Raw genomic sequence first — 57,671 nt, 5'->3', positions numbered from 1 at the left:
CGACTTTATCATGAAGCCTTCCGGTTCCGTCAGCGAAGACATCCACCTGGTCGAAAAGCAGGTTGTGGAAACGGTGTATGCTTACGGCCTCCAGTACCGCCGGTCTCTGTCGGTTGCCGAAAGGAAAAAACGGGATCAGGAGCGGCCGATTCCTTCTCCTGCCGAACGGCCCATTCGAAAAGTAGAGCGTACTATCGTTCCTGAGATCCTGCGTTCCGAACTTGTTCCCGGTGCCGGAAAACTTGAACCGAGAGAAGTGGCCTCTCCAGTTGCCAGACAGGATGCCGGGCCTTTGGAAATTTGTGCCATCGGTATCTCTACCGGTGGCCCGAATGCCTTGCGTAACGTTTTCTCCGAGCTTCCTGCCGATTTCCCCCTTCCCATTTTGGTCGTCCAGCACATGCCTGCCGGTTTCACTCTGGAATTTGCCAGGAGTCTCGATCGAATCTGCGCTTTGGAGGTCAAAGAGGCCGAGGAAGGTGATTTGGTGAAACGGGGTAGGGTGCTTATTGCCCCTGGTAATTTTCATATCCAGGTGCACAGGCGGCGCCTTGCGGCGGTCGTTTCGCTTTCAAGCGCCGATCCCGTAAACGGCCATCGGCCTTCTGCCGATGTACTTTTTGAGTCGGTGGCTGAAGAGTTCGGGGGGAGGGCTCTTGCCGTCATCATGACCGGAATGGGACGTGACGGGGCTCGGAAGATTGGCGAAATCCACCGCAAAGGTGGAATTACCATTGCTCAGGACGCTGCTTCCAGTATCGTATACGGTATGCCAAAGGTTGCGGCGGAGCTAGGGCATATACAGCATATTGTCCCGCTTAGTGAGATGGCTTCGGTCCTTTCGACAAAGGCGAAAGAATTTTCCGCCTCTATTCCGTGACTTTTCCTACAACGATGGGTAGGTTTTTGGTTCCCGTCAGTTTGTTGTAAGCAAAGGCAAGCAAAAAGCCCAGTCCCAGCCCGATAATTCCCATAATAGCCTGAGTCCCCTCGCCCGAGTCCGGAATCAGAATTGATGCGAGCAGAAATCCGGCAATAAAAAGCAGTAGCGGCACTATCAATACCATGAATCCTGCAAAAATGGTCTTTCCGGGAGGAATCAAAACCTCTGCTTTGTCTCCCGGAATAAGGCTTTGGGCCAGTTCTCTGGGAACTTTCGCTTCGAAGCTGCGTCCTTTCACGTTACAAAATGAATTACCGGCACAGCCTTTGCAACTGTCGCTTTCCAAACAAGTGACGTTTGCAAGTCGTCCCGAAATTGAAACTATCGTTACTGTTTCCGTCATGAATCATCCTCCATACGGTTTTCGGTGGAAACCGGAAACCTGACGGTGTAAATCTCGTTTGCCGTTCCCTTTTCGTTTATTTCGACAACGGCACCCTGTAACTCCAGCTCTTCCCAATACTCTTTCGATCGTTCCGGGATTTGGGTAAGGAATTTGCCAATTTCTGTTTGAGGTTCGAGTCCTCCGATACCAAAAAGGCTTCCTGTTCGGCCCGTATCGCTGATAACGGCTGTTCCCCCTTGTAAAACTCGTTCATCTGCCGACAAAGTTTTTGTGTGGCTACCCAAGATTGCCGCTACCTCTCCGTCCATTCGATAGAAGAGGTTTGCCTTCTCTGCCGTCGTGCAGGCATGAAAATCGACGATGATCGCGTCATGCTCTTCTCTCAGCTTGGAGGCCAGCTGAGGGAGCATGAGATGAGGATTTGCCGGATGAACTCGTTGAAACCCCGACTGACCGAGAAGGACTACTACGGCAAGTTTCATCCCCCCTGCGGTATAGGTCCTCCATCCCCGTCCCGGGTTGCCGTAGGGAAAATTGGCCGCCCGAATGAGGTAGGGAGACTTCGGAATATGGGTGACCATATCCTTTTTATAGTAGACCTTTTCACCGGCCGTAATGACATTGACTCCCAATTTGTGGATCTGGATTGAATGATTTTTTCCAATACCAAAACCACCTGTGGCTCCCTCACCATTGGCAATTACAAAGTCGATACGATGTTGTTCTTTCAAGAGGGGGAGGGCCTTTTTTATGCAATGGATGCCGGGTTTCCCGACGATTTCGCCTATGTAAAGGACTCGTACTGGCATAGATGAAAAGCCTACCAGAATTGACAGCTTTGGCCAAGCATATGGCTCACGCTCTCTCAACTTGCATATTTTCTTTCCTTCTTTGTGTGGATTTCGTATATTAAAGATGAACGATAGCCGCCGTTTGGGACTATTTTGTTCTGGTCGCCTCGTATGAGGGACCGATATCACGCTCAATGAGAGGTGACGTATGAAAGAGAATTTCGTCATTGATCTCGGACAGATACTCGATGAGGTCTTTGAAGCCACTCGTAACTTTGGCGAGTCGTTTCAGGAGGAGATGAAACGCGGTTGGAATGAGAAGGTCGATTTTTACCCTTCTTACTCATATCCTCCCGTTAACGTCTACATTACAGCCGATAAAAGCATGGTTCTTGAATTCGCACTTGCGGGATTTCGGGAAGAAGATCTGGATCTTCGTTTTCAAGGCGATTATATGATCTTCTCGGCAGAGAGCCCGAACCTTGAGCCTGAAGGGGAAGTGCATTATTTCAAACGACGCTTGAAACTCAAAGCGATTGAGGCACAGCGCTATTTTGTTCCCGAAGATAAGTACGATCGGGAAAAAGTAAAGGCAACCTTCATAAACGGCGTCCTTAGGGTCGTCATCCCGCCGAACGAGATCATCGAAACAAAAGATGGAATCAAGATCGAAATTGTCAGGGAGGATGCATAATGATTTTCTGGATTCTTGTCGGAGTTGTTTTGGGATATTTTTTCAAACCTCAGCTTGATAGAGTGGTCGGCCGGATCGTAAGATCGCTTCGTGATAATCACAGAGACGACCGGGGACGATGGGAATAGATAGTGAGTGTATGTCGGGAGGCCGGATCCTCCCGACGCCTTGACATCTCGTGATGAAATTTGTACTATCTGTCCACAATATGCCCGGATGGTGAAATTGGTAGACACGCCAGGTTCAGGGTCTGGTGCTCAATGGAGCATGGAGGTTCGAGTCCTCTTCCGGGCAGAAGCCGCTCAACAGAGCGGCTTTTTTTGGTAGAAAAAGAAGCCTTGACGTATGCCCCGGGGCATGCTATACAGTAAGTAACTTCTTTTCTTCGGTTGCAATTGTTTCTGGACCTTTTCGGTAGCCTGTCGTTTTCATGCTTCACCTGAACATCCTGCCAATTGACTAATCGCGAAACAGAGGAAATCAGTACTGTGCTTCTCTATAGTGTAGAGACACAAAGGAGCTTTTATGGCTAAAAAAATCTATGTTGGGAACCTGAATTATTCGACTCGAGAGGAGAGTCTTCAGGATCTTTTCGGTCAGTATGGTCAGGTTAACAGCGTGAACATTATTACCGATCGGTACACGGGTCAGAGCAAGGGATTCGGATTCGTTGAGATGGAAGAGATGGATGCAGCCGAAGCAGCGATTTCTGCTCTCGACGGAACTTCTCTTGACGGTAGAGAACTGCGTGTAAACGAAGCCAAGGAACGGGAAAGAAGACCCCGCTTCTAAGCGATTTTTATGGCGATGAAAGGCGGGCTTTGCCCGCCTTTATGTTTTTTCTGGCTTCTCTTTGTTTATCTCTTCTTCATTTGTTTCTTCTTCAGTCTTGAAACGGCCGACACTATTTCCTACCAGTTCTATTCCCTCTTTGTTGGACCGGGTGAGTTCCCGTACTTCTTCTATGGCATGGTTGATTTCCACCGCACTATTGTTAATCTCGGATAGGCTCGATTGCATCTCCTGACTGAGTCGTGAAACCGAACCGATATTTTTAAGGATGGCCGTACCGCCTTCCTTCATCTCTTCGCTTCCCTGCCGTACCTGTTCGGTAATGTTGTTGATTTCCGTCAGCGCTTCGAGGACCTGCCTCCCCCCGGATGCCTGTTCCTGCATGGCTGCTCTGTCTTCTTCTATAAGGTTTCTGACTGTTTCCACGGCTTCCAGTACCGATTCGAAAGCGGAGCCTGTTTCAGTGCTGGATTCCACGATGCGATCGATGAAGGTTTTGATCTCCCCAAGGCTCGATTTGATTCCCTTTGACTGTCCTGAAGATTGTTCGGCAAGTCTTCGAATTTCTTCGGCAACCACGGCAAATCCTCTTCCTGCATTTCCTGCATGAGCTGCTTCGATGGCTGCATTCATGGCAAGGAGGTTTGTTTGGGCGGCCACCTTTGCAATAACCACGTTGGTTTCCTGTAGCTTTTTCGATCGTTCCGCCACCTGGGCTATCAACTCGTCGGTTTCCCGCTGCTTTTCTTTGCCGTTACGGGAGGCGTCGACGAGAGATTCCATATGCATTCCAATTTGTTCGGTATGCTCGGCAAGGCTTCTGATGTTTGCAATCATCTCTTCAATGGCGGAAGAGGACTCTGTTACGCTTGTAGCCTGCCGCTCGATAAGCTCTCCAAGATTATTAATGGCGCCGGTTATCTGATCTACGGAAGATGATGCTTTTCCGACACTTTCGCTCTGGCTCTCCGAGAGTTCGGAGATGCTTTCGATCGTTGCAGTGATTTCGTTTATCGATGCCGTACTTTGCTCTGTATTAGCGGAAAGCTCTTCTCCGACAGCAAGAAGTTTTCTTGTCTCGAATTTGATGCTGCCGATCATCTCTCTCATTGTTTCAGCAAATTGGTTGAATGCCTCGGCAAGGTCGGCCAGTTCGTCGTCGGAAGAAACGTGCACTCTTCTGGTCAGATCACCCTCTCCCTTGCTGATTTCCTCGAGACGCCCTCCGACTCGTTTAATCCTTCGCGTTATCGGTCTGATCAGCAGGAAGATCAACAAAATCGTACCTCCGCCTGCAATCAAAAACTGGCCGAGAGCGAAAAGGATAGCCTGATTTCTTTTATCGATAATGATCTGCTTATCAAATGCAACGGCAATCTTCCAATCTGACGGGGTTATAGTCTTATAGTGGGCAATGACGCTGGTACCGTTGAAGCTGTATTCGATGTTTCCTGAATCTTGTACGAAAAGTGTTTCCTGAAAGCGTTTGAGAAGGGAAGGATGGATGATGTCTTGTACCTTTTTCCCGACGAAATCATGATTTGTGTGGGCGATGACGGTTCCCTGCGGATCAAAAAGGTAAAAGTAGCTGGCTCCTGCAAGATCCATATCGCTAAATTTCTGTTGGAGTTCGGTGAGATTGAGAGCTTCTGCCAAGACTCCCTGAAACTGCCCACCTGAACCGATGATGGGAGCGGAAAAGCCGGTAATGAGCGATTTCCCATCTTCTCTGCTGATGAGAACGTTACCTATGGCGGGTTTTCCGCTTTCCTTTGCCTTTGTGAAATAGTCACGGTCGGAGACATCGAGTCTGAGATCTCCCTGCCGCAGTATTCCCTCCTCATTTACATAGAAGAAATTATCTGTCGTAACATCGGGAACAAAACGGTGGATAAGACTGGCCTCGGTCCGGAGGGCTTCGGCGTTGACGTGCTCTTTGCCGGAGAATGCGGCCGCTACTTTCGTCAGCCGTTCGACATGCTCATTGATAAACTCTTCGAGAATAAGCTTATATTGGCGGGTCTGGGCATCGATGAGTTGATTGGTCAGTTCCAGCTGATTTCCGGTAATCCGTTTCGTGTCGAGAATTCCAATTACCAGTACAACGATTGAGACAAGGGGGACTATGACCATCATTAACCTATATCCTATGCCTCTTTTCTGTTTCTGTTGCGCTTTCATGCTATCTAGTATCGATAGTGGAATTCCCGGAGTCAAGACCGAGCAATAGCTGCCGAAAATAGATACAACAGGAGGATTGCCAATGCAGCGCTATCGAATAAAGGGAACGGGAAATAAGAAGACCTTTGTGGAAGTTCTCCACCAAAGTTCCGAAGGGTATCGGATACGGATGATCCGTGAAGATGAGTGGGGGAGCTCGGAAACCACCGATATGCTTAGTAGAGAGTTGTTTGAAACCTGTATTCGAACCGGTTATTTTCTATCTGATGCCGGAGAAGAAGAAAAAGCGGCTAGCGGAATAGCTTGATTTAATATTTACCTGTTGGTTTTCTAACATGATGGTAGTATTTTTACTCCATGGAGCGGAGACTTGTTCGAACCTTTGAGCAATTCGGTTCTTTTTGCCTTTTTGCTTTAGATTCTTTTCGCTGGACATTTCGACGTCCATGGAGGCCTGGGCTTGTTCTTGAGCAGGCAGAGCACATTGGTGTCGATTCGGTTCTGATTATCGCTCTTTCCAGTCTTTCCATTGGAATGATTTTTTCATTGCAGGTTACCGATCTTATGGCCATGTTTCGCGCGGAGACCATGGTCGGATCGGCCGTCGCTATGACTATGGGCAGAGAGCTTGCCCCTGTTTTTACCAGTCTGATGCTTGTGGCGAAAAACGGTTCTGCAATGGCTGCCGAGATAGGTACCATGCGGGTAAGCGAGCAAATCGATGCCATGGAAACGATGTCGGTCAACCCTATTCAATATCTTGTGGTTCCAAGGATCATAGGATCGATCATTGTATTTCCTATTCTTACGGCTCTATCGAACGTGGTCGGTGTGCTGGGCAGTTATGTTGTTTCGATCCACATGAAGGGGGTGGACCCCGCCGGTTATCTTGATCAACTATATCGCTTTGTCGATCCCGTCGATATTTGGTCCGGTTTTATAAAAGCAGCGATAATGGGTGCCCTCGTGAGTCTAATCTGTTGTTTTTTCGGTTTTACGACCAGCGGAGGTTCCAAGGAGGTAGGGACAGCTTCGACAAAGGCTGTTGTTACCGCTTCCGTCGCGGTGCTCGTTTCCGACTATATTATGTCCGATATCATGCTTAAAATACTTTATTGACGGCGAATTTATGGCTAAAATTATTCATATTTCTGGCCTGAAAAAACGATTCGGAGCTAATGTCGTCCTTGACGGTATTGATCTTGATTTTGAAGCAAAGAAAGTAACCGCCATTATAGGCCAGAGCGGGACCGGCAAAAGCGTTCTCTTGAAAACGGTCAACGGAATTCTTCAAGCTGATGAAGGTTCCATTGCACTTGACGGAAAACCTATGGAATCGATGGAAGAAAAAGAGCTCTTAGAGGCCCGGCGGCGATTCGGTTATCTTTTTCAGAATGCTGCGCTTTTTGATTCCATGACCGTGGAACAGAATATAGCTTTTCCCTTGCGGGAGATGCTGGGAATAAAAGACCGAAAAAAAATCCGGGAGCGGGTACGGGAGATGCTTTCCTGGGTAGATCTTGAAGGGATTGAAAAAAAGTTTCCTGCCGAACTCTCCGGTGGTATGCGAAAACGCGTGGGTTTCGCCCGCACCTTGGCGCCCGAACCCGATATTCTTCTTTTTGACGAACCCACTACGGGGCTTGATCCGGTTTTGTCCGAAAGCATTAATGAGTTAATAAGCAGAGTTAACCGGGAGTTGGGGATGACCTGTATCGTTATCAGTCATGATATTGCCGGCATGTTTGCCTATGCCGATACCATTGCGTTCCTTGCCGATGGAAAGATTGCGGCTAAAGGAAAACCGGGAGAACTTGCACGATCGAATCACCCTGTTTTGCGTAAATTTCTCGAGTATTCCTTTACCAACTTTGACGCTTATGAGGACAACCAATGTCGAGACTCCTGAAAATAGGGCTCTTTGTTGCTATCACCGGTACTGTTTCTATTGTCTACATCATGCAGACCGTGGAAGCGATTGATGCGGATGAGACAAAGTTGATTCATGCCTATATGGATGATGCCAGCGGCCTCTTGCCCGAGAGCCTCGTCCGCCTTTCCGGGGTAAACATCGGAAAGGTTACGAAGATCGTACTTGAAGACGGAAAAGCAAAGGTCACCATGGAGGTGAATGCCGAGGTTCCCATCTATCAGGATGCCCGGGTAGTGAAAAAGATGGACTCGATTCTCGGAAACTCGATCGTTTCCATTGTGCCTGGAAATATGAATACGGGAATAATTCCTCCCAATGGGGTCGTCCGGTATGTCGAAAGCTCCACGGTGATGAATAAGGCCTTTGAATCAACCCAGAAGGTGGCGGAGGAACTGGAGCAGCTCCTTGCGGAGTTTCGAACATTCATGAACAATTCAGGCTATTCGGAAATGAACGACATCCTTGTTTCTGCAAAGAGCACCGTGGCGGTCACGGGAGATCTTGTGCAGCAAAACCTTCTCATCCTTCGTTCGGCAATGACCGATATAGCTGCCGTTGCCGAACGAATAAATTCCCAGAGCGAGGCGGAAAGCGACGATATTTCCGCTATCCTCGATCATACCGCTCGTCTTACCGAGCGGCTGGATACGATGTTGGCCGAAAATGATAGGAATCTGGAGCGGGCCGTTGCAGAGATGAGAAAAAGTGCGGAAACCCTTACTGCAGTTTTGGAATCGACACGATCAATTGCCAGAAAGATCGACGACGGTGAGGGAAATCTCGGAAAATTGGTAAATGATGAAGAGCTCTATCATCGAATAGTCGGTATCACCGAGAATGTTGAAGGCTTTGTCGACTCAACGGTGGGGATGAATGTTGAGCTTGGCTTGCAGGGTGACTATATGGTGCAGGCCTCGGGAATGGAAACCCGTGCCGAACTCCGCCTTATCCCCGGAGAAAAGCCTAAAGAATATTGGGTCGGGGTTACCGTTCCACCGGGTAGCGATGATTATTCCGATGCCGACGTAAACATATCAGCGGAACTTGTTCGCCGGTATGGTCCATTAGCCATTCGGGGGGGGATTATCGAAAGCAGCGGTGGAATCGGTTTTGATCTGCGGCCGCTTCGCCAGGTGGAACTGTCTACCCAGATGTACCGTTTGGGCAGGGATGCTGGTCCGGTAATGGACGCTTCGGGAACCTTCTACCCCTTCTTCGACCCCACAAGTGAAAATCCCCTTCGGTGGCTGTATATGACTGCAGGGGTGAGGGATTTTGTGATTCAGGATGACTTTGATTACCACTTCGGCGTAGGACTTCGCTTCTTTGATAATGATCTTAAAGGGATCATTCAGTACGTTCCTTCGCCCTAAAAAGAGATCCGTTGCCGGAAATCCATCACCGCGTTTTAACAGGCAATGCCGCGATAGTTCATTCTGTCTTCACGGTCGATAGCATAATTTTCACAAAAATCCCTTGCTGCCGTTTTTATTTTCTCATCGTTGGCCTCGGCAAGGACGGAAGATGCAAGGGCTTCACCGCAGGCGTCAAAGACTATGACGCGGATCCCTGCTGCATCACGGAATATCTGAAAGGTGTAGGCCTCTCCATTTTCCTTAACTCGTTCGTTGTAGATCGGAGCTCCCATTTGCAAGCCTCCCATTCGCAATAAGTATATGCAAGTATACGTTTCTTCTTGAGGCAGGGCAAGTGTTTTTGGTTCCTGTTGGCTTCTGTTGGTTGACAGAGGACCGATTTGTTGTTCAGATAATGAAACTGAATGGTAAGTTTTTGGACAACAGGAGGTTCTATGGATTTTACGCGCGAAAAAAAAATAAAAACGGCGGTCCTTGGGGCTACAGGCGCTGTGGGCCAGGTCTTTATGTGGATGCTTCAGGACCACCCTTGGTTTGAGACCTGCCACATCACAGCCTCCTCTTCCAGAAAGGGCAATCTATATGGGGATGAGGTGCATTGGGTTGTCCCTCAGGAAATTCCTCATTCGATGATGAATCTCGAACTCAACGAGTTGGATATCGACCTCATGAAAAAAGAAGGTATTGAGATCGTTTTTTCCGCAATGCCCGCTGATCTCGCCTCCGAATGGGAGCCCAAGTTACGGGACGCCGGCTTTTTTGTCTTTTCTAATGCCAGCGCAATGCGTTACCAAGAGGATGTACCCATTCTTATCCCTGAGGCCAATCTATCGCAGCTTTCATGGATTGAACGACAGGGGTATCCTTCTAACGGCTTCGTCGTTACCAATGCCAATTGCAGTACCACGGGACTTGCCGTTGCCCTTGCTCCTCTCCGCAAATTTGGTATCAAAGAGGTTACCGTAAGTACCTATCAGTCGGTAAGCGGTGCCGGATATCCGGGACTTTCCGCCTTTGATATTACCGATAACGTTATTCCCTTTATCGGTGGGGAAGAAGAGAAGATGGTGAAGGAGCTTAAGAAAATTCTTGAGATTGATCCCCGAATTTTTCCCTTTTGCGTTAGAGTCCCCGTGATGTTCGGGCATATAGAGTCCGTATGGGTGGAATTCGAGACGAATCCGAGCCCTAAGGATGTTTTACATACCTGGGAAGATTTTATCCTGGTGGATCCTGCGTTACCATCCTCTCCGAAGCATCCCGTTACCTATCTTCCCCAAGAGAACTTCCCCCAGTCAAAGCATGCCTTTTACGGCAATCCCAAGGGGATGGTTGTGTATACCGGACGAATTAAAGAGGAAAGGAACCGTATCGGTTTTATGTTGATGGTCAACAATGTGGTTAAAGGGGCTGCCGGCGGATCAATTCAGAATGCCGAAGCCTTTGTCAGGCGCTATTACGATGCATAAAGCCCCTGTCCTGTGACAAAATCGGACAGGGGCCAACGTTGTGTTACATCTTGCCTTCTTGTCTGAGTAGTTTGATTCCGAGAGTAATCATTCCGAGGGCAATTGCCCTGGTGATCGGCCCGGGGAATGACGCCCCCTTCCCTTGTCGGGAAGCGGGCCTGGAACTTCTGGCCGAGGCCAGGAGTTCCTGCTGTCTGATTTTCGCAAGATGATCCATAAGCCCGTCGTTAAACATGGTGTACCTCCTTGTACATCGATAACGGAGCAAAAAAAAACCGCGGTCCGTAACAGACCGCGGTAAACCGTGCTTATGAAGTTCTCTTTACTGGATTTGCAGACACGGATATGGCGATATGTTTACGAACAAAACAGTCGGACCGGTGAGAATGTGCCGGCACATAACAAACATCTTATCCATATCCGTCTCCTTCCTAAGATTTCTTCTTAGTATGTAAAAAGATACTTAATCTATTACATGAATCCCGTAACTTGTCAAGAAATCATTTCCCCATTACAACTATATAAAGAGGATAAACGAAAAAAGGGGAATAGGATGGGACTCATTGCATTGGTGAACTCCGACAGGACGGTGCTGGGAAAGGTTCGAGGGGCCTTCCGTCGAGGTGGAAAAAATCTCGGATACTCGGTTCGTGTGATTGCTGCCGAGCATAGGGTGCAGGAGTCTTTGAATTATGACTTACCGGAGCTTGTGATGATAAATTGCGGGGATCCGGTTATTCGTTTATCCGCCATTGCGGATCAGGTCAGGAGAGATTCCTGGCTCCACAGCTTCGGTATTATCGGGCTTTACGATTCCTCGAAGCAGGACGAAAAGGCCCTTGCCGAAGAACTTCGGGACCTCAATCTTTTAGTGATGCTTGATTACAGCAGGATCAGGAGCCATCTCTTAAAATGTGTCTCCATTATCATTGAGAACTGGCAACTTATTTTCCAGAAAGAGGTATCCAATCGCCTCGTTGAGAATATGAGCGGTTCTTTCCTTATTGAGAACGATACCCTGGCGGTCCCTATCTATGCGAGCATTCCCGTTACCAACCTGGTTCAGATGGGCTTTTTACATTCCGAGGATAAGATGGGATTACAGCTTGCCCTTTCCGAACTGATTGTCAACGCCATTGAGCATGGCAACTGCGGCATTACCTATGAAGAGAAAAGCGCGGGAATGGCGCATGGCCTGAGCGTGGTCGACCTGGTAATGGAAAAATGTACTGATCCGGAGATCAACAAAAAGCGGGTACGCTTTACCTGGGAAAGCGACAAGAAAAAGACGAAGTTTGTAATCCGGGATGAGGGGCTGGGCTTCGATGTTTCTTCGATGCGCCAAAAGACTGCATCTCAGGACCCCTATGCTTTTCACGGCCGTGGAATAAAGATGGCGGAGTTATTTTGCAGCGAACTTTCCTATAATGACAAAGGAAATGAGGTGAGCTTTACGGTCTACCATTCTGAGGGGGACGGCCGTCAGACCCCGGAAGGGTTCTCGGGAGAAGAGGTCATATGTCCCAGTAAGGGTGATCAAATATTCAGCGAGGGAGAGCAGGGGGATTTCCTTTATTACATCTCCAGCGGCCATTTTTCCGTTTATCACAAGGGACATCAGGTAGGAATCCTGACTCCAGCGGATATATTCATGGGAGAAATGAGCTTTTTGCTGAATAATCGGCGGAGTGCAACCGTCATTGCCGATGAGGATGCCAAGCTGGTAAAGATCAGCCGAAAGTCTTTTGTTGAGGTAATGAAGCACTATCCCTATTACGGCATTTTCCTTTCAAAACTACTTGCCAGGAAGCTTGCCCGTTCGAACGAAGAACGCACGGCCCTTGCCTGAAATCAATACACAAGGGCAAGACATCTCGCCGCCAGCTCGTCGATAAATAGATCCAGATATTCGGGCGCTGCGGCCGAGAGGTGGGGCATGAGATAGGCATTGTTGCAGGCCCTTAGCGGAGATGCTGCAGGCAGTGGTTCCCGTTCAAATACATCGAGGAAGGCCTCTGCTGCTGGGTGCTTTGCTAAATGGTCTATCAATGCCGATTCTTCTATGGCGTTTCCCCTTCCGATATTATAGATTCCGGCGTTATCAGGCAGAAGGGAAAGTTCTTTCTTGCCGATGATCGCATCGGTCTTCCTATCTCCCGGCAAAACGATGAGCAGGTGGTCGGTCCTGGGGAGAATTCGCAGAAAAAGCGATGCCAAAGGTTCCTTTTCTGTTGCAAAAAGCCGATCCTCCGGACCGAACCATACAGGCAGATGCGATATCGGTCTTTGTTTGATACCGGTGACCTTACAGCCGAGTAGTGAGGCCCTGCGGCCTGCTTCGCTGCCAATGGCCCCAAAGCCGAGAATTGTCAGTCTGCTCCCTTTCAAGGTCCGCATCTGTCCGGCAAGCTCCCAGCGGGGCCAGCTTTTTTCCTGTGCGGACTCCTTGCTCATGCTCCGTTCGGCTCTGCAAATTCCTCTGGCATGAGCCAGGAGGTAGCCTATTGCCGTTTCCGCCATCAGAAGGCCGTGGAATCTGCTTCCTTCGAAGATTATATGTCCAGGTGGGGAGATCTCAAAATAATCGAGCCCGGCGGCCGGAGTTTTCAACAGTTGAAGCGACGAAGCAAGGGCAAACCACTCCTGACGAAAAAGCCATGAAGCTATTGCATCGGCCCTTGGCAATGCGGAAACGAAGGCGTCTGCATCACGAACAACTATGATCTTCCATTGGGGTAACGCTTTCTTCAGCCGTATTTCCTGATTGTACGAAAGGTTCCAGCATTCCGTTTCCTTACTTGTAAGCCATACCAATAACGTCATTCCTCCATCCTGAGCTAGGTTAAGGTGGAAGTCAACATCTCTTTAAAGGCGTGTTACTTTTTCTCTTGTAAATAGTTAATACCTTGAAACAAAGGTGAAAAAAAAGGTAAGATATTACGTAGTAAAATACGAACACCTACTATGTAAGGAGAGGTTCTATGAATCCAAAATATGACGATCTGCTGAAAAGCAAGATGAGCGCCGAAAGCTATGCTAAGCTTACCGCACTCAAGAATCAAAAGGTGTACGATTTTGTCGGCGAATTTGCCGAACATTGCGATCCCGCCTCTATTTTCGTCTGTGACGACAGCGAAAAAGATAATCAGTACATTCGTGATCAGGCTCTGGCAAAGGGAGAAGAGCATTCCATGGCCCTCTCCAAGCAGACCATCCACTGGGACGGCTACGGTGATCAGGCCCGGGACAAGGTTAATACCCGTTACATGGTCTATCCCGAAAACCTCGAAAAGATGAAAACCCTCAACTCTGTAGCCTATGATGAGGGCTATAAAGAGATCATGGGCATTGCAAAAGACAACATGAAGGGAAAGGATGCGGTGGTTAAGTTTTTCGCCGAAGGACCTACCGGCAGCGTTTTTACCATCCCCTGTGTCCAGTTTACCGACAGCTGGTACGTTGCTCATTCAGAATCGATCCTCTATCGTACCGCTTATGAGCACTTTCTCAACATGAAAGAGAGTGAGAAAGGCGACTTTTTCCGCTTTATTCATTCTGCCGGAAAGCTCGATGATCGAGGTTGCTCGGTAGATCTCGACAATCGTCGGATCTACATGGACACTCAGAATAACATCGTCTACTCGATGAATGATCAGTATGCCGGAAACTCCGTCGGACTGAAGAAACACTCCATGCGCCTTGCCATCAGTAAATCCGGTAAAGAGGGATGGCTGTGTGAGCACATGTTCGTCATGGCGTGTGTGAACAAAGAGAAGAATAGAAAGACCTATTTTACCGGTGCCTATCCTTCTGCCTGTGGAAAGACCTCCACTGCCATGATTCCCGGCGAGCAGATTGTCGGTGACGATATTGCCTACTTCCGCAACATCAATGGTGAATTCCGGGCCGTAAACGTTGAGTTCGGTATGTTCGGTATCATCAAGGATGTAAACGCCAAAGACGATCCTGTTATCTACGAAAACCTGATGAAGGACCAGGAAGTAATCTTCTCCAACATCCTTCTCGGTAAAGACAAGAAACCCTACTGGCTCGGCCAGGGTGTCGATGCTCCCGACGAGGGGCTTAACCATTTCGGCGAATGGAAGAAGGGTGTAAAGGATGCAAAAGGAAACGAGGTCGGTATCGCACATGGTAACGCCCGCTACACCATGCGCCTTGATTACCTCGACAATATCGACGAGAAGGGGTTCAATGCCAAGGATGGTGTAAAGGTCGAAGGCATCCTGTACGGAGGCCGCGACAGCGACACTACCGTTCCTGTCGAAGAGTCCCCCAACTGGAAGGATGGTATTCTCCTGAAGGCTGCCACCCTGGAATCTGAAACCACTTCCGCAACCCTTGGTGCCGAGGGGGTTCGAAAGCCTTCTCCCATGGCAAACATGGACTTTGTTTCCTATCCTTTGGGCGAATACACCATCAACAATATCAAGTTCGGTGAATCTGTAAAGAACTGTCCCAAGGTGTTCAGCACCAACTACTTCATGAGAGGCCCCAAGGGCGAGTTCATGACCAGCAAGCTTGCCAAGAAGGTGTGGCTCCACTGGGCCGAAGGACGAATCCACGGAGAATACGAGACCTACGATACGCCTACCGGAAAGATTCCTCTGTACAAGGATGTGAAGGAACTTTTCAAGAAGTACCTGGATGAGGACTTCTCCGAGGCCGATTACACCTATCTCTTTACCTTCCGCTGCAGTAAATGGGTCCAGAAGCTCGAACGGACCAAGGCCTTCTATGAAAAGATGGATGCCAATACTCCCAAAGAGATCTACGATTACTGGGATGCGGCCATTGCCAAGATCAATGCGGCAAAAGAGAAGTACGGCGACGAAATCAAGCCGGGAGACTACAAGGGTTAATTCCCTACTTCACTGTTACTATCAACCGCCCTCTTTCGGGGGCGGTTTTTTTATGCCCATTCACCAAAAAGCAGCACGACAGCAATATTGACTTGCAAATAGTAATAATACGTTATAAGATGTCTTTAAACATAATATAACATAAGGAGAGAGTCGTGCTTGAAGAACAAATTATTGCCGATATTTTGAAGGCAAAAAAAGATGTAGGTGGAATCGACAAGGTATTTTTTACCGCCTGTGGTGGATCGATTGCAGCCTTTTATCCCTGTAAGTTCCTTCTGGAGAGCGAAAGCCGAAAACTTAGGAGGATCGGCTACTACTCTGCTAATGAATTTGTCCATGCAACTCCCGCATCGTTGGACAAAAATTCTCTTGTCATTGCCTGTTCTCATCAGGGCACCACACCCGAGACGATTGAAGCCATTAAGCTTGCAAGATCGAAGGGTGCCTCGACCATAGCCTTTAGCTATGCCGAAGGATCGGAAATTACAAAATACGGCGACCGGACAATTATTTATGAATGGGGACCTGCTTCGTCTGAGGCGCAACAGAAAGCCAGTAAGGGACTCAGAATTGCGATTGAGGTCCTCAATCAACTTGAGGGGTGGAAGTATTACGATGCCGCAATGAAGGGATTCGAGGCGCTTGATTCCGTCGTTACCAGGGCCAAAGAGATGGTACGGCCTGCGGCAAGAAAATTTGCACAGGAAAATGCGCTTGAAAAGCTTATCTACACGATCGGCAGCGGAGCAAGTTTTGGTTCCGCATATATCGAGGATATCTGCATTCTAAAAGAGATGCAGTGGATCCATTCCTCAAGCATCCACAGCGGGGAATTTTTTCATGGCCCCCTGGAAATCGCAGATACGCAGACCCCGTTCTTGCTGTTTTTAAGTGAGGGGAGGACTCGCCCTCTTGATGAGCGTGTGCTTTCATTTCTGAAACGTTACGCCGCAAAGATCTACACGATCGATGTTCGGGATTTAGGAATTAATGTAATTGATGATACCGTTTCCGAATATTTTTCTCCTCTTGTGTTGACGAACATTGTTGCCCTTTACAATGAGGAGCTGGCATATATTCGTAAGCATCCATTGATGACCAGACGATACATGTGGAAAGTCAAATATTAACTGAGACGTAAAGGCGAGGGATAAGGCATGCTGAGAGTATTGGGACTCGGAGATAATGTTGTAGACAAATATCGGACGGATCGGATCATGTATCCGGGTGGGAACGCCCTGAATTTCAGCGTATATGCAAAGCACCTGCATTGCCATTCCGCATATATGGGAGTTATAGGGGATGATCTGCCTGCATGGCATATTTTCTCTGTTTTACGTGAACTTGATATTGATATTTCAAGGACAAGAGTAGAAGCCGGAGAAAACGGATTTGCCGAAGTAGAGATTCGCAACGGAGATAGGGTTTTTGTGGGATCCAACAAAGGAGGTGTTGCGAAAACACATCCGATCATACTGAACTATATAGATGACCAATACATAAAAACCTTTGATTTGATTCATACAAGCTGTTTTAGCTATCTTGACGATTTTTTGCCGCACATTAGCTCGTTGAATCCGTATCTATCCTATGATTTTTCGACCAGTTTTACCGCGGAGAGATGCGAAAAGGTTTGTCCTTATATTTTCTCGGCTGCCTTATCCTGTAGCCATTTACCTGATGACGAGATCGATGAGCTCATTACATCCATACAGAAGTTTGGGTGCAAGATTATTATAGCCTCGAAAGGAATGCGTGGAGTCTCTGTTGCCGTAGGTGATCTTCGGATTAATCAGAATGCGATTCCTATACATATCGTCGATTCCATGGGAGCCGGAGATTCCTTGTTAACGGCCTTTTTAGTCCACTCTCTTGAAATTTTGAAGCGCAGGGCCGATGGAAAACACCCTGAGGATATGGAGGAGAGCAAGATCCGGCTCGCCTTGGCCGCAGCCGTTGTTTTTGCGACACAAAATTGCATGAAGCACGGCTCCTTTGGGTACGGATGCCAGTATTGATAGAAAATCAAGGTTTTGAAGGAGGGATACTGAAAAAGATTTTCACAGGCAAAGAAATAAAACCAAAAAGGATGATTCCATCATTCACAGGGAGGTAATTGTGAAAAAGAGAGTGGTATTATTGGCGGTTTTGGTTGTAGTTTTTTCGATCCCGCTTGTGTGGTCGGAAGGTAAACAGGAAGCGAATAGTGGAGATACTATTACCCTTAAGTTGTTTCATCGTTTTCCGGAAGCCAATTACAGTGCTTTCATTGCTCAGGTAATTAAAGAGTATGAAACATCCCACCCGAATGTGCACATTGAAGTGGTATCGGCGGCAAATGCTCCTTACAAGGAAAAACTGAAAGTTGTTCTCGGCTCTGAACAAGGTCCTGATATTTTTTTTGGTTGGGTAGGTGATTTTTCAAATCGATTCATCCGTGAAAATCTGGTCTTGGATCTGACCCCTTATTACGAGGGGGACTCACAATGGCAGAATTATATGATCACCAGTTTGGTCGAACCCTTTTACTACAAGGAAAAACTGTATGGTATGCCCTTTCGGGTAAGCGGTAAAGCCTTCTACTATAACAAAGCACTTTTTAATAAATACGGAATAACGATACCGAAGACCTATAAAGAACTGATAGCCGTCTGCAAAGCCTTTAAAGCCAAAGGCATCACTCCCATCGCATATGGGAACCAAGAGATTTGGCCTTCATCACATTACATTGGTACATTGAATCAGAAAGTTGTAGATAACGAGACCCGCCTACGGGATTACAATCCGGAGACGGGGAGCTTTACTGATCCCGGATATGTCAGGGCGTTAGAACTGTATCAAGAACTTATGCAGTATGTAAATGATTATCCCAACGGATTGTCCCATGAGATGGCCCGACAAAGCTTCGCGAATCAGGAAACCGCGATGATGTATATGGAAACAATTGAGGTGAATTACCTTGAAGATGCTATGACAACACCCTTTAAATATGGGATGTTTCCATTTCCTGCCGTTATCGATGGTAAGGGTGATCAGGGATATATTACAGGTGCTCCAGAGGGGTTCTGGTGTTCGAGTAAGACGAAATATCCCGATGAGGCTGTGGCATTTCTTAAATACCTGACAGGCCCGGAGGTCGGGAAAAAGCAGATTAGAGAGATTCGCTGGTTCAACGGGACAAAGGGGCAAATTGACGGCTCATTTACCGATGAGCCGATCCGCGATGCATACAACATGATTCTTAATGCTTCCGGGCTTGCCTATTGGCTTGATAATGATCTCCACGCGAAATTGGTAGACAGATATCTTACCGGTGTATCTGAGCTGACAAACGGAGATATCACGCCGGAAGCCCTTATGAAGGATATTCAGGATCTGGCAAAGATCGTCAGATCGGAATTTTAGTTTGTAATTCAATATACGGGTACCGAGTATTGTGGCATGCCCGGTACCTCTTTGAGGTTTTCATGAAAGTCAAACAATCGACACCATATCTGTATGTACTTCCCGGTCTACTGCTTGTTATGGGCTTTGTCTATATTCCTGTTTTTGCAAACTTTGTGTACAGCTTTTTTTCTTTGAGTTCCTATTCCCGAGGGATGACATGTGTCGGGCTAAAAAACTATCAGAGGTTATGTACTGATCCGATCATTCTGGTTATTTTACGGAATAATATTCTCTATGTTCTTATTTCCTTAATTGTCCAGGTAGGATTCGGTACCTTCCTTGCTATCTTAATTGAGTCGAAGTTATGCGGTCCGTTACGTGTTTTGTATCGGAACGTTTTCTTTTTTCCAGCCCTGATGTCCTTGACTGCGGTTGGTTTGCTGTGGCAATTTGTGTATACACCTAAGATGGGATTATTGAATTCCCTACTCAGGAGTATCGGTCTCGATTCCCTGCAGCATGCATGGCTTGGCGAGGGCCAGATAGCAATCTTCGCAATCATAGCCATGAGTCAGTGGCAATTTACCGGATATATCACAATATTGATGATTGTCGCGATTCAAAAGGTTCCTCAGGAGTACTATGAAGCCGCCCGAATCGACGGGGCGAATTCTTTTCAGCGCGTTATCAATATCACGATACCTTCTGTGAAAGAGCAACTTGTCGTTTGTTCTATTATTACCATCATCGGTGCATTTAAGCTCTTCACCGAAGTGTATGTCACTACCTCAGGTGGACCGGGCAACAGTACTCAGGTTTTAGGGACATATCTGTATCAGCAAGCCTTTCTCTATGATGATCTTGGTATGGCCGCATCCGTCGGCATAGTCATTTTAATCATAACGTTTACTATTTCGTTGTTGAATCTACGCATAGCAAGGTCGGGGGAGGAGTAGTATGGAGTCGACCAAAGATTTTCGTGTTATTCCTTCTTGGAGCGTGCAAAAGCGAAAGAGTCTGTTACTTGGTATAGCATTACATGTCCTGATGCTTTTGCTTGTGGTGTTGGTTCTTCTTCCTTTTGGGTGGATGATCATCAATTCACTTAAAACGAACAATCAATTATTTCTCAACTCTTTGTCCCTTCCTGAGGGACTCCATTTTGAAAACTATCAAAACGCGTGGATTCAAGGACTATCCGCCTATTACAAGAACTCGATTGTCGTCAGTTCCGTCTCCCTGATCCTGATTGTTATGGTCAGTGCTTTGACAGCCTATGGAATCAGCAGATTTTCCTTTAAAGGCAACAGGCTTATTTTCTTTATCATTCTTGGAGGAATGACCCTTTCAGAACAGGTCGCCCTGGTTCCTCTGTTTAAGATGCTTACAAAACTTGGCATGTATAATACCTATGCGGCATTGATTCTTCCCTATATTGCTTTCAGAATACCGTTTTCGACATTTCTCATACGGGCCTACATGCTGTCGATTCCCGGAGAGCTGGAGGATGCCGCCTACATTGACGGATACAATAGCTGGCAGGTTTTTAAAAGCATCATCATTCCTTTGAGTAAACCCATACTCGCTTCCTGTGCGTTGGTAAACCTCCAGTTTGTCTGGAATGAGTTTATGTTTGCCTTGGTGTTCATTGAGGATATAAAAAAGATGACCATTCCTGTTGGCCTTATGGCATTCAAAGGACAGCTCCGTATTGATTATGTAGTACTTTTATCCGGAATCATCATCGCAACACTTCCGATGATTGTTGTCTTTATGCTTCTTCAGAAACACTTTATCCGAGGGCTCACCTCTGGAGCCGTAAAAGGATAAGGTAATACAAGAGCAAAGAGCATGGAACAAAGAGAACACAGGACTCCTGCTGCAACAAAAGGGGTGTTGCAGGTCCTTTTTGCAGCACTACTGTGGAGTACCTCCGGGGTTGTTGTAAGAGGGATTAAAACACTCCCTTTTATCTATCTTTTGTATCGGAATAGCCTTACGGCAGCCATTTTGTGGCCCTTTTGCGGAGGGCACAAGCTAAAACAAATCAGATCTGCTTGGAAACCCCTGGTGGTGGTAAGCCTTAGCTATTCCCTTTATGTAGGGGGCTTTGTCATTGCAACTCGGCTCTTGGGGGCTGCCACCGCTATTGCTATGCAATATACTGCTCCCGTCTATCTTTTCATCTTTTATCTTTTTCGAAATCGATATATTTCGATACGGCAGGAATACCCGAAACTACTCATGCTATGTGGTGTTGTTATGAATGCCATTGCAACGATTCGGGATTTTTCTTTTCCCATGCTGCTACCGGCATTCTGTTGCGGAATCGGTTTTGCTCTTTTTACCAGAGCCATGAAACGCCTTGCCGATCTTGATACCTTTTTTGTGGTAGCGGTGGTTAATGCTGCCAGTGCACTCGTTTTTTTCCTGCTTGCACATCCTTATGATAATTATCATGTACTTCTTATTACAAAAGATGAGCTTTTCATCATTTTTTTTGCCTCTGTAACGGTAAATGTGGTTTCCTATATCCTGTTCGGGCTTGGGATCAAGAGCATTTCCTCTTTGGAAGCTTCTTGTATCACTTTGATTGAGCCTGTGATGAATCCCCTTTGGGTCCTGCTTATATTGGGAGAGGCTCCTTCATTGACAGATGTTCTCTTTTTATTGATCATCATTGTATCGTTATTGCTTGAAGTGGTACTGGTATTCAGGCATGATAACCACCAATATTCGTAACACCAACTGCACACACCGACAACAATAGCTTTTTATGGGATATTTGGGTACACTACATATTAGGTAATTTCGACAAAGAAAAGGATTTAGGAATATGGACGATATAAGTAAGTCCAATAGTGTGCCTCTGTATGAACAAATTGTTCAGGTGATACGAAAAAGAATTGCAGATGGAACATACGCTTACGATACTCGCATACCGTCGGAAACGGAGTTGAGCAAAGAGTTTGATGTCAGCAGGATTACTGTGCGTAACTCGATAAATAAGCTTGTAGAAGAGCATCTATTGGTCAAAAAGCAGGGGAAAGGCACCTTTGTCATTAATAAGAAAATAGAACGTAATATTGAAGAGTTTATGGGCTTTTCCGATATCTGCCAGCTTAAAAACATGATTCCCTCCGCACGGGTTATCAGCGTGAAAATGATTAATCCGGATGATATTGATACGGACGTCCTCAATGCTTCTCCGGATCAGAAGATCATTGAAGTGATTAGAGTTCGCTATGCCGATGATGAACCTGTCATTATCGAATATCTTCATTTTACGCAGGAGTTTTTGTTTCTGCTCAAAGAGAATTTGGAAGAATCACTCTATGGGATATTGCGTGAGAGAGGAATTGTACCCCAAAAGGCTACAAAGATCATCGAGTTGTGTTATGCTTCGCCCAATGAGGCGGAACTTTTGGGAATTAAGAATAAGAGTGCACTCATTCTTATGGAAGACTATGTGTATGACGGCAATAGCAGACCTATCCATCGATGCAGACAGCTGATTCGGGGAGACCGCTTTAAATTTGTTATTCCAGTGACATAACCTTACGGCTTAAAAACAGCGGCCTGCCTTCTCTTTTCTGCATTCCGGTTCATTACAACGATAGCAAATTTCGTTTTCAAGTGCTTCTCCGGCAAACCATGCATCCAGGTTGGATAGGGTGGTGGAGGCAATCTTCCTGAGTGCTTCTTCCGTGAAGAAGGCCTGATGACTGGTAACCAGTACGTTGGGAAGCGTAAGCAGTCGGGCGAGACGATCATCATCGAGGGCCTCATTTGAGAGATCTTCGAAAAAGTATTCACCCTCTTCTTCGTAGACATCGAGTCCGGCGGATCCTATCCGTTTCTCCCTCAGCCCGTCGAGAAGGGCGTCGGTATCTACCAACTGCCCTCGGCTGGTGTTGATAATCATTACCGAGGGTTTCATCCGGGAGATTGCATCGTGGTTGATGAGATGGTGTGTATCCGGTGTCAGTGGACAATGGAGGCTGATGATATCGCTTTCTCCATATAATTCTTCGAGATTGTGATAAGTAAATCCGATCTCCTCGGCGGCTTTTTCGTTTGGAAAGGCATCATAAGCGACAACCCGCATGCCGAAGCCTTTTAGAATTGATATTAAGGTGCGCCCGATTTTTCCTGTCCCGATAACACCTGCCGTTTTTCCGTTCATATCAAATCCGAGGAAACCGTTGATGGAAAAGTTGTTGTCACGGGTTCGGTAATAGGCTCTGTGAAGTTTTCTATTTAGGCTAAGCATCATGGCAACGGCATGTTCGGCAACGGCATAGGGTGAGTAAGCAGGGACTCGAAGAATGTGAACCCTCTCCCAGGCAGCCTGGAGATCCACATTGTTGTAGCCTGCACTCCGCAGCGCGACCACCGGCACCTCGGCTTTGACAAGACGGTCTAAAACAGGCTTTGAAAGGTCGTCGTTCACAAAGGCACAGACGGCATCAACCCCTTCTACAAGGTGAGCTGTTCTTCGAGAGAGACGTTCAGGTATGTAGTTGATCTCGTACGACGCTTTCTCATTGTTCGCCAGATCGAAAAAGTGGCGATCATAGGGCTTTGTATCAAAAAACGCAACGCGAAGTTTCTTTTTCATACTATAACAGTAGTGAATAAAAAAGCGAAAGGCAAGTCGCTATCGATCGTTCCATTCGCTTATTGCGTTTGCAAGGGCTATCCCGGCTTCCTTATCGGATACGACGTGGATGAAGCCCTTGTCGTAGGGGGTGACCGCTGAAACCACGGTATGCCCGTAGCCTGTCTCTTGCACAAAGTTGCCCTCGATATAGGTAAGCTTTTTCGATTCATACCACTGCTGCGGTATGGCTTCCGTGGCCCACTCCAGGTAACGCACATTATTTACATGCCGATTTGTATCGATATCTCCTCTGCGGACCATAAACTCCATCTTGAATTCAAATTCTTCATGTTCTTGGAGCTGCTTACTCATCGGTCGGTCCAATGCCTTTACCTGATTCAAGGGCCACCCCTGGATGAAAGCATCGATGATTCGGCAGGGGCGTCGCTTTTTTATATCGATGAAGACCCAATCCCCGCGACAGTATCCGATAAGGGTTCCTGTCGAATCGATAATATGGTATTCACGCCATGCATGGACTGCCGACCGCTCGCTTAGCCATGTTTCTATCGTGATTGTCTCTCCATAACGGGGATAACGTTTCATTTCCATTTGCCCTCTGGCCAGCATCCAGATGAACCCCTCTTCCAACAATAACGGAATTGGCTTTCCAATGGCGGCACAATGGCCCGCGGCCGCATTTTCTGCATAGTGAAGAACTGCAGCCGGCGTGAGTTCAAAGTCGAAACCGACATCATAGTAGGGGACGGTTATCTGGGTGGTGAATAAGGGAAAAACTTTTGGGGTTTCCGAAGGTTTTTGCTCAGGACAAGCCTTTGCACCTTTTTTATTAAATTTAAAAAAACAACTCAAGCTCATATCCTAAGTTACTATTACAATGGAGAAATGACAACAAAAGGCTGACCAAGATTACTTCTCGGTCAGCCCCATCTAATGACTAAATTTGCTTGAAATACTACGTATATCAACCGCCCATCATCACAGGGACAATGGAAAGCAGAACACCGGCCGCAACGGCGGATCCGATAACACCGGCAACATTCGGCCCCATGGCGTGCATCAAAAGGTAGTTCTGGGGGTTTGCTTCTTTTCCTACCTTGTTGGCAACTCTGGCGGCCATCGGTACTGCGGATACACCGGCGGCACCGATGAGGGGATTGATCGGGTGCTTCTTGCTGAGCTTATTCATCAACTTTGCAAGCAGCACACCTGCGGCTGTCCCGATTGAGAAGGCAATAAGCCCAAGGATGAGAATCCCGAGGGTTTCAAAATTGAGAAACTTATCGGCCTGAAGTTTGGAACCTACGGTAAGTCCCAGCATGATGGTGACAATATTCATCAGTTCGTTTTGTGCAGCATTGGAGAGCCTTTCGGTAACCATAGACTCCTTGAGCAGGTTCCCGAACATCAACATACCAATAAGCGGTGTGGCACTGGGCAGAAGAATGATGCAGATACCGAGAACGGCAATGGGGAAAAGAATCTTTTCCTTCTTTGAAACCGGCCTGAGCTGTTCCATCTTGATGGATCGTTCTTCCTTGGTGGTAAGCAATTTCATGATGGGCGGCTGTATGATCGGCACCAGGGCCATGTAACTGTAGGCTGCTACGGCAATGGCCCCCAATAATCGCGGCGATAACTGACTTGCGAGAAAAATGGAGGTTGGTCCATCGGCTCCGCCGATGATTCCGATTGCCGCCGCATCGGAAAGATTAAATCCGAAAATCGGAAGGGTTCCCAATGCCAAGGCTCCGAGCAGAGTAGTGAAGATTCCAAACTGTGCGGCCGCCCCGAGCAGGGCCGTCTTCGGGTTTGCAATCAGCGGGCCGAAATCGGTCATTGCTCCGACACCCATAAAAATGAGCAGAGGGAAAATACCGGTATCTATACCGACGCCGTATATCATGCCGATAAATCCGGTATGCTCGGCGATCCCCGCAAGGGGAATATTGGCAAGTATGCCGCCGAAACCGATCGGCAACAACAGAAGGGGTTCGAATTTCTTGTTGATGGCCAGAAAGATGAGCAGGCAGCCGACCAGGATCATGATAACTTGGCCGACTTCAAAATTTACGAGCCCCGTGGATATCCATAGATTGTGCAAAGCACTTCCTAAATTCATAGCTACCTCGTTTCTTTCTTAGGAGATGACGGCCAGGATGTCGCCCGCTTTCATTTGATCGCCCTGCTTAACCGGAATTTCCGTAATGGTTCCGGAACAGGGTGCGTGAATTTCGGTTTCCATCTTCATGGCTTCGAGAACAAGAAGCAACTCACCCTCTTCAATGGTGTCGCCAACCTCTTTCTCGATGCGGAGTACCAGGCCGGGCATGGGGGCTTCGACATTCTGTCCTGCTCCGCCGGCTGCCGGTGTTCCTGCATCCGTTCCCTCGCCCACTTCAACGGTGTAGCTTTTGCCGTTGACAAGGGCGGTATTCCCTTCGAGCTTGACGTTGAACCGTTTGCCGCCCACGTTGACGGTATAGTTTCCGGCTCCCGATTTAGCCTCTCCTCCGGCTGCCTTCGCGGCCTTCGGATCGATCTTTCGTACGTTGACCTTGGCTTCTCCCTTGAGAAACTGAATTCCTTTTTCCTTACAGGCTGCGGCAATGAAGATATTTTCGTCACTCATCGGCAGTTTCGCCTCTTCGAGCATCTTCTTTGCGGCTCCTATGCCCTTGGAAGGATCTTCATCATTGATGTCCACCGGGATTCTGGTTGTGGGTTCCAGTCCCAGCTGCTCGCTAGCAAGCTTAACGATTTCAGGGTCCGGTGCGACCGGAGTCTTTCCAAAATATCCAAGAACCATCTTCCCGTAGCCGTCCGCAATCTTTTTCCAAGGGCCTACCATCACGTTATTGAAGGCCTGCTGGAAATAGAACTGACTGACTGGGGTAACGGATGTTCCGTAGCCACCTTTCATGACGACTTCGCCCATGGCTGCTGCAACCTCAGAGTATTTATCCAGGATGCCGTTATCGCGCATCATCTGGGTGTTGGCGGTAAGGGCTCCTCCCGGCATGGGGCTGAAAGGAATCAGCGGTTCGACAGCGGTTGCCTCAGGTGGAACAAAATAATCCTTCATGCACTCCTTGAAGACGGCTTCGGCCTTTCGTACCTTTTCGATATCGATGCCGAGATCGTACTCGGTTCCCCGAAGGGCGTGCCACATGGTGATGATGTCGGGCTGACAAGTCCCGCCCGATACGGGTGCCATGGAAAGATCGACCTGATTTGCACCGGCATCCAATGCGGCCTTGTAAGCCAATATGCTTGTTCCTGCGGTTTCATGGCTGTGGAACACTATGTGGGCATCCGCACCGAGCATTGCCCGTGCCTGTTTGATGGTTTCGTAGACCTTGCTGGGGACGCTTGTTCCCGATGCATCTTTGAAACAGATGCTATCGAACTTGATACCGGCATCGAGTATCTGTTTCAAAACAGTCATGTAGAATTCCGGTGTGTGGGCACCTTTTGCTCCCGGAGGAAGTTCCATCATGGTGACGGTCACTTCGTGTTTCAGACCGGCATCAACGATACATTGGCCGGAATAGATCAGGTTGTTGACGTCGTTGAGGGCGTCGAAGTTCCTGATGGTGGTCATTCCGTGCTTTTTGAACATCTTTGCATGAAGATTGATGATATCTCTCGACTGACTGTCCAGCCCGACGACATTCACCCCCCTCGCAAGGGTCTGGAGGTTGGCATCTGGTCCCGCCGCCTGGCGAAACTGATCCATCATGTCGAATGCATCTTCATTACAATAAAAATAGAGGCTTTGAAAACGGGCTCCGCCGCCTGCCTCGAAGTGGGTAATTCCTGCATCAACGGCCGCTTCGACCGCGGGAAGGAAGTCTTTGGTCAGCACTCGTGCTCCGAAAGCCGATTGGAAACCGTCTCGGAAGGCCGTTACCATAAAATCTACGCGCTTTTTCATGAAATCCCCTTTAACCTTTAACTGTTGTGGTATGCTGCCGCCGAAGCGATGGCTGCAAGAATGTCAGCCTCTCCTGCCCTTTGTGTCTTCGGTTGGACCTCTTCCTCTTTATCAGGAAAAAACCGATTAACAACAAAGGAAAGCAACTTCATGACGTACACTAGTAGTACCAATAATACAAATACTACTGCCATACCCACGACCATGAGCGTTAAACCTTGTCCTATCACATATTGCTCCTTGGTAGGTTGTTCTTTGTGTGTTACCCCTAGAAATCTTTACTATTCAAGGGATTAATACCTGAGCCTACTATAGCTGGTAGGCAAGGATGCTTTCAAGAGGTACTTGTGGTGATGAGATGGCTTTTCTTGATGTGTGGTTTGGAAAGTCGCAGGTATCAGAGCAAATTTCGAAGCTCTCGAATCCTTCGGCCGGGTGCGACACGCTGAGGACAAACCCTGCTGCATGCAAAGTGCTCTTGGCATGCTGGAACAGCGTCGCTCTCTCCTGCCCGCGACAACAGATTTTTCCGTTCCTCTTCCGCTTTTGCATCCAGGCTTTCAAGTCTGCGATGGAGAAAGGCAAGCGGGGCCGGTCCCTGAAAGGGTTCGGTCACTGGACAGGCGGACATGCAGGCTCCGCATTCGATACAATCTTCAAATCGTCTTCCGTCTCTTTCGCTTCGGCGGAGGTAACGCCATGTTTCATCCGTTTTTTCAAACAACGGGGACATATCGACCACCAGATCCCTAATCCGGGGAAAACCATTCAGGGGACGTATCTCAATGCGCGAGGCGGCTTGGAATTCCGAAACAGAGGTTCTGCAGGCAAGGCGTTCCGTACCGTCGATGATACAGGCACAGGTACCGCAGGAGCCATGATGACAGGAGTGGCGGAAAAGCAGCGATGCATCCTCAAGGCCCGCTTTCATCAGAAGATCAAGAATGGTATCCGATTCTTTGGCAGTGAAGTGAAAGTCCGAGAATTCTTCGTCTCTACTTTCTGTTATCGGCCCGATACCTCGAAAAATTCGTAAGCTTATATCCATGAGAATTTCCTTTCAGATTCCTGTTCTTTTAAGAGTCGATAAAAGCGGCGATAGGGGGGGAGTTTTTCTTGATCCGAAGACCCCGGTCTCTCCTCTCCGATGTAGGAGCAGACTTGGTCTGCCACGATCTCTCCCATTGCCCGCAGGACCGTGGCCTTACCACCGACCAGACTGAAGAGCCCTGCCGCTCCCTCTTCTTTATGATGAACACAATCGAAGTCTCTTGAAAGGGCCCGTGCCGCTTTTACCTCATACGCCCGTTTCGCCAAAGGCCGTGCAGCGCTCCATGCAGCGCGAAACGGAGCGGACGAGAAGGCGGGAATCATCTCATCCGCAAGGCGAAGCATACGTGGTATCTCTTCAGGGGGTGTTTCGATTCGATCGGGATCATCGGTGATCCATTGGGTGGTTCCTATGATCGAAAAGGAGCGTTGGGGCACGATAATGTCGCCATCGTTGGGCGGCCTGAGTCTGCTTATGACCTTGTCTGCAAAACGTCCCTGGACCGCTACCATGGTACCCGGACTGGGTGTCACCTCCATATCCAATCCTGCAAGAGCGGCAATCTTTCCGACCCAGGGGCCTCCCGCATTGATAACGACGTCGGCTTCGATCTTATGTTCTTTATTGGTCATGCGATCCAGTACCCGGACGGCGGAAACCGAACCGCCGGATGTCTCAATGCCGATAACGTTTGCATAACGAAAAAGTTTTGCACCATGCTCCATGGCCGATGCAAAAAATGCCGCAGGAAGTCTCCAGGCATCGAAGGAGCCGTCTGCTGGCACCGTGACGGCACATCGTACCGTCTGTGAAAGTGCCGGTTCGATCTCCCTTGCCTGCTTGCCCGAAATCAGTTCCGTCCGGATATCTGCTTCGGCACACGCGCTCCGAAACTGAGACGCGTAATCGGCCTCTTCATCGGTGACCGCAACGAAGAGGCCCCCGTTGTCCTCGATCAAGTCGGGGGCAATGCGTCTGAGAATTTCGGTTTCCCGCAGGCATTCTCTGGCGATTTCTCTATCACCCACGGCATACCGGGCCCCCGAATGGAGCTGACCATGGTGTCTTCCCGTGGTGCCGCCGGTGAACTCATCTCGCTCCAGCAGGAGTACTGAGTGGCCTCGCAGCCCGAGATCTCGTGCGACAGCGGCTCCCGTTCCTCCTCCACCTATGATAACGATTCGTTTCTGATCCACGATATTCCTACCTTTTGAACCATTGTAAGACCGCTCGTGACGATTGTGCAAGCTTTGCCGGGTTTATTTACCGGAAACTTTTTTCGGTACGGGATGGTCAGCTTCGGTGTATGGAGATTGCTGCTTCGGGGATAGCTTCCATTGCGGCGTTTCGCAATTGCTTCAATGGCATTTGAGGTCCTCTGCCGTTTGGCTCGAAAAAGAAGCATCTTTCTCCAAAAGCGGGCTTTAGTTCGGTGATCCAGCTTGCCTTCGGGTCATACCTGGCATAAAACACCTTGTTTACCCAGGCGGCTTCTCTGCCCTGTATCATTTTGAGTACGAAGTATTTTTTCCCTTCGATCTCCGTGATTCCGTCGACGAGGATTTTCCCGGGCTTTGCGGACATGCTTGGTCCTCGTACCGTCCGTGCCAGCCCCGATACCTGTCGGTATGCATCGGAGAAAAGCTTGAAAGTTTCGGCAATGGGGATGTCGAAGTAAGCCTTTGGGCCGGTATCCCGGGCAATAAACATATAATAGGGAACCATTCCAAGCTGTACCTCGCGACGCCACATTTGCGCCCACATTGAGGCGTCGTCGTTTATGTGACGTACGATTGGCGACTGACAGCGGATAATCGCACCGGTTCCCCTGATCCTTCGTATTGCGGCTTCCACCGCCTTGGTGGACAGCTCTCGAATATGCGTGAAATGGGCCATGATCGAAAGGTGATATCCTGCTGTGGTAATTTCATGAAAAAGTGAAATCAAATCATCGCTATCTTTATCTGAGAGATAGCGATAGGGCCAGTACGAAAGGCTTTTCGTTCCTATACGTATGGTTTGGAGATTCCCGGGACGATGACGAAGCAGCGGTTCGATATACCGTCGTAGAACATTGCTTCGCATAAACATGGGATCGCCTCCGGTAATAAGGAGGTCGCTTACCTCGGGATGTCTATCGAGATATCTAATCAGCGGTTCGACTTCACCTGAAGCCATCTGCAGCTCTTTGTTACCGATAAATTGTGCCCATCGAAAGCAATAGGTGCAATATGCATGACAGGTTTGTCCCTGCTTTGGGAAAAAAAGTACGGTTTCGTCGTACTTATGTTGCATACCCTGGAGCATTTCTCCTTGCTCTTCGGGAACGTTAAGCTGTAGTTGCCCGGCCGGATGTGGATTCATGGCGGTTCTGATACGATACTGTTCTCTTTTCAGCTGTTCCGGGGAATAGCCGGTTCCGGTTGCAAGATGCTTTGTTATTCGTCCGAGATCACTTTGGTGAAGCATCTGCGGCTGAGGAAAGGTAAGTTGAAAGAGTGGATCCTCGGGAATGTTGTTCCAGTCTATCAGCTCTTCGACGACGTAATTGTTGGTTCGAAAAGGCAAAACCTTTGCAACGGCCAGCATCTCCCTCAGTTGGGATTCCGAAAGTCGTTTTAGTTGAGTAATTGAGTCAATATTAGCGGCAGAATAGGACCTGAATCTCTTCGGTTTCATGAAATACCTTCCTTCATATCTATTTTTCAGATGCAAGTCGACGGAGACAGAGAAACCCAGGACGAAAGCTATTGCGCCACGAGGTACATCCTGTCAACAGATGAGCTCATTCTATTGTCGGTTTTCGCATTCACGGTAAAATCAGGTGGTTCTCCTGCATCTGCAGGTTACCCGACTTTCCATACAAGGGGGATTACAAGACCCTGTACGACTTATCCGTACCCAGTATACTCCGAATTATCAGGGGGTGCAAGATTTTATTTTATAGAAGTCGAAGGAGTTTTCTTTTTCTTTCTCTGTTGTACCATACGGGATTTCTACCGTACAATAATACAATGAAAAGCTTACGAAGTCGTCTCTTGTTGACCTTTCTCGGCATAGGGGCGTTCCTGTTTGCCGGGACCTTCCTCTTCGTTGGTCTGACGGTGGAAGACGCACTGCATACGTATGCCGACCAGGAAGCAAAAATGTATGCGGATCAGGGCGCCAGAATTGTTGAGGCGGAACTGGAAAAAAGTTATGTCTTGTTATCTCAACTTCGTTTTTTATGCGAAGCTCTCATATCGGAGGACAATGACGTCTTTTTGGGTGACCGGATGGAAACTCTCATGGTCGGAATGGTGAAGGACCATGAGGACCTCTCGTCGGTTTGGACCCTTTTTGAACCTGAAGTATGTGGTGATATTCCCGGCATCTCGGCGGATAGAGTATCCGGACAGATCAGGTCCTCACGGGAAAGCCCGGGAAGTGAGGCCTACAAGGCCGATTATTACCAGCTTTCCAAAAAGCGCGGCGGGCTTGTACTGTCGGAACCCAAGGTCGCGCAGGCGGGAGGGAACGGCGTTGTCTATATGACAAAAATGTCTCTGCCGCTTCTTGATTCCAAAGGACAATTTCTCGGGGTTGTCGGGTGCGATCTTGTTCTGAAGGGACTCGGGGAGATGATCGATGCCATTGAGAAGTTCAGCGGTGGTTTCACGACCATCGCTTCCGAGAGCGGTTTAATTGTTGCGGACTCCTTTTCTGAAAGTATTGGCCGGTATCTCTCCGACATACATTCTGCGGATACAGTAAGTGCCGCTTCCCGGGCTGTGGCAGAATGGACGACGGAAGAGACGGTAACCGAGCACAAAGTCAGCAAGGAACAGGTTCGCCAGATGATCAGTGCAATCGAGATCGCCGGACAATATACCGGTTGGACCTATATCGTTTCGATTCCCCAAAGCCTCATCAACGCGGTTCCCCGAAGGATTGCCCTTGTTATGCTTCTTATGGCATGTGCGGCACTATTTCTACTCGCTTTTTCCGTTGCGGCCAGTTCGAGACATATTGTAAAACCCCTCAAAGAAGTCTCTTCGCACTTCGGCCTCATCGCATCGGGTGATTTTCGTTCATCCATAAAAACCAATCGTTCCGATGAGTTCGGAAAGCTTGCACATGATTTTAATGAGCTGAGTAGCATGTTGAACTGCAGCTTTCGAAAGTTACGCGATATTACCGTTTCTATGCGCGGTAGGGCGGAAGCATTCAGTGAGGATATGAAGGCTGCCGACGAGGCCTTTTCTTTGATAGGCGACGCCATTACCGAGGTCATTATGAAGGGGTCCGACAATACAAGAGGACTGAATGAGGTCTCTTCTTCGGTAAAGATTATTTCCGGACGGATCCGTACATTGGGTGAGCGACTGCAAGATCAATCGAATGCTATTCTCCAATCTTCCTCTGCAATCGAGGAGATGCTTGCCAATATCGAGTCGGTCAGCAATTCGGTCATAACCTCCAGTACGCATTTCGACCAGCTTTCGGAGACCTCTCAGGTGGGAGAGGAGCAGCTTGCTTCCGTCATCGCCATGATCGAAGGAATCAACGAACGTTCGGAGGAGCTTCTCGAAACCAATACGCTGATATCCGCCATAGCCGGCCAGACCAACCTTCTTTCGATGAATGCAGCCATAGAGGCCGCCCATGCAGGAGAAGCCGGAAAGGGATTTGCCGTTGTTGCCGACGAAATTCGAAAACTTGCGGAAGACACCTCCGAACAGTCCAGATCTACGGAGCAGAGCCTCCGAGAAATTGTCGCCGCATTTCAGGAGATCACCGGATCGGCGCGTCAGGCCGGTTCGAATTTCTCTTCCATTAGAGAGCTCATCCGTACGGTGGTACGGATTGAGGCGGAGATAAAATCTTCAATGCAGGAGCAGGATGTCAGCAGTAAGGAGATTCAGGTCGCTTTGGATGGTCTGAAGGAGTCGACAACCGCCATCAGGGAAGATGCCGGCGAGATAGCTTCCGGTGCCGAGGCCATCAAACACGAGATCGATACCCTCGAAGAGAATAGTCGGGGAATCAGCGATAGTATTGTTCGGGTTCATGAGAGTAGTCAGAACCTAAATTCGGTCGTGAAAGGTGCGGGACAGAGTGCGGAAGAGAACCTTCGTTCTGCCGAGGGTGCCCACGAGGCCATGGAAAAGTTCCTTTTTAAGGAAGATGAGGAAGCTGATGAGACGCCTTGCATAGGAACGGAAAAATGAAGCGTTTTTTTATTCTTTGTTTGTTGCTTTGCTTTGCCTTATCCCTTTTTGCCGCTCCGTCGGAAGGAGGGGTTGCCCTCGGCAATGGGTATCGGGCTCCCTTGGTCAACCCCGCTTTGCCTGCCTGGGGAGGGGCCTCCGGCTTCGCCCTGGAGCTTTCCGGCTACTCGGATGGAGACTTCGACGATGGGGCTTTCTATGTTAATGGTCGGCATCTGGGATATATCCCTTCCTGGGAAGGATGTTCGTGGAGCCATGCGTTCTATCTTGCCTTCCCTATTTTTCGCAATGCCTATATGGGAGCGCTTCTTGAAACCGATTTTGGCTCTTCGGCCCCTTCCTGGACCGGAGGTTTTCTGCTGCGTCCTTCCGACGGATTCGGTTTCGGCCTGCGGTGGGATATCCCCTCTTCAGGCTCTTCTTCCGCCACTGCAGGAGTGGCTTTCCGCCCTCTGGCCCTTCTCGGGGGATCGGCATCGTTTCTCGGCCTGGGATTTGATCTCACCGTTGACGATTCCGGTGTTTCCGCCCCCCTGCTCTCCCTTCGAAGTGAGCCGGTCGAGGGTCTCGAACTGTATGCTTCCTACGATCTGGAGTCGGAGACGGTACGTCTCGGAGCATCTCTGGCCCTCTATAGTACTCAGGTGGGAGGAACCATGCGGAATACCGATGGTGATCCTCTTGCTGCCGGGAAAGAGAGCAGTCTCTTCGTGAGGGTCGCATCCGATGCCTTGAGTCGACCGAGACTTGCACATAACGATACCATCGTTCGCTATCGTTTCGGCGGGCCTGTTCGTGAGGTCCCCTCGGTAGTACGATTTGGCCGCCGGCTTTTGGGCGATGATTCCATTACGCTTCGCGAGCACATTCGCCGTCTGAACGAGCTTGCGGATGATCCCCTCGTCGACGGGATTATCTTTGTCAACGAACACCCTGCTTCATCCCTATCTGTGGCTCGGGAATTGCTTGTTCCCTTGAAACACTTTCGGGAAAAGGGAAAAAAGGTGATGTTTTACTTTGATACCGCTGATACCGACGACTATCTCCTTGCGGCTGCCTGCGGTGCCGAGATATACCTTCATCCCGAGGGAAGCGTTGATCTAAAGGGCGTCTCGGTAACGAGGAGCTATTTTGCGGCTTTTCTCGATACCTACGGCATCAATTTTGAGAATTTTAGAAGTCATCCATACAAAAGCGGTTTCGATACGTTTACCGAAGGGGGCATGCGGGAGCCTGAACGGGAAGAGCTTACGGTTTTGGTTGCCGACATGGAACGTGCCGTTGTGCAGCTCCTTCAGGAAGGCCGAGGAGATCGTTTGGCCGGAGATGCGGGAACGATCCTTGCCGGGGGGCCTTATCTTCGGGCTTCGAGGGCCCTGGATGCGGGACTGGTAGATAAGCTTCTGTATCGGGATGAACTAGAGGATGCGATGGATGTTGTCGAAACCTATGAGCTTCCTGCAAAACCGGTCCGGCGCGATTGGAGTGATCCTCGTCCCCTTACTATTGCCATCATCAATCTGACCGGAAATATTCACAGCGGAGAAGGGGTTCCCGGAGAGTCTGTCGGGGCCGATACCGCTCTCCGTTCCATCGCCCTTGCCAGGGAAGACGATAGTATTGATGCTATCGTACTGAGAATCAATTCTGGAGGAGGGGGGCTGCTTGCCTCCGACTCCATCGCCCGGGCGGTTTCCCGTACCGTTTCCGGAGAGAATGCCAAGCCAGTTGTCGTTTCGATGGGCAGCATGGCGGCTTCCGGCGCCTATTATATTGCTGCCAGGGCCAATGCCGTTTTTGCCTATCCTGAAACGGTGACCGGTTCAATTGGCGTTGTTGCGATGACTCCGGATATTTCACGACTGCTTGAGGAACATAAGATCGCTGTGGAAACGGTGAAACAATCCCCCGAAGCCGATTTCGGATCTCCTTATCGGCCCTTACTGGCGGAGGAACGGGAAAAGATTAAAGCGATGATTGCGTCCGGATACGACCACTTTATCGAAAACGTTGCCGAAGGTAGGAATATGAAGAAAGAAGAGGTCGATCGTATTGCCCAGGGGCGAGTCTGGAGCGGTTCGGCCGCGCAGGAGAGGGGCCTGGTCGATGAAATCGGAGGGATGGACGCGGCGGTTAAACGGGCAGCCGAACTCTCAGGGCGCCAGGGAGCAATTGAACTGGCAGATTATACGATACCGGAACGAGTTTTACGACTGCCTTTCCTGACCCCATTTCTGGTGACTACCTATAATGGGCTTGGAAGTGTATGGCTGCCGTTATCTTCCTCCGTTGACCGGGAGCTTGAATTGTTACGCGAAGGTTCTCAGCGGGGAGAATATCTTTATTCCTTGACCCCTTACCGACCTGAATGAAAAACGGTGGGTAAGGCCACAATAAAAAACCCGCATTCGGCTTCTTCCGATGCGGGTCCAATTGATCTGTGCCTTTGTTGCGCAGGTTTAATCGTTATTGTTCGTTTCGGCATCAGAGGAATTCTCCTGTGGCTCCTCTTCTGAGTTTTTGTTTTTGCTTTTTGCCCGCTTTTTTTCCAACTTTTCCTGTTTTTTCTTTTTCTTTTTTAGTTCTTGTTGCCGTTTTTCGTAGGAATAAAAATTTTTTGCCAAAAGGTTCCTCCCGTAGTAAAAAATAAAGCAGCCGTAGGCTGGCTGCTTCCTAATGGGGGCTCAGATTTAATATCTGTAACCACCTCTTTGAGGTCTGTCGTTTCTATCCCTGGCTTCGTTTACTTTCAGCTCCCTGTTCTTCCACTCTGTTCCATTTAGAGCGGAGATAGCAGCATCGGCTGCGGATGAGTCTTCCATTTCAACAAAACCAAAGCCTTTGGAACGGTTCGTGTCCCTGTCGGTTATGATACGGGCACTGCTGACGCTACCGTATTGTGAAAACATTGATTCCAAATCCTCTTCTCGTGCTTCATAGCTAAGATTTCCCACATAAATCTTCTTCGACATACTAACTCCTTGATCCGGTGTCCTTACCGGAAAATAAAAATAAACGGGAAAGATCGATAATCTTTGATCATACGTTGAAGGAGTAGTGGAATTGAAAAAAAAGATAAAGGATAGAAAAATGCTTCCTTGTCTCTCTCATTACAATTGCAAAACGATTCAATCATAGGAAAAAGAGTATACGACACTCAACGTCTTATTTCTGAGTCTATTCCAGGTCGACGGAAAAATCAAGTGAGCACATGATCCGGATGTCCGGAGGCTACTTTCTTCCTGTCAATTTGATAACATGAAATCCAAACTGGGTTCGTACCACATCGCTGATGCTGCCGACACCCATATTTGAGCAGGCCCGTTCGAATTCCGGTACCATCTTACCGCTCCCGAACCAGCCGAGATCTCCTCCCTTGGATTTGCTTGGGCAGGTTGAGTACTCTCTGGCAAGTGCAGCGAAATCCGCTCCTTTTTTTGCCCGTTTTACCAGTTCTTTAGCCAGATTTTGGTCCTTTACCAGAATGTGACTTGCTCTCCACTCCATTATGCTCTCCTTAGCCTCTGTTTCTTTAGTTTCCGAAATCGACTTTCGGTGCCGTTCTTGCTGCCTCGTCGATTTCGAAGTAATCACGTTTTTCAAAACCCATGGAACCGGCGATGATAGATCCGGGAAAAATCCGTATCTTGGTGTTGAACTGCTTTACCTGGTCGTTGTAACGCTTTCTGGCCACGGCCAGACGATTTTCGCTTCCTGCCAGTTCATCCTGAAGCCTGGTGAAATTGCCATCGGCCTTTAGTTCCGGGTAGTTTTCCGCCACAACCAGTAGCCTGGAAAGTGCTCCCTGCATCTCGTTGTATCCTTCGGCCTTTTCCGTAACGCTTCCAGCGCCCGCAAGCTTTGCCCTGGCGTTCGCAATATTGGTAAACACCCCTTCCTCATGGCTTGCATAGCCTTTTACCGTCGATACCAGATTGGGAATCAAATCGCTTCGTCGCTGTAACTGATTGTCGATTTCCGCCCACGCCGCATCGATTCCCTCTTCAAGCTGTACCAGGTTGTTTCGAGTCCCGATGTACCAGGATCCGAAAGCGAATACCAGCACACCTATAAGCGCGACAACCATGATAATGCTTGCTCTGCTTCTTCCGCTCATCTCGTTTGCTCCTTATCCATAATTTCTGTTTAAAATCCTCGGCTGGCTCCTCCGCCTCCGAAGCTTCCGCCTCCGAAACCGGAAAAACCACCTCCGCCTCCGAATCCTCCGGAACCGAATCCTCCGCTTCCGAAGCCTCCCCTATAGTGACGATGCCCGCCGCCGCCAAAGAACAGCAGCGGCCAGAGGAATCGTCCGCCGCCGCTAAAAATGATAAAAAGGACAAAAAGTACCTTGAAGAGTTCCGCCATGGAACTGCCGCCGTTCTCCCTTCCGTAATCGTAGCGGCTGCTTTCGTGCATATCAACTTGTGAAAGGCTTACACCGTATTCGTCGGCAATAATGCCCGCTATGCCGTTGACCGCTCTTACAAAACCTTCTCCGTAGTCCCCTTTCTGGAAATAGGGCACCATGGAGGTATCCATTATCTCCCCCACAAGACCGTCGGGAAGAGCTCCTTCAAGGCCGTAACCGACCTCGATTCTCAATTTTCGTTCCTGCATGGCCAGGATAAGGAGAACGCCGTTATCTTCTTTCTTTGCCCCAATGCCCCATTTCTGTGCCAAAGCAACGGAATACTCTTCGATGGATCCATAGGGAGCGTATGACTGTACCGTTGCAACGGCGATTTCTGCTCCAGTTGCTTGTTTGACCGATGCGGCGACCTGTTCGATTTCCCGTTTATCGGAATCGGCAATGATTCCGGCAAAGTCGTTTACCGTTCCCACCGGATCGGGAAGCTTCTGTGAAAAAGCAGCTGCCGAAGCAAAGAGAAGGAAGATGATACAAAGAAGCAGATGAATATTCCGGTCGCGTTTTACTGCTGCCATGTATTTATGCCTCCAACTTATCGACGATACCGGAAAGTTGAGTGAGGGCTACCAGGATAGCCTCGGCCGTTTCTGTCGCCGTGGCTGTCTTGTGTTCCCCATCGCGAAGGGCCGAGAGTTCGGCGAATGGGGTTCCGTCGATACCGTATGCCTCCGCCACATCCCCGGCAAGCGCATCCGCCCCAAACGGAATATGAGCTGCTTCCTTGAGCCGCAGCAAACCCCGAAGCAGCGCGGTTTGGGCCCCGAACCACTCTATCAGAACCGATTTTAGTCTGCGCGGGGATCCCTTTGAGGCAAGAATCGCCTGTCGTATGGCATTGATACTTCCCCGCAGCCGCTCTTCCACCTGATGGCGCAAATGCCGTTTGTCTACAGTAATTGTTTCGGCGTAGTCCTTGCCGAAGAGGAGCTGCCGTCGGGCTATGAGGTCGAGATATTCCATGGGAAAGACATCCGCGGCGTTGAGAAATTCCTCTACGGTTTGGATCTGGAGGCTGATCCTCTGTTTTCGTATATAGCGTGACTGCTGCCTGCCCAGCTCTATAATATTTCGGGGCGCTGGTGCCTCGATCAAAGCCATGAGGTTGATATCCGATGTTCCCGGATTGTATTCTGTGCCGGCCGCACTGCCATACAGCATTACCGATAGGAGGCTTTCCTTAAAAATCTGCTGCAGAGACGGTATGAAATGCTTTTTCACCGAAGCAATAGCGGACAGCTGTGGGTTATTCATGATTCCTCCATGATTTTTCAGGTTTGAACAAGCTTAGTTTAAGATACTTTTCCGCCGGGGAAAAGGCAACGAGGTGTTGCTTATCTTGAAATCGTCCGGAATTGCAAAAATCTTTTCATTTACCGTTGAGTCCTGTGATTCGCCCCCTTATACTTCCTAACGGATAATGGGATTCATGGATAAGAACGAAAATTTTCTTGACAGTTTATCATCTTTCGTTCGGGAAGCCCACGGGGTTTTTGATTCCCCGTATGCCCGAATGTTGCGTCTCATGTGTGACAATGTTCCCGACCTGCTTTGGGCAAAGGATTTGAACAACCGCTTTCTTTTCGTTAATCAGGCAATGTGCGATAAACTCCTTTGTGCCCGTGATACCAATGAGCCGATCGGAAAAACCGACATGTTTTTTGCTCTGCGTGAACGAAAAAATCATCCTGAACAGCCTGATTGGCATACCTTCGGAGAGATATGCCGGGACAGCGATCTTGTGGTTCGTCAGACCGGACAGGCGGGACGCTTTGACGAGTTCGGGAATGTCCGTGGTGAGTTCCTCTTTCTGGACGTTTACAAGGCCCCCTTTCGCGATGAAGCCGGAGAGATCATAGGGACCGTCGGCTGCGGCAGGGTTGTTACCGATGAACGGCGGATGGTCGAGGCACTCCAGGAACGTGAGGAGGAGTATCACAGGATTGTAGAGCAGGCTGCTTCGATCATCGTAAAGGTTGATCTCTCGGGACAAATTCTTTTCATGAATCATTTTGGCCTTGATCTGTTTGGCTACACCATGGATGAGCTTTATCACAAGAATGCCGTTGGGACCATCGTTTCGGATAAAAAAAACGATGACTTTTTTCGAAAGGTGCCCGATCAGTGCTGCGACGGCAAAACCATCGAAGAGAGTGTTACCAGATTGGGCGAGCATCTCTACATTTCCTGGTCGAATCGGCCCCTCTATGATACCGAAGGACGCTGCTATGGCTTCCTTTCCATCGGAAACGATGTGACCGACTATAAGGTAAGAGAGCTTGAACTCTTGGAGGTCAGGCAGAGAGCTGCCTCTGCCGAACTTCAGAAAGGTGTATTTCTTGGAACCGTGACGCATGAGCTGAGGACTCCCCTCTCGGGTATGCTTGGGGTTGTGGACGCTCTCCTTTCATCCGGTCGTGCCCCAGGAGTGCATGAAGAACTTTCTCTCCTTCGGGATGCTGCTCAAACTCTTTTGGCCTTAGTCGACGATCTTGTCGGGGTTACCAATATGAATGGCTTTTTCCCCGATATCAATGCTTCCGCCTTTCACCTCGGAAAGGATCTTGTGGGCCCTGTTCGTCGTTTAATGGAACCTTTGGCCAGGGCGAAGGGGCTGAAATTGGAAGTTCGTGTGGCTCCAGGTGTTCCTACCCTGCTTTTGGGCGACACATTACGGCTTCGCCAGATTTTTTACAATCTTATCGGTAATGCTGTTAAGTATACCGATCATGGACGGGTTTTGTTTTCCGTAGAACAGGATACTCCGCTTTTTCCGGAGAAAGGCCGCCAGGCCCTGGTTTTCTCGGTATCCGATACCGGTAATGGTATTCCGGATGATGTGCAGGGAACCTTGTTTGACTTTTTTACCCGCTCTTCAAGTCCTGATCAGCAAAGGAGGGAAGGTAGTGGTCTTGGCCTTGCGGTGGTAAAGCGGATCGTCGATGCCATGGGTGGAAAGATAGAGGTCCATAGTGACCCGGAATCCGGGGCGATGTTCCGTATCCATCTTGACCTGATGCATCCGGAACAGGATGCTTCCGATGAGGTTTGTGAGGATATTCCTCCCTTGGAAAAGGACGATTCCCAGTTTCTGGAAAACGCCATGCCTCGTATTCTCCTTGCAGACGATAATAAATTGCATCGCCTTTCCATTGGCTGGGCTCTCCGTGATGCCGGCTGCCGGGTCGTTGAAGCGCGGGATGGCGGAGAGGCCCTTGCCGCTGCCGGAGCTGCCTGTCCCGATGCTGTGATTCTTGATATAAAAATGCCTGGATCGGAGGGGGTCGATTTATTACAGGAGACACGTACGCTCTGTTCTCCCGATATTCCTGTCCTTGCGGTCACTGCCTGGATCAGTGAGGAGGAACAGAAAAAACTACTTGATTCGGGCTATGTCGCAGTTTTGATAAAGCCGGTTTCCCGAAGTCGGCTTTATTCCTGCCTTGCGGGGGCACTTCGAACCGTTTCTTCTTCCTCTTTCAAAGAGTATGGATGTGGAGACCTGGGAGAGGCCGATTATGAAGCCCTCGTCGATCGGTTTTTCGAAAAGATCAAGTTGGCTTCCGGCAGGGACCGGGAATATCTTAAGGAGATGGCCTCTCTCTTTGTGAAAGAGTTTCCACAGCTGCTCTTTGCCTTTGAAAAAGAATTGAGCCAGACACCTCCGGACAAAGATCTGCTATGCAATCGAATGCATTCTATGTGTAATTATGTGAGTGCCGTCGGAGAGGGCGCTCTTGCGGGAATGATCCGGGGCTGTGAGGAACAGCTTGCCGCAGGGTTATGCAGCGAAGATGAGTTTCGCCGGCTTATTGAAAATCTCCGCCTCTTTCACCGAATTATGCAGGACCGTTTTTCATCACTACTTTGAAACAACGAAAAAACGTGATACAAATGCATTCATGGCGAAGAAATCTACTAGTTATGACGAAAGTAAGATAAAAACACTATCTAGTCTCGAACATATTCGGCTGAGAACCGGGATGTACATCGGTCGGCTCGGCGACGGCAGCAACTTTGACGACGGTATCTACATTCTTCTGAAAGAGATCATCGACAATAGTATTGATGAATATATTATGGGATCCGGAAATCTCATAAAGGTTCAGCTTGCCGATAATGTCGTCCGAGTAAGAGATTTCGGACGTGGAATTCCTCTTGGTAAGGTGATTGAGTGTGTTTCGATTATCAATACCGGAGCAAAATACAATGATGAGGTTTTCCAGTTTTCTGTGGGCCTAAATGGGGTCGGTACCAAGGCCGTAAACGCACTTTCAAAACGCTTTCGGGTAGTGAGTTTTCGGAACGGTGCCTATTTTGAGGCAATATTTGAACGAGGAGAGCTGAAAAGCCAGAAAAAAGGAAAGGCCCCGAAGGAAAAAAACGGGACCTATACGGAATTCGAAGCGGATCCCGATATCTTTGGTGATTATCTATTCAATCAGGAATTCGTCGAACAGCGGATGTGGAACTATGCTTGCCTAAATGCGGGACTGTCCCTCGAATTCAACAAAAAGCGATTCAAAAGTGAAAAAGGCCTTCTCGACCTCCTCGCTTCGGAAATCGGAGAGAAAACCCTCTACGAGATTGGCTACTATCGTGGCGAAAAACTGGAATTTGCCTTTACCCATACGGAGACCTACGGAGAAACCTACTTCTCTTTTGTCAACGGCCAGTATACCAGTGACGGAGGGACCCATCAGAGTGCCTTTCGAGAGGGGCTTCTAAAAGGGGTGAACGAGTTTTACAAGAAAAATTACTCGGGAGTCGATGTCCGCGAGGGTATTGCCGGGGCTATCGCCGTCAAGTTGATGAATCCCGTCTTTGAGAGCCAGACAAAAAACAAGTTGGGTAATACCGAGGTCAGGGGCTGGATCGTTAATGAGGTCAAAGATGCGGTGGCCGATTTTCTCCATAAGGATCAGGAAGCCGCAAAAAAACTTGAGGACAAGATCCGAAACAACGAACGACTACGTAAAGAGCTTAATTCGGTAAAAAAGGAGGCCCGGGAGGCAGCCAAGAAAATCGCCCTCAAAATTCCGAAGTTGAAGGATTGCAAATATCACCTTGGAGACAAAGAGGGTGATGAAACGATGATCTTTCTTACCGAGGGTGCTTCAGCCACCGGAGCCATGGTATCCAGCCGGGATGTCTACCATCAGGCAATTTTCAGTCTTAGGGGAAAGCCGCAAAATACATGGGGAAAGAAGAAAGCCGATCTCTACAAAAATGAAGAGCTATACAATATGATGATGGCCCTGGGCATAGAGAACGATGTCGCGGAACTGCGCTATGCAAAGATTGTCATTGCAACCGATGCCGATCACGACGGTTTTCATATTCGTAATCTGCTTCTTACCTTTTTCCTCAACTATTTCGAGGAACTTGTGCATCAGGGACGGGTTTTCATTCTCGAAACACCCATTTTTCGGGTACGAAACAAAAAGGAGACCCGGTATTGCTATAACATCAAAGAGCGGGACGAAGCCATGGGCTCTCTTTCCAACCATGAGGTTACCCGCTTTAAAGGGCTCGGAGAGATCAGCCCAAGTGAATTCGGACAATTCATCGGCGAGGATATGCGTCTGGTGAATGTCAGCATCAAGAGCCTCCAAACCATCCCCGATACCCTGGAATTTTACATGGGGAAAAATACCCCGCATCGCCGAAGCTTTATCATGGAGAATTTGATCTAAATGAGTTATGTAAAGACCCTCTTTAATCGTAACTTCCTCGAGTATGCATCCTATGTCATCAAGGATCGGGCCATCCCCGATATCGGCGACGGTCTTAAGCCGGTACAGCGGCGTATTCTCCATTCGCTCTTTGAGGTCGACGACGGGAAATTCCACAAGGTGGCCAATATCGTTGGCCACTGCATGAAGTATCATCCTCACGGGGATGCAAGCATCTATTCCGCATTGGTTGTCCTTGCCAATAAGGACCTATTCATCGACAAGCAGGGGAATTTCGGTAATCCCATAACAGGAGACGAGGCGTCCGCTGCCCGATATATCGAATGTCGTGTCCTGCCCTTTGCGAAGAAGGTGCTCTACAGCCCTCAGGTAACAGAGTATGTGGACAGCTATGACGGCCGAAACCGTGAGCCTGTAGTCTTTCCTTCAAAGATTCCCGTACTTCTCATTCAAGGCGCCGAGGGTATCGCCGTTGGTATGTCGACCAAGATCCTGCCCCATAACTTTGAAGAGGTGCTTCGGGCGGTTGTTTGCGAGTTGAAAGGAGAGCCTTTTCAGCTTTTCCCTGATTTCCCAAACGGTGGATTGGTCGATGTTTCCGATTACCAGGACGGTCTTGGAAAGGTCCTCATCCGGGCAAAGCTGGACACCAAGGATCCAAAGCGGATCATCATTAAGGAAATTCCCTTCGGAACTACTACCGAAAGCCTCATCGCTTCCATAGAGGCGGCGGCCCGAAAGGGAAGGGTCAAAATCAGTCAAATCAACGACTATACCAGTGAAGAGGTCGAGATCGAAATTAAACTTGCCAGAGGTGTCTATACCAAAGAGGTGATGGACAGCCTTTTTGCCTACACCGACTGTGAGTATTCGGTCAGCGTAAACCTTCTTGTCATAAAGGAGGGACTGCCTACCCAGATGACCGTCACCGAGGTGATTCGCTACTATGCACGTCAGCTTGTGGCTGTTCTTGAGGCGGAGCTGAAGGTCGAAGAGGCCGATCTGAAGGAAAAGATCCATGCAAGAACCCTGGAGCGTATCTTCATCGAAGAGAGAATTTATAAACGTATCGAAGAGATGAAGACGAGAGAGACGGTGATTTCTGCGGTTATCGAAGGATTTAAACCCTTTAAAAAAGAGATTCCGCGGGAAGTGACGGAAGAGGATGTGGAACGGCTTTTGAAAATTCCGATCCGGCGAATCAGCCTCTACGATATCGAAAAGGCACGTAAGGAGTTGGCCGAGCTGCAGGGACGCCTGAAAGAGGTCCGTTATCATTTGAAAAATCTGGTGGCCTACGCCATCGGTTTTATCGAGGGGGTCCTGAAGGATACCGCTGGAATGTTTCCCCGCAGGACAAAGGTGGGCCGTTTTGAGAAGGTGGATGTCCGTGAGGTTGCCGCTCGTGATCTTGATCTGCGTTATGACGCCAAGACAGGATATCTTGGCTACGATCTGAAAGGCGGCGACTCTCTTTTTGCGGTCAATCAGTACGATCGGGTGCTGATTATTCGGGGAGACGGGACCTACCGGGTAACCGATGTTCCCGAAAAGATGTTTGTCGGTAAGGGATTGATGTACTGCGGTATCGCGGACAAAGAAGAGCTGGCCGACTGTCACTTTTCCATTGTGTATCAGGATACGGTAACCAAGCATCTCTATATTAAGCGATGTACCATCGAGCAGTTTATCCTGGAGAAGGATTACGATCTTTTGCCCGAGAACGCAAAACCCCTTGCCTTTACCACTCGTGAGGATCAGGAGATCGTTCTGAACTATAAACCAAAGCCTCGCCTTAAGATTTTGGAGGAGTATTTTCGGATTTCCGATTTTTTGGTGAAAAGCGTGAAGGCCGGAGGCGTCAGGCTTTCCACCAAGGAAGTAAAGAGCCTTAAGCTTCGAAAGGCAAAAAAGAAGGCGGAAGATGCTTGAAGTGTTATATGAAGATAATCACTTGATTGTGGTGAATAAGCGGTGCGGTGATATTGTGCAGGGGGATAAGAGTGGCGATCCTACACTTGCCGATGAGGTAAAAGAATATCTGAGAGCGAAATACAACAAGCCGGGAAATGTCTTCCTTGGAATTCCCCATCGCCTTGACCGCCCTACAAGCGGCGTTGTGCTGTATGCCCGTACGGAAAAAGCCCTTAGGAGACTTTCTCTTTCGTTTCGTGAGCAGCATGTTGAGAAGATCTATTGGGCCGTTGTTGACAAGATGCCTCCCGCAGAGTCCGGCACCCTCGTTCACTATCTTCGCCGGGACAGAAAGAAAAACAAGTCTTTTGCTTCCGATACTCCAACAGCCGATAGTCAGGAGGCAAAAATGCGTTATCGACTTGTCGGAGCGACAAATAGGTACTATCTATTGGAAATAGAGCTACTTACCGGCCGGCATCACCAGATCCGTGCTCAGTTGGCGGCCGTCGGCTGCCGAATCCGTGGAGACTTGAAATACGGTTATCCCCGGAGTAACCGGGACGGGGGGATACATCTTCATGCCAGAAAGGTTTCCCTCGACCATCCTGTGGGGGAACGGAATCGGATCACCATCACGGCGGATCCTCCCTCCGGGGATCCTTTATGGGGGGAGTTCCTTCGCCTTGAGGAGGGCTAAGAGTGTAGTCATCCGATCTCTGTTGCAAAAAGGCCTCCCCAGGCCTATACTTGAGGCACTAAACCGATGAATGCCCTTAACGATTTTGAGCAGCTGCTTCGCGCATATACTCGCAAACGACGTACCGCTTCGATCGCTTTGGCCACGCTGATGCGGGGCATCGGAAAGTGGTCGGGCGAGGTACGCCAAACAAAGCAGGATTTCACCGATTTCTCCTCGTATTCGCCTGTTATGCTTTCGGAGCTGCTGGATCAGGCGAAGGCTAAGAATATCGCGGTCGTTCAAAATGAGCCTGCAGGGCGGATCGTCTACTATCTTGGCTATTTTGTATATGCTGTTCGTGGAGCCTATGAGGAGATGGAGGCCGATAACGATCGTCCCTTTCCTTGTGAGGAAAGTTTTCGCTTTTCTTTTCCAATAGAAGTGCTCCAGGTGCTTGATGTTAAGGCTGAGTTTGTCGATCTGCTCAGAGGTCAGTTAAAGATAGAGCATCCGATTCTGAAACTGACCTTTCCCGAAGGTATCCGTTCCATGCTCCTTTTACCGGAGATGGCGGAAGAAAAGCTCCTGAACCTTTGTATTTCCAAGATGCGTCAATACTTAACCATCAAAAAGAATGTCGATTATGTGAACCATCGGCTCCTGGCGGCCTTTCCGGGGAAAGAGCGAAGTATCAGGGACATGATCAACAATATCCTTACCCAGCGTGATACGGCCCTTTCCATTGTCAAAGATCCGGATGACTTCACCTTTCAGTTTTGGTCTCATTTCATGAGCGTTATTATGAAGGATTTTCGTGAAAAAGAGACAAAACTCGAACGAGAGCACGCTTTCAGCCAAGCCTCATACCTTGTGGGGATGTATAATCTTTTCTTTAAGGGAAACAAGCGAACAAAGCAGGAAAAAGAGCATGCCTTTCAGGTGGTGGAGAAAGGCATTAAAAGTGCTCCTTTTTATCATACCTTTCTTGATATCAGCAGTTTTAGGGATCCGAAGGGCTTTCCCGTCAGCAGAACCATAAAGCAGAAAGAGCTTGCAACCTATCTTGAACGGCGTACCGAGCTAAAAGAATCGGGGCCGCTTCCCGACATCATCAGGATACGTGATGCCGCGGGTCACGAGTTTTATATTCCAAAGGATCGTCTGCTTCAGCTCACCTTGAAAAAGGTGGTTGAAATCAGCCGGAATATCCGCAGAGAGGTAAGCAGGGAATGGGCGGAGCATCTTGGAGAATTCCGAAAGGTTCCTGAGATGATCCGGCGAGAGGCTCTGGAATCCGATCTTTGGCTTAGGGTAAAGAATCGTGACCCCTTACTCTTTGCCCTTCTCAAATTTGAGCTTTTGCTGATGACTCTTCACGAGACAAAGCCGTCGAAAGAGGTCTTCATCGAAACCGAGCGGCTGTTGGATGTAAAGAAGAATGCCTTGATCCCCATCGATGAAATCCTTCGGTTCGACCGAAAGACCGTTCTGCTTGAGGCTAGAACCCTTATCCCTTTGTGGAAGAGTATTCCTATCGTCGGTCGGCTTGGCGTTATGCTGATGCGTTTATTCCGGGGGATGGGGTCAAAGGCCGGTTCGATTAAAGACCCTGCGGAGCTTTATGCCCGCTTTTCCGGTTCTGATAAACAAGCTTCCGGAAGCTCTTCTCAACCCCGTTCTACGGGTAAGAAGAGTGATATTGGCGAGGGTTTTCATAAGCTGCCGGAAAGGCAGGAGCCCGCTGCTCCACTTCCCGGAAAAAAATCACGGGAGGCTGCCCTGCAGCAGTACCGGAAAGCGGTCCATGCGCTAAAGGTTGCATATGTCGGAGAAGGTGGGGATCTTCGTACCGATATGAAGGAGCTGATTGAGGCGTGGAATCCCTTGGTCGAGCCCCAGGCAAAAGCCGACTTGATCGAGGATGTTAATGCCATGGTTCGTGATTTTATGCGTCGCCTCAAACGGGGCTTTTCCATTTCTCCTCCGGACCAGGATCGAATCAGAAATTTGGCGGAAAAAGTTGCGGAATCGGACGCCCTGAAGGAGATCAAACGCAAGGATCCGCTCACCAGGTATATCGAGCTTTATATGATCGAACAACTTGGAAAGAAATAATCATGCCTGTGGAGCCATTTGACATGGCGTGTACCGGCACCTATGATAAACAGTGTTATGATCGTAAAAACAATCATTTGTGATGATGACCCTATGGTGCTGGCGCTTCTGAAGGCCTATTTGTCTCCTCTGAAAATGCTGGATATACAAACGGTGGATAGTGCACCCAAGGCCCTTGAGATTATCAGACATGAGAAAATTCATCTTCTCATTCTTGATATCGTCATGCCGATAATGGATGGAATTACCCTATTACGAGAGGCCAAAAAGATCGATCCCTTGACTCATGTGGTCATGATGACCTCCGACGCCACCCTTGGGCGGGTGATTGATTCTCTTGGAAGCGGCGCGCTGGATTTTGTCATGAAGCCGTTTCAGGATGAACATGACATTGTCGAAATTGTCGAGGGTTCCGTTGCCCGCTGGGAACGGTGGAATAAGGTACTAAAAGAGACGGCCCGAAAAACCTATGAGGCAGGAGACCATGCTTGATGATCTTGCTTCCCTCCAGTCGCAATTTTACGAAGATGCCTCAGATCTTTTAAATAGCGGCGAAGCGATTCTCCTGGCCCTGGAGGACGGAAACGGCGATACCGAACAGCTTAATGCCCTTTTTCGTGTTTTCCACACCCTTAAGGGAAATGCCAATATGGTTGGTATCGAATCGGTCGGCCGACTTTGCCATGCTCTGGAATCTATCCTCGACGGTGTGAGGAAAGGTACGGCCCCTCTTGACGAAAGCATGCTGCAGCATAGCTTTGAGGTTATCGATCTCTTGGGGCAGATTGCCGCTCGTGCGGATGCGGCACCTTTTGATGATCATATTTCTCAAATAGTCGGGCAACTTGAGGAGGGGGGGGGAAGGAGTGCCGAAAAGGTTTCTGCTTCCGAACCACTCTCTGCTCCTGCGGTCTCCGAAGTAACTGAAACAGAAGCAGAAGACAGCAAGGCAACACAGCGTGCGGATTTTATTTCTGGAAAGGCTCTTTTCCTGCGTTTTGCGGGAAGTTACGGCCGAGCCGTTGAGCTTGCCGGGGAGATACAATTCGCAGATAGCGACAAGAGCATTGAACAGCTTCTTGATCTCGGAATGCTTGCCCTTGATCTTCGGGACCTTGGTGTGCAGCTGGATGAAGGCGAATTGGGACGTGTCGCCATCTATCTGGAAAAGTTTGTTACCGCTCTTTTACGTCTTCAGGCCGAATATGAAGAGATCACCTTCGAGCTCCTTTATGTGCTGCTTGATGAGATTGAAGATCGTCTGAGAACTCTGCTGAAACGGGTTCCCTGGTTCAGAGTTGAGCAAGTGGAGGAACCGATCCAGCTACGCAATCTGGTCGGTTTGGAAATCGAAGAAGAAAAGGAAGATGTGCTTGTGGTCGAACTGCACATATCGGAGGAAGCTTTCCTTCGCAGTGCGGACCTTTTTAATCAGTGTCGGCGGCTCAAAGAGGAGCGCAAGGGGCCTGTTTGCTTTCTTCACGCAAACCCCGGGGTTCTTGCGAAGGCTGCTCAACTGCTTGGCCAAAGTATAGGGGCCGTATATCCTGATGTTCATAAAGATGTTCTTTCCGGGATCATTGGGATAGCGACTTCCCTGAGTTGACAACGAAGGTTAGGAGATTGATATGGCAAAGAAATTATTGATAATCGATGACTCTTTTCTTGTCCGGTCGGGACTGGAAGGGGCATTTAAAAAAAGTGGAAAATGGGAGATTTCGCTGGCGGAGAATGGAAAGATCGGCCTTGAGAAAATTCTATCCGAAAAACCTGATATCGTGATTATGGATATTGAGATGCCGGAAATGGATGGACTCGCCACTTTGAAAGAAATCGGTTCGAAAAAACGGTCGGGAGAAATTCTAAAAAGTTTACCTGTTATCATTTTAAGCGGAACAATGTACGAAAACGATGAAAATATTCGTAGAGCCAAAATGTTAGGGGCTTCCGACGTCATGGCAAAGCCTATGGGGAAATCTTCAACAGTTACGATTGATGTTACGGCGTTGCAAGAGCGAATGGAGAAATTGCTTGCGTAAGATTTCCGGTAGAAAGGACGGTATAGATGGGCGATGAGTACCAATCCTCGCGGATACTGATTGTCGATGATGTGTACAGGAATATTCAGCTTGCAGGAGCAATCCTTAAGCAAGAAAATTTTCATTTTTCCTTTGCCACCGATGGTAAAACTGCTCTGCGCGTTGCACGGGAAGGCGGTGTCGATCTGATTCTGCTGGATATCATGATGCCTGATCTTGATGGGTTTTCGGTCTGTTCACTTCTGAAAGAGAAGCCGGAGACCGCCGATATTCCAGTCATTTTTTTGACGGCGAAAAATGATACCGAAAGCATTGTACGTGGTTTCGATCTTGGTGCCGTCGATTATCTGACAAAACCTTTTCAAGCCGCAGAACTGTTGGCCAGGGTCCGTACCCATGTGCATCTGCGAATTACCGAGCGCAAGTTGAAAGAGGCTAATGCCGCAAAAGATCGCTTTTTTTCCATTATTGCCCACGACCTTCGTAGCCCATTTACCGCTCTGCTTGGGGTAAGTCAGTATCTGCGGGATGGAATCGACGAGCTAAGCCCCGAAACTGCCAAGGAGCTTATCGGGGGGATTCATAGTGCAAGCAAAAATGCCTTCGACCTCCTGGAAAATTTGCTGCAGTGGTCAAGGGTCCAGATTGGAACAGCTGTTTTTGTCCCCGAAGATGTCGAACTTGCCTCATCCGTTCGGGACAACATCGGTCTTTTAGGGGTTAACATTGCAGCGAAAGATCTCTCGGTTGAAAACAAGGTACCGGAGAATATCCGGGCCTATGCAGATGCCCGTGTAGTGGACACTGTTATTCGCAATTTGCTTTCCAATGCTGTCAAATTTACCCCCAGAGGCGGACGGATTGAGCTAATCGGAGAAGAGGGTGGAGAGGTTTGTCGTCTCATTGTTCGCGATTCCGGTGTCGGAATGAGTGAAAAGCAGCTTGCATCGCTTTTCAAGATCGATTCGAGGCAAAATACGAAAGGCACGGAGCAGGAGGAGGGGTCTGGCCTGGGGCTTATCCTGAGTAAAGAGTTCCTCGATCGAAGTAACGGCTGCCTCTCGGTAGAAAGTCATCCTGGTGAAGGCTCTGTTTTTACCGTTACCCTTCCTGCCTTTTCGTAGAATTGGCCCCTATCTTCCCTGATTTCTTTTCACATGACCCCTTTTCTGGGCCTTCGCTCCGTTGACCACCATTATTTTGCTATGATAGGCTTTCTCTCCATTAACCATACTTGATTTCGGAGGTACTCATGGGAACACTGCCCCTTTCTAACCGCAACAATCAAATGCAAGAGAGCTCTATTCGTAAATTGGCTCCTTACGCCGATGCGGCCAAGGCGGCAGGCGTTGCCGTATACCATCTCAATATTGGGCAGCCGGATATAAAAACGCCGGATGCCATGGTAAAGGCCTACACCGAAGCACCGGATATTATTGCCTACGGGCCTTCTCCAGGAGTCGAAAGTTACAGGCGCAAACTTGCCGATTACTATCGGACTATTGGTGTTCATGTCGGTGTCGACGATATCTTCGTTACCACCGGCGGAAGCGAAGCCTTGATTTTTGCCATGATGGCCGTTCTCTCTCCTGGAGATGAACTGATCATTGCCGAGCCCTATTACACCAATTACAACGGTTTTGCCGTTATGGCCGGGGCGTCGATAGTGCCTGTTACTGCCACCATCGACGATGGATTTCGTCTTCCTTCTATCGAAGCTTTTGAGGCTGTCATTACTGAACGGAGTAGGGCAATTCTGATTACCTCTCCGGGAAACCCCACCGGCGCCATTTTTACCCGCCCGCAACTTGAGCAGCTGGCAGCTTTCGCCAAACGGCACAATCTTTTTGTACTTAGCGACGAGGTCTACCGCGATTTTTTCTACGGAGAGGAAAAGCCTGCTTCGATTCTTTCCATTCCCGGGCTGGAAGAGCACGCTGTCATGATCGACTCGGTGAGTAAGCGCTTCTCTGCTTGTGGAGCAAGGATTGGGGCTTTGGTGACGAAAAACCGGGATATCTACTCTTTGGTCATGAAGTTCGGGCAGGCCCGCCTCTGCCCTCCGGCTGTTGAGCAAATTGCCGCCGAGCGGGCTCTGGATACACCGCCAGAATACCTGCGGGATGTTGTGGCGGAGTATAAGCTTCGCCGGGACCTTGCGGTTGAGGCCTTGTCGAAGATCGACGGTGTTGTGGTCAAAAAACCCGAAGGAGCCTTTTACTTGATTGCCCAGCTTCCGGTAGATGACGCGGAGGCCTTCGCCATTTGGCTCCTCCGCGATTTTCGCTTAAACGGAGCCACCACTATGGTGGCCCCTGCCGCAGGCTTTTACGCAAGCCCGGGACTGGGAAAGAATCAAATCAGAATCGCCTATGTCTTAAATCGGGAAGCACTCGGGAATGCTATTCATATCATTGACGAGGGACTCAAGGAGTATCGCCGACTTAAAGGGTAATCAATCCCCTTCCTGTCTTTCCGTCGATCTTTACCGTTAAGGGGGATGAAAAGCGTATGTGTCGCAGGAATTTATCCTCCTTGGCGGCTTTCATCTTGTTGAGATACTCGACATTGAAGAGTCCGTCGTCCATAAAGGGATTGATGGTGAGGTAGGCATTTCTCAGGCTTGTGATGTTCTGAAAAAAATGGGTGCCTTGGCTCGGATCCACCCTGAAATTTTTCAGTCCCGACTCTACAATGACCCGGGCATTGGATATTTGACTCCAGTTGATAGGGATACCCAGCCACCTGTCGCTTGATCCGAGTCGACCGGGAACCACAAGAATGTATCCCCTATCTTCATCATCCAACGCTGCATTGATCTCGGCTATGCTTGTTGCCATCTCCTTTGTTTTGGAGGGATCGAAACGGTCCGGGTTGATATAGACGAAATCACGAATTTCCCGGTAGTTGCCGTTCCCCATCGCTTTGTTGCTAAAGACAAGAGCCGTTTTAGGATCAGGTTCTTCAATAACCAGATCCTCGGCCTCTGCGTTTTCGACAATTGGTCTGATTTGAAGGAAGCTGAAGGTGGGAAGCCTTCCTCCTACCGGCTTTAGGTTGACGGCGAACTCTATTTCAATGGGGACGTTCATGGCCTGTTTCCCCATCTTCAGCAATTCAGTAATGATGTCGGCCAAGGGAAACATGCCGTAGCGGAGGATACCGGAGAAGGTAAGGACCCTCGGGCCTTTGTATCCGCTACCGTCCCGTAGTATATGATTTTCCATGTCGTAGGTAGAGGCGAGATTCTTCAGCATCCCATCCTCTTCTGCAGCGGAGAGATCCAGGCTGATGATATTGGATTCTTCTTTGTGGGTAACAGAGAAGGATTCGGAATCCATGGAAAGGGCGAAAAAGTTTTTCTGAGTCTCCTTCATGGCGGTTTTGGTATCGGAGAGTTGAATAATTTTTTTGGGGTAGCGGGGGCTGAATCTAAGAGATATACCACCCTCCACAACGGTTTTTCCCAGGCCTAACGCAATGTTGACGATCCCGTCCTCCGGTTTCTCATTTTCGATTGGGTAAAAATTGAGACTACGGGCAACACCAGAAATGTGAGGATAACAACGATCATTATGAACGGAACCGGTTATTTCCTGGATAATGACCGCCATCTTTTCTTCCTCAACCAGATTATTTGTAGCACGCATGTAATCTTTGCTTGCCTGGTAGTAGGTCGAAGCAAAAACGCACCGTATCGCTTCGGCGAGATCCTGGAACCTTCGGGAGAGATCGATGTGGTTGTTTGGAAGCATAAAGGTGGAATAAATGCCGGCAAAGGGTTGGTAGTGGCTGTCCTCCAACAGGCTGGAAGAGCGGACGGCTATGGGATTGTGTACCACCTGAAGAAGGGCGGAAAGGTCCTCGCTTATCTTTACCGGCAGCTTTGCGGCAAGAAATGCGTCGAGAATTTCTTTGTCGCTGTGATCGGAGAGTGCTATATCGTAGAGTCTGTTTGTCTCCATGAATTCTTCGAATATTTCGGTGGTCAGCACGACCGTCCGGGGTATCGAGACGATAACCCCGGGATATTTTATGTTGAGCCGTTTCTGTTTCAACTGTAAATCGATAAAGGCAAGACCTCGCCCCTTGCCTCCCAGACTGCCGTTTCCGATCCTGCTGAATAGGGATAACTCGTCAAACCGATCCCTCTGGAATTCGGCTATGGTACCTCGACCTTCCTGTGTGCGAAACTGCTTTATAGCGCCGATGATAAAGTCACGAAGCTCTTGTGCGTGGTCGAAGTCCGAAAGCTGTTTAGGGCGGAGGTATTCGGCAAGAGAAAAAAGTGCACGTGCCTTGAGCCACTTCGATATATCGTTGTTATTCACATGGGCAACAAAGGAGTCATCGGGAATTTCCGCGATGCGGTGTTGGAGCTCCCAGAGATCATGGGCCCGCATGATCGGGGCCTGGGTTACCGGGTCCCGAAAGACAAAGTCTCCAAAACCGTAGTTTGATCTGATATACTCTTCCAGCTCTTTGAGCAATCCCTTGGAGTGTTTGTAGATGAAGGAGGCCTGATGGCTCTCGGCATCCTTTGTATGCTCCTGGTGACTCGACTGGAGAAGGATGGGGAGTTCTCGATTTTCTTTCCTGATGTGTTCACATAGTTTAAGCCCTGCGGAACGATCGATTATTCCCTCTTTTTTGTACGTAACATCGGTGATAATGCCGAGAAGATTGCTCTTGTAGGCCTCATAAAGGGCTATAGCTTCTTCATAGTTCCTTGCCAGGAGAATTTTGGGGCGTCCCCGCATGCGCATGGTTTGCTGCCATTCGTTGAGCCCTTCGGTCATGAGACATCGGGCCTGACTGAAAAGCGTTTGATAGATCATGGGCAGATAGCTTGAGTAATATCGTACCGAATCCTCTACCAGAATGATTGTCTGGACCCCGGCAGTAGCAACATCGTCGGCAACATTCATTCTGTCTTCTATCAATTTTACCATTGCCAGAAGGATATTCGGATTACCCTGCCAGCTGAAAATATAATCGATGGATGATATATCCTCATTGTGAAGGCGTTGCATGGTTTCTCGTGTCGAGATCGGTGTAAGAACAATGATGGGTTTATTTGGATATTTGGCCTTAATCCGCTTCGCGAGATCAATGGCATTCAAATCCCCTATATTCAGCATGGTAATGACCAGGTCGAAATGACGTTTTTCGAGCATGGCAAAGGCGTCTTTTGCAGAAGATGCTTGGGTGAATTTCGGTGGATAGCGAAGATTCAGGCTGACATATTCCTGAAACAACAGCTCATCGATTCTTCCGTCCTCTTCGAGCATAAATTTATCGTAGGGGCTGCAGACCAGCAATATATCCGCAACTCTCTTTTGCATGAGAAGTTTAAAAGATGTCTCTCTAAAAAAATATTGTTCCATAATGTTCTGAAGAATATCATATTTGAGTGTCGGATGCGAGACTTATATCTGTTGTGAAAAACCGCTATTTTTAAAAACATTCTTGCGTAAATAAATGATTATAAAGCCGTAAATTAACAAAATACGAAATAATACTTGACTGCGCTTGTTTTGAGCGTTAGAGTAACAACGTGTCCCAACGCCAAGAGACATACCGTATGGAGGACGAGAGTGTACAACATAAAAGAATTTATGGCCGAGCTTGAAAAAAAGAATCCGGCCGAACCTGAATTTATTCAGGCTGTTCAGGAAGTAATAGAATCGGTTATCGATGTTGTAAACGATAATCCGGCATATCTGAATGCGAAAATACTTGAACGAATTACCGAACCGGATCGCATCTACACCTTCAAGGTCGAATGGGAAGATGATAACGGGGATGTTCAGGTAAATCGTGGCTATCGTGTACAGTTCAATAACGCTATTGGTCCGTATAAAGGTGGTTTGCGTTTCCACCCCAGCGTAACATTGGGTACGTTGAAATTCCTTGGTTTCGAACAGACCTTTAAAAATAGTCTGACGACCCTTCCTATGGGAGGTGCAAAAGGGGGAAGTGATTTCAACCCCAAAGGAAAAAGCGATAATGAAATTATGCGGTTTTGCCGTAGCTTCATGACAAGCCTTTGGCGTTACATTGGTCCCGATACCGATGTACCTGCAGGCGATATCGGTGTCGGTGGCAGAGAGATCGGATACCTTTACGGACAATATAAACGCCTCCAGTTGGTAAATGCCGGCGTGTTGACAGGGAAAGGAAGAAACTGGGGCGGTTCTTTGATCAGGCCGGAAGCCACCGGTTTTGGTTCGATGTATTTTACTCGGCAGATGGTGGAAAGTACCGGAGAATCCATGAAAGGCAAGAGAATTGCTGTTTCCGGATTCGGCAACGTAGCCTGGGGGGCCTGCATGAAGGCTTCCGAATTGGGGGCAAAGGTCATCACCATTTCGGGGCCCGATGGATATATTCTCGACGAAGAGGGAGTCAATACCGAGGAAAAGTGGAACTATATGCTCGAACTGCGTGCCAGCAATAACGACGTGGTTGAGCCTTATGCCGCTAAGTTCGGGGCAAAGTTTTTCCCCGGAAAGCGTCCTTGGGATGTTCCCGTAGACATTGCTGTCCCCTGTGCCATCCAGAATGAGTTGCACGGAGATGATGCGGACAAACTGATGGCAAACGGTGTCAAATTCGTGGTCGAAACCAGTAATATGGGCTGTACCGCCGAGGCCGTAGAAAAATTCCTTGCAGCGAAAGTCCCCTTTGTTCCCGGAAAGGCCGCTAATGCCGGCGGGGTCGCTGTTTCCGGTTTGGAGATGAGCCAGAACTCCATGAAACTTTCCTGGCCAGCCGAAGAGGTGGATGAAAAGTTGAAACGAATCATGGGAGACATCCACGACGCTTGCGTGCGTGATGGACGTACGGAGGATGGATACATCAACTATGTAAAAGGGGCGAATATCGCCGGTTTCAAGAAAGTGGCCGATGCGATGCTCGATCTTGGTTACTAATTTTTTGTTTGGCGAATAATGCCCCCGAAAGAGGGTACGTATGCTCTGCCGTTCGGTCGTTGATCGGACGGCTTTCTTACTGTCCGGAATCGTGGTGATTCCTTTACCTTTAAGCCCATGCATAAGAAGGAAGATAGTCAATCATCCACCGTAAGGCCGTGGGAATGCACCTGACCCACAGCTCCCTCCCACTCCGATTCATGGGCTGGTTCCGTAAGAAAAACCTCCGCCTGGTATACAGACT

Annotated in this window: 52 protein-coding genes and 1 tRNA gene (1 of these 53 running past the window's edge); 32 read left to right on the top strand and 21 right to left on the bottom strand. The window is 48.7% G+C overall.

Going from position 1 to position 57,671, the window contains the following annotated elements; all coding sequences use genetic code 11:
- A protein-coding gene (locus F459_RS0109850) for a protein-glutamate methylesterase/protein-glutamine glutaminase (RefSeq protein WP_211214000.1) crosses the window boundary here: on the top strand, window positions 1-880 show its 3' portion. It extends 290 nt beyond the left edge of the window; 880 of the gene's 1,170 nt are visible here — the last part of the coding sequence; the start codon falls outside the window, past its left edge; its stop codon occupies window positions 878-880.
- On the opposite strand, the gene F459_RS0109845 is transcribed toward F459_RS0109850, so the two are convergent.
- Complete coding sequence (locus F459_RS0109845; RefSeq protein WP_020612561.1) at window positions 870-1,286, bottom strand: SoxR reducing system RseC family protein; 417 nt, start codon at window positions 1,284-1,286, stop codon at window positions 870-872. The genes F459_RS0109850 and F459_RS0109845 overlap by 11 nt on opposite strands.
- Window positions 1,283-2,098 carry a TIGR00282 family metallophosphoesterase gene (locus F459_RS0109840; RefSeq protein WP_020612560.1) on the bottom strand — a complete coding sequence of 272 codons (816 nt, stop codon included), beginning with the start codon at window positions 2,096-2,098 and terminating at the stop codon, window positions 1,283-1,285. The genes F459_RS0109845 and F459_RS0109840 overlap by 4 nt, the downstream gene beginning before the upstream one ends.
- 190 nt (window positions 2,099-2,288) lie before the next feature.
- On the opposite strand from F459_RS0109840, the gene F459_RS0109835 reads away from it, so the two are divergent.
- The 4 genes from F459_RS0109835 to F459_RS0109820 all read left to right on the top strand — a co-directional run bounded on the left by F459_RS0109835 (window position 2,289) and on the right by F459_RS0109820 (window position 3,566).
- Complete coding sequence (locus tag F459_RS0109835; protein WP_020612559.1) at window positions 2,289-2,774, top strand: Hsp20/alpha crystallin family protein; 486 nt, start codon at window positions 2,289-2,291, stop codon at window positions 2,772-2,774.
- The gene (locus tag F459_RS24530) at window positions 2,774-2,902 is read left to right on the top strand and encodes a hypothetical protein (RefSeq protein WP_013256575.1); all 129 of its coding nucleotides are present in this window, start codon (window positions 2,774-2,776) and stop codon (window positions 2,900-2,902) included. Before F459_RS0109835 ends, F459_RS24530 begins: the two co-directional genes overlap by 1 nt.
- Before the next feature lie 82 nt (window positions 2,903-2,984).
- Window positions 2,985-3,068 (top strand) — tRNA-Leu (locus F459_RS0109825).
- 231 nt (window positions 3,069-3,299) lie between these two features.
- Window positions 3,300-3,566: an RNA recognition motif domain-containing protein gene (locus F459_RS0109820; protein ID WP_013256574.1), complete on the top strand. Its 267-nt coding sequence runs from the start codon at window positions 3,300-3,302 to the stop codon at window positions 3,564-3,566.
- Window positions 3,567-3,605: 39 nt separating this feature from the next.
- Here F459_RS0109820 and F459_RS0109815 read toward each other — a convergent pair whose 3' ends face one another.
- The gene (locus F459_RS0109815) at window positions 3,606-5,702 is read right to left on the bottom strand and encodes a methyl-accepting chemotaxis protein (RefSeq protein ID WP_020612558.1); all 2,097 of its coding nucleotides are present in this window, start codon (window positions 5,700-5,702) and stop codon (window positions 3,606-3,608) included.
- Between the two features lie 127 nt (window positions 5,703-5,829).
- Between F459_RS0109815 and F459_RS0109810 the strand changes: the two genes are divergently transcribed.
- The 4 genes from F459_RS0109810 to F459_RS0109795 are packed head-to-tail and all read left to right on the top strand — an operon-like array spanning window position 5,830 to window position 9,053.
- Window positions 5,830-6,054 carry an OTU domain-containing protein gene (locus tag F459_RS0109810; protein WP_020612557.1) on the top strand — a complete coding sequence of 75 codons (225 nt, stop codon included), beginning with the start codon at window positions 5,830-5,832 and terminating at the stop codon, window positions 6,052-6,054.
- Between the two features lie 50 nt (window positions 6,055-6,104).
- Window positions 6,105-6,866: an MlaE family ABC transporter permease gene (locus F459_RS0109805; protein WP_013256572.1), complete on the top strand. Its 762-nt coding sequence runs from the start codon at window positions 6,105-6,107 to the stop codon at window positions 6,864-6,866.
- 10 nt (window positions 6,867-6,876) lie between these two features.
- Entirely contained in the window at window positions 6,877-7,656 is a 780-nt protein-coding gene (locus F459_RS0109800) for an ABC transporter ATP-binding protein (RefSeq protein ID WP_020612556.1), read from the top strand.
- Window positions 7,641-9,053, top strand: a complete 1,413-nt coding sequence (locus F459_RS0109795; RefSeq protein WP_020612555.1) for an MlaD family protein — start codon at window positions 7,641-7,643, stop codon at window positions 9,051-9,053. The genes F459_RS0109800 and F459_RS0109795 overlap by 16 nt, the downstream gene beginning before the upstream one ends.
- 35 nt (window positions 9,054-9,088) lie before the next feature.
- On the opposite strand, the gene F459_RS0109790 is transcribed toward F459_RS0109795, so the two are convergent.
- Entirely contained in the window at window positions 9,089-9,343 is a 255-nt protein-coding gene (locus F459_RS0109790; RefSeq protein ID WP_245540138.1) for a hypothetical protein, read from the bottom strand.
- Between the two features lie 147 nt (window positions 9,344-9,490).
- Between F459_RS0109790 and asd the strand changes: the two genes are divergently transcribed.
- Window positions 9,491-10,525 (top strand): aspartate-semialdehyde dehydrogenase, encoded by a 1,035-nt coding sequence (gene asd, locus F459_RS0109785; protein ID WP_020612553.1) that lies wholly within the window; start codon window positions 9,491-9,493, stop codon window positions 10,523-10,525.
- A 43-nt stretch (window positions 10,526-10,568) separates the two neighbouring features.
- Here asd and F459_RS0109780 read toward each other — a convergent pair whose 3' ends face one another.
- The gene (locus tag F459_RS0109780) at window positions 10,569-10,760 is read right to left on the bottom strand and encodes a hypothetical protein (RefSeq protein ID WP_020612552.1); all 192 of its coding nucleotides are present in this window, start codon (window positions 10,758-10,760) and stop codon (window positions 10,569-10,571) included.
- 318 nt (window positions 10,761-11,078) lie between these two features.
- On the opposite strand from F459_RS0109780, the gene F459_RS0109775 reads away from it, so the two are divergent.
- A complete protein-coding gene (locus tag F459_RS0109775; protein WP_020612551.1) occupies window positions 11,079-12,374 on the top strand; it encodes a cyclic nucleotide-binding domain-containing protein in 1,296 nt (431 codons plus the stop codon).
- 2 nt (window positions 12,375-12,376) lie between these two features.
- Here the strand turns inward: F459_RS0109775 and F459_RS0109770 are convergent, their stop codons facing one another.
- Window positions 12,377-13,348: an NAD(P)-dependent oxidoreductase gene (locus tag F459_RS0109770; RefSeq protein ID WP_020612550.1), complete on the bottom strand. Its 972-nt coding sequence runs from the start codon at window positions 13,346-13,348 to the stop codon at window positions 12,377-12,379.
- A gap of 158 nt (window positions 13,349-13,506) precedes the next feature.
- On the opposite strand from F459_RS0109770, the gene F459_RS0109765 reads away from it, so the two are divergent.
- The 8 genes from F459_RS0109765 to F459_RS0109730 all read left to right on the top strand — a co-directional run bounded on the left by F459_RS0109765 (window position 13,507) and on the right by F459_RS0109730 (window position 22,351).
- Window positions 13,507-15,405 carry a phosphoenolpyruvate carboxykinase (GTP) gene (locus F459_RS0109765; protein WP_020612549.1) on the top strand — a complete coding sequence of 633 codons (1,899 nt, stop codon included), beginning with the start codon at window positions 13,507-13,509 and terminating at the stop codon, window positions 15,403-15,405.
- A gap of 155 nt (window positions 15,406-15,560) precedes the next feature.
- Complete coding sequence (locus F459_RS0109760) at window positions 15,561-16,538, top strand: SIS domain-containing protein (RefSeq protein WP_020612548.1); 978 nt, start codon at window positions 15,561-15,563, stop codon at window positions 16,536-16,538.
- Between the two features lie 27 nt (window positions 16,539-16,565).
- The gene (locus F459_RS0109755) at window positions 16,566-17,426 is read left to right on the top strand and encodes a PfkB family carbohydrate kinase (protein WP_020612547.1); all 861 of its coding nucleotides are present in this window, start codon (window positions 16,566-16,568) and stop codon (window positions 17,424-17,426) included.
- A gap of 100 nt (window positions 17,427-17,526) precedes the next feature.
- On the top strand, window positions 17,527-18,813 hold the full coding sequence (locus tag F459_RS0109750; protein ID WP_020612546.1) for an ABC transporter substrate-binding protein: 1,287 nt from the start codon (window positions 17,527-17,529) through the stop codon (window positions 18,811-18,813).
- 62 nt (window positions 18,814-18,875) lie between these two features.
- On the top strand, window positions 18,876-19,751 hold the full coding sequence (locus F459_RS0109745) for a carbohydrate ABC transporter permease (protein WP_020612545.1): 876 nt from the start codon (window positions 18,876-18,878) through the stop codon (window positions 19,749-19,751).
- 1 nt (window position 19,752) lies between these two features.
- Complete coding sequence (locus F459_RS0109740; RefSeq protein WP_020612544.1) at window positions 19,753-20,625, top strand: carbohydrate ABC transporter permease; 873 nt, start codon at window positions 19,753-19,755, stop codon at window positions 20,623-20,625.
- A gap of 21 nt (window positions 20,626-20,646) precedes the next feature.
- Window positions 20,647-21,537 (top strand): DMT family transporter, encoded by an 891-nt coding sequence (locus tag F459_RS0109735; protein WP_020612543.1) that lies wholly within the window; start codon window positions 20,647-20,649, stop codon window positions 21,535-21,537.
- Between the two features lie 94 nt (window positions 21,538-21,631).
- A complete protein-coding gene (locus tag F459_RS0109730; protein WP_020612542.1) occupies window positions 21,632-22,351 on the top strand; it encodes a GntR family transcriptional regulator in 720 nt (239 codons plus the stop codon).
- A gap of 9 nt (window positions 22,352-22,360) precedes the next feature.
- Here the strand turns inward: F459_RS0109730 and F459_RS0109725 are convergent, their stop codons facing one another.
- The 8 genes from F459_RS0109725 to F459_RS22180 form a co-directional block, all read right to left on the bottom strand.
- Window positions 22,361-23,416, bottom strand: a complete 1,056-nt coding sequence (locus F459_RS0109725; RefSeq protein ID WP_020612541.1) for a 2-hydroxyacid dehydrogenase — start codon at window positions 23,414-23,416, stop codon at window positions 22,361-22,363.
- Between the two features lie 39 nt (window positions 23,417-23,455).
- Window positions 23,456-24,277, bottom strand: coding sequence for an acyl-[acyl-carrier-protein] thioesterase (locus F459_RS0109720; protein WP_020612540.1), 822 nt, complete (start codon window positions 24,275-24,277; stop codon window positions 23,456-23,458).
- A 106-nt stretch (window positions 24,278-24,383) separates the two neighbouring features.
- Complete coding sequence (locus tag F459_RS0109715) at window positions 24,384-25,541, bottom strand: sodium ion-translocating decarboxylase subunit beta (RefSeq protein WP_020612539.1); 1,158 nt, start codon at window positions 25,539-25,541, stop codon at window positions 24,384-24,386.
- 18 nt (window positions 25,542-25,559) lie between these two features.
- Complete coding sequence (locus tag F459_RS0109710) at window positions 25,560-27,356, bottom strand: biotin/lipoyl-containing protein (RefSeq protein ID WP_020612538.1); 1,797 nt, start codon at window positions 27,354-27,356, stop codon at window positions 25,560-25,562.
- Window positions 27,357-27,373: 17 nt separating this feature from the next.
- A complete protein-coding gene (locus tag F459_RS0109705; protein ID WP_020612537.1) occupies window positions 27,374-27,586 on the bottom strand; it encodes an OadG family transporter subunit in 213 nt (70 codons plus the stop codon).
- A 167-nt stretch (window positions 27,587-27,753) separates the two neighbouring features.
- The gene (locus F459_RS0109700; protein ID WP_020612536.1) at window positions 27,754-28,404 is read right to left on the bottom strand and encodes a 2Fe-2S iron-sulfur cluster-binding protein; all 651 of its coding nucleotides are present in this window, start codon (window positions 28,402-28,404) and stop codon (window positions 27,754-27,756) included.
- The gene (locus F459_RS0109695) at window positions 28,395-29,603 is read right to left on the bottom strand and encodes an FAD-dependent oxidoreductase (protein ID WP_020612535.1); all 1,209 of its coding nucleotides are present in this window, start codon (window positions 29,601-29,603) and stop codon (window positions 28,395-28,397) included. Before F459_RS0109695 ends, F459_RS0109700 begins: the two co-directional genes overlap by 10 nt.
- 97 nt (window positions 29,604-29,700) lie before the next feature.
- Window positions 29,701-31,086: a KamA family radical SAM protein gene (locus F459_RS22180; protein WP_020612534.1), complete on the bottom strand. Its 1,386-nt coding sequence runs from the start codon at window positions 31,084-31,086 to the stop codon at window positions 29,701-29,703.
- Window positions 31,087-31,421: 335 nt separating this feature from the next.
- Here F459_RS22180 and F459_RS0109685 point away from each other — a divergent pair, with 335 nt between their 5' ends.
- Window positions 31,422-33,617 (top strand): methyl-accepting chemotaxis protein, encoded by a 2,196-nt coding sequence (locus F459_RS0109685; protein WP_020612533.1) that lies wholly within the window; start codon window positions 31,422-31,424, stop codon window positions 33,615-33,617.
- Window positions 33,614-35,989 (top strand): signal peptide peptidase SppA, encoded by a 2,376-nt coding sequence (gene sppA / locus F459_RS0109680; protein WP_020612532.1) that lies wholly within the window; start codon window positions 33,614-33,616, stop codon window positions 35,987-35,989. Before F459_RS0109685 ends, sppA begins: the two co-directional genes overlap by 4 nt.
- Before the next feature lie 87 nt (window positions 35,990-36,076).
- On the opposite strand, the gene F459_RS24125 is transcribed toward sppA, so the two are convergent.
- The 6 genes from F459_RS24125 to F459_RS0109650 form a co-directional block, all read right to left on the bottom strand.
- Window positions 36,077-36,241 (bottom strand): hypothetical protein, encoded by a 165-nt coding sequence (locus F459_RS24125; RefSeq protein ID WP_020612531.1) that lies wholly within the window; start codon window positions 36,239-36,241, stop codon window positions 36,077-36,079.
- A 66-nt stretch (window positions 36,242-36,307) separates the two neighbouring features.
- A complete protein-coding gene (locus tag F459_RS0109670; RefSeq protein WP_020612530.1) occupies window positions 36,308-36,589 on the bottom strand; it encodes an RNA recognition motif domain-containing protein in 282 nt (93 codons plus the stop codon).
- Window positions 36,590-36,848: 259 nt separating this feature from the next.
- On the bottom strand, window positions 36,849-37,124 hold the full coding sequence (locus tag F459_RS0109665; RefSeq protein WP_020612529.1) for a peptidylprolyl isomerase: 276 nt from the start codon (window positions 37,122-37,124) through the stop codon (window positions 36,849-36,851).
- A gap of 25 nt (window positions 37,125-37,149) precedes the next feature.
- The gene (locus tag F459_RS0109660) at window positions 37,150-37,734 is read right to left on the bottom strand and encodes a LemA family protein (RefSeq protein WP_020612528.1); all 585 of its coding nucleotides are present in this window, start codon (window positions 37,732-37,734) and stop codon (window positions 37,150-37,152) included.
- Window positions 37,735-37,763: 29 nt separating this feature from the next.
- Window positions 37,764-38,564 carry a TPM domain-containing protein gene (locus F459_RS0109655; protein ID WP_020612527.1) on the bottom strand — a complete coding sequence of 267 codons (801 nt, stop codon included), beginning with the start codon at window positions 38,562-38,564 and terminating at the stop codon, window positions 37,764-37,766.
- A 4-nt stretch (window positions 38,565-38,568) separates the two neighbouring features.
- Window positions 38,569-39,300 carry a hypothetical protein gene (locus tag F459_RS0109650; RefSeq protein ID WP_020612526.1) on the bottom strand — a complete coding sequence of 244 codons (732 nt, stop codon included), beginning with the start codon at window positions 39,298-39,300 and terminating at the stop codon, window positions 38,569-38,571.
- 175 nt (window positions 39,301-39,475) lie between these two features.
- Here F459_RS0109650 and F459_RS0109645 point away from each other — a divergent pair, with 175 nt between their 5' ends.
- The 10 genes from F459_RS0109645 (at window position 39,476) to F459_RS0109595 (ending at window position 52,947) form a co-directional block, all read left to right on the top strand.
- Window positions 39,476-41,917 (top strand): hybrid sensor histidine kinase/response regulator, encoded by a 2,442-nt coding sequence (locus tag F459_RS0109645; RefSeq protein ID WP_154651664.1) that lies wholly within the window; start codon window positions 39,476-39,478, stop codon window positions 41,915-41,917.
- A gap of 31 nt (window positions 41,918-41,948) precedes the next feature.
- Window positions 41,949-43,742, top strand: a complete 1,794-nt coding sequence (locus F459_RS0109640) for a DNA topoisomerase IV subunit B (protein ID WP_026294980.1) — start codon at window positions 41,949-41,951, stop codon at window positions 43,740-43,742.
- Window positions 43,743-45,674, top strand: a complete 1,932-nt coding sequence (locus F459_RS0109635; protein ID WP_020612523.1) for a DNA topoisomerase IV subunit A — start codon at window positions 43,743-43,745, stop codon at window positions 45,672-45,674.
- Complete coding sequence (locus F459_RS0109630) at window positions 45,667-46,356, top strand: RluA family pseudouridine synthase (protein ID WP_020612522.1); 690 nt, start codon at window positions 45,667-45,669, stop codon at window positions 46,354-46,356. The genes F459_RS0109635 and F459_RS0109630 overlap by 8 nt, the downstream gene beginning before the upstream one ends.
- Before the next feature lie 66 nt (window positions 46,357-46,422).
- Window positions 46,423-48,453, top strand: coding sequence for a hypothetical protein (locus F459_RS0109625; RefSeq protein ID WP_020612521.1), 2,031 nt, complete (start codon window positions 46,423-46,425; stop codon window positions 48,451-48,453).
- A 57-nt stretch (window positions 48,454-48,510) separates the two neighbouring features.
- Window positions 48,511-48,945, top strand: coding sequence for a response regulator (locus F459_RS0109620; RefSeq protein WP_245540136.1), 435 nt, complete (start codon window positions 48,511-48,513; stop codon window positions 48,943-48,945).
- Window positions 48,938-50,059: an Hpt domain-containing protein gene (locus F459_RS0109615; RefSeq protein ID WP_020612519.1), complete on the top strand. Its 1,122-nt coding sequence runs from the start codon at window positions 48,938-48,940 to the stop codon at window positions 50,057-50,059. Before F459_RS0109620 ends, F459_RS0109615 begins: the two co-directional genes overlap by 8 nt.
- A 22-nt stretch (window positions 50,060-50,081) precedes the next feature.
- The gene (locus F459_RS0109610) at window positions 50,082-50,492 is read left to right on the top strand and encodes a response regulator (protein ID WP_020612518.1); all 411 of its coding nucleotides are present in this window, start codon (window positions 50,082-50,084) and stop codon (window positions 50,490-50,492) included.
- Window positions 50,493-50,518: 26 nt separating this feature from the next.
- Complete coding sequence (locus F459_RS0109605; RefSeq protein WP_020612517.1) at window positions 50,519-51,616, top strand: hybrid sensor histidine kinase/response regulator; 1,098 nt, start codon at window positions 50,519-50,521, stop codon at window positions 51,614-51,616.
- 128 nt (window positions 51,617-51,744) lie between these two features.
- Window positions 51,745-52,947 (top strand): pyridoxal phosphate-dependent aminotransferase, encoded by a 1,203-nt coding sequence (locus F459_RS0109595; protein WP_020612515.1) that lies wholly within the window; start codon window positions 51,745-51,747, stop codon window positions 52,945-52,947.
- On the opposite strand, the gene F459_RS0109590 is transcribed toward F459_RS0109595, so the two are convergent.
- Window positions 52,937-55,837 (bottom strand): PEP/pyruvate-binding domain-containing protein, encoded by a 2,901-nt coding sequence (locus F459_RS0109590; RefSeq protein WP_245540135.1) that lies wholly within the window; start codon window positions 55,835-55,837, stop codon window positions 52,937-52,939. The two genes, F459_RS0109595 and F459_RS0109590, sit on opposite strands and share 11 nt — an antisense overlap.
- Before the next feature lie 252 nt (window positions 55,838-56,089).
- Between F459_RS0109590 and gdhA the strand changes: the two genes are divergently transcribed.
- Entirely contained in the window at window positions 56,090-57,427 is a 1,338-nt protein-coding gene (gdhA, locus tag F459_RS0109585; protein WP_020612513.1) for an NADP-specific glutamate dehydrogenase, read from the top strand.
- The last annotated feature ends 244 nt before the right edge of the window (window positions 57,428-57,671 follow it).

Source organism: Sediminispirochaeta bajacaliforniensis DSM 16054 (genome assembly GCF_000378205.1).
Lineage (GTDB): Bacteria > Spirochaetota > Spirochaetia > DSM-16054 > Sediminispirochaetaceae > Sediminispirochaeta > Sediminispirochaeta bajacaliforniensis.
The sequence above is the reverse complement of the archived record's forward strand: the minus strand, read 5'-3'. Positions and strand labels throughout refer to the sequence as shown.

Excerpts from the sequence above, each read along its gene's own strand:
- F459_RS0109820 (WP_013256574.1), top strand. The coding sequence starts at position 3,300 with ATGGCTAAAAAAATCTATGTTGGGAACCTGAATTATTCGACTCGAGAG.
- F459_RS0109660 (WP_020612528.1), bottom strand. The coding sequence starts at position 37,734 with ATGAGCGGAAGAAGCAGAGCAAGCATTATCATGGTTGTCGCGCTTATA.
- F459_RS0109725 (WP_020612541.1), bottom strand. The coding sequence starts at position 23,416 with ATGAAAAAGAAACTTCGCGTTGCGTTTTTTGATACAAAGCCCTATGAT.
- F459_RS0109770 (WP_020612550.1), bottom strand. The coding sequence starts at position 13,348 with ATGACGTTATTGGTATGGCTTACAAGTAAGGAAACGGAATGCTGGAAC.
- F459_RS0109590 (WP_245540135.1), bottom strand. The coding sequence starts at position 55,837 with ATGCAAAAGAGAGTTGCGGATATATTGCTGGTCTGCAGCCCCTACGAT.
- F459_RS0109835 (WP_020612559.1), top strand. The coding sequence starts at position 2,289 with ATGAAAGAGAATTTCGTCATTGATCTCGGACAGATACTCGATGAGGTC.
- F459_RS24530 (WP_013256575.1), top strand. The coding sequence starts at position 2,774 with ATGATTTTCTGGATTCTTGTCGGAGTTGTTTTGGGATATTTTTTCAAA.
- asd (WP_020612553.1), top strand. The coding sequence starts at position 9,491 with ATGGATTTTACGCGCGAAAAAAAAATAAAAACGGCGGTCCTTGGGGCT.
- F459_RS0109710 (WP_020612538.1), bottom strand. The coding sequence starts at position 27,356 with ATGAAAAAGCGCGTAGATTTTATGGTAACGGCCTTCCGAGACGGTTTC.
- F459_RS0109805 (WP_013256572.1), top strand. The coding sequence starts at position 6,105 with ATGGAGCGGAGACTTGTTCGAACCTTTGAGCAATTCGGTTCTTTTTGC.
- F459_RS0109800 (WP_020612556.1), top strand. The coding sequence starts at position 6,877 with ATGGCTAAAATTATTCATATTTCTGGCCTGAAAAAACGATTCGGAGCT.
- F459_RS0109605 (WP_020612517.1), top strand. The coding sequence starts at position 50,519 with ATGGGCGATGAGTACCAATCCTCGCGGATACTGATTGTCGATGATGTG.
- F459_RS0109665 (WP_020612529.1), bottom strand. The coding sequence starts at position 37,124 with ATGGAGTGGAGAGCAAGTCACATTCTGGTAAAGGACCAAAATCTGGCT.
- F459_RS0109640 (WP_026294980.1), top strand. The coding sequence starts at position 41,949 with ATGGCGAAGAAATCTACTAGTTATGACGAAAGTAAGATAAAAACACTA.
- sppA (WP_020612532.1), top strand. The coding sequence starts at position 33,614 with ATGAAGCGTTTTTTTATTCTTTGTTTGTTGCTTTGCTTTGCCTTATCC.
- F459_RS22180 (WP_020612534.1), bottom strand. The coding sequence starts at position 31,086 with ATGAAACCGAAGAGATTCAGGTCCTATTCTGCCGCTAATATTGACTCA.
- F459_RS0109700 (WP_020612536.1), bottom strand. The coding sequence starts at position 28,404 with ATGGATATAAGCTTACGAATTTTTCGAGGTATCGGGCCGATAACAGAA.
- F459_RS0109815 (WP_020612558.1), bottom strand. The coding sequence starts at position 5,702 with ATGATGGTCATAGTCCCCCTTGTCTCAATCGTTGTACTGGTAATTGGA.
- F459_RS0109670 (WP_020612530.1), bottom strand. The coding sequence starts at position 36,589 with ATGTCGAAGAAGATTTATGTGGGAAATCTTAGCTATGAAGCACGAGAA.
- F459_RS0109795 (WP_020612555.1), top strand. The coding sequence starts at position 7,641 with ATGTCGAGACTCCTGAAAATAGGGCTCTTTGTTGCTATCACCGGTACT.
- F459_RS0109635 (WP_020612523.1), top strand. The coding sequence starts at position 43,743 with ATGAGTTATGTAAAGACCCTCTTTAATCGTAACTTCCTCGAGTATGCA.
- F459_RS0109745 (WP_020612545.1), top strand. The coding sequence starts at position 18,876 with ATGAAAGTCAAACAATCGACACCATATCTGTATGTACTTCCCGGTCTA.
- F459_RS0109755 (WP_020612547.1), top strand. The coding sequence starts at position 16,566 with ATGCTGAGAGTATTGGGACTCGGAGATAATGTTGTAGACAAATATCGG.
- F459_RS0109615 (WP_020612519.1), top strand. The coding sequence starts at position 48,938 with ATGCTTGATGATCTTGCTTCCCTCCAGTCGCAATTTTACGAAGATGCC.
- F459_RS0109790 (WP_245540138.1), bottom strand. The coding sequence starts at position 9,343 with ATGGGAGGCTTGCAAATGGGAGCTCCGATCTACAACGAACGAGTTAAG.
- F459_RS0109610 (WP_020612518.1), top strand. The coding sequence starts at position 50,082 with ATGGCAAAGAAATTATTGATAATCGATGACTCTTTTCTTGTCCGGTCG.
- F459_RS0109685 (WP_020612533.1), top strand. The coding sequence starts at position 31,422 with ATGAAAAGCTTACGAAGTCGTCTCTTGTTGACCTTTCTCGGCATAGGG.
- F459_RS0109645 (WP_154651664.1), top strand. The coding sequence starts at position 39,476 with ATGGATAAGAACGAAAATTTTCTTGACAGTTTATCATCTTTCGTTCGG.
- F459_RS0109655 (WP_020612527.1), bottom strand. The coding sequence starts at position 38,564 with ATGGCAGCAGTAAAACGCGACCGGAATATTCATCTGCTTCTTTGTATC.
- F459_RS0109630 (WP_020612522.1), top strand. The coding sequence starts at position 45,667 with ATGCTTGAAGTGTTATATGAAGATAATCACTTGATTGTGGTGAATAAG.
- F459_RS0109740 (WP_020612544.1), top strand. The coding sequence starts at position 19,753 with ATGGAGTCGACCAAAGATTTTCGTGTTATTCCTTCTTGGAGCGTGCAA.
- F459_RS0109735 (WP_020612543.1), top strand. The coding sequence starts at position 20,647 with ATGGAACAAAGAGAACACAGGACTCCTGCTGCAACAAAAGGGGTGTTG.
- F459_RS0109620 (WP_245540136.1), top strand. The coding sequence starts at position 48,511 with ATGATCGTAAAAACAATCATTTGTGATGATGACCCTATGGTGCTGGCG.
- F459_RS0109595 (WP_020612515.1), top strand. The coding sequence starts at position 51,745 with ATGGGAACACTGCCCCTTTCTAACCGCAACAATCAAATGCAAGAGAGC.
- F459_RS0109810 (WP_020612557.1), top strand. The coding sequence starts at position 5,830 with ATGCAGCGCTATCGAATAAAGGGAACGGGAAATAAGAAGACCTTTGTG.
- F459_RS0109625 (WP_020612521.1), top strand. The coding sequence starts at position 46,423 with ATGAATGCCCTTAACGATTTTGAGCAGCTGCTTCGCGCATATACTCGC.
- F459_RS0109840 (WP_020612560.1), bottom strand. The coding sequence starts at position 2,098 with ATGCCAGTACGAGTCCTTTACATAGGCGAAATCGTCGGGAAACCCGGC.
- F459_RS0109715 (WP_020612539.1), bottom strand. The coding sequence starts at position 25,541 with ATGAATTTAGGAAGTGCTTTGCACAATCTATGGATATCCACGGGGCTC.
- F459_RS0109775 (WP_020612551.1), top strand. The coding sequence starts at position 11,079 with ATGGGACTCATTGCATTGGTGAACTCCGACAGGACGGTGCTGGGAAAG.
- F459_RS0109650 (WP_020612526.1), bottom strand. The coding sequence starts at position 39,300 with ATGAATAACCCACAGCTGTCCGCTATTGCTTCGGTGAAAAAGCATTTC.
- F459_RS0109765 (WP_020612549.1), top strand. The coding sequence starts at position 13,507 with ATGAATCCAAAATATGACGATCTGCTGAAAAGCAAGATGAGCGCCGAA.
- F459_RS0109780 (WP_020612552.1), bottom strand. The coding sequence starts at position 10,760 with ATGTTTAACGACGGGCTTATGGATCATCTTGCGAAAATCAGACAGCAG.
- F459_RS0109845 (WP_020612561.1), bottom strand. The coding sequence starts at position 1,286 with ATGACGGAAACAGTAACGATAGTTTCAATTTCGGGACGACTTGCAAAC.
- F459_RS0109720 (WP_020612540.1), bottom strand. The coding sequence starts at position 24,277 with ATGAGCTTGAGTTGTTTTTTTAAATTTAATAAAAAAGGTGCAAAGGCT.
- F459_RS0109730 (WP_020612542.1), top strand. The coding sequence starts at position 21,632 with ATGGACGATATAAGTAAGTCCAATAGTGTGCCTCTGTATGAACAAATT.